The following is a 57671-nucleotide window of genomic DNA, read 5'->3' as shown; positions in this document are numbered from 1 at the left end:
CAAGTAGGAGAGCTCCTCTCGCAATTTGATTTGCATAACCAACAATAAAAATAGTAGCTGTTTCCATATCTATTCCTATTGCCCCAATCCTGCGTAAATAATTTTTAAAATTTTTGTCCCACTCCCAAACTCTTCTATTTGTAGTATAAATTACCCCGGTTCTATATTCCAACTTCTTGTGAATAATTTTATTTGAAATAAATTTATGAAGTTTGAATGAAGGCAGTGCCGGAACCTCTGCCGGGAGATAATCATTACTGGTTCCTTCACCTCTGATAGCGGCAATCGGAAGTATGAAATGGCCTAATTCTGTTGATCTTTTTAATCCGCCGCATTTACCAAGAAACAATACTGCTTTAGGTTTCCTTGCAACTAATAAATCCATTACTGTAGCAGCGTTTGCGGAGCCCATTCCATAATTTATTATTGAAAGACCTTTACTATTTGTTGCCGTTTTCATTGGTCTTCCTTCGCCATTCACGTCACAATTAAAAATGTCGGCAAATTTTTCAACATAATTTTGAAAGTTGGTAATTAACATATAATCACCGAAATCATCAATTTCGGTCCCAGTATATCGGGGAAGCCAATTTTTAGCAATTTCAAGTTTTGTTTTCATTTTATTTGAACTCTATCCTTTCATATTTGTCTGTTAATTTAGTTCTTTTACCGAAAAGAGAATCAACCCATTTTGTTAAAAGTGCAAATATATATCCAATTACCCCGCCGATAATAGCTCCTCCTACCACGTCGGAAGGATAATGAACGCCTACGTATGGTCTCGAAAACGCCATCAATATTGCAATCGTGAGAAAGTACCATTTTTGTTTTGGGAATAGATATGTAAAAAAAACGGCTACCGCAAAATTATTGACCGCGTGGGAAGAGGGAAATGAAAATGAACCGGTGCAGTTTGTTAAAACATTTACTCCGGATAGCACATTGCAGGGTCTTACCCTCTCAAATAAATTTTTTAGAAAGAAACTGCTGAATTGATCTGCCGCTGTAATAACAATAATTACTACTATTGCGGATATTCGCACTAATCTATTACCTTTTATTATTGCAAGTAACCAGGCAATAAGATAAACAAGGTACCAATGTTTAACCTCTGTGAGAAAGGGAAATAACTTGTCGAAGAACTTATTCGATAATGTATTATTTATAAAATAAAAAATTGAAATATCAATACTTTCTAAAAACTCAATCATATTTCCTTCATCCAAATTTCATTTAATTGATTATTTACACAAATTTCTTTATCTAAGCTCTGAAATTTTTCGAAAAATAGCGATATTTTAGAATATTATCATAAGAATTAATTTTACGGTGGAATTAACATTGTGAGTAAAACGGAATCACACTCAAGAAATAGCACCACTTCCGAGCAAAAAAAACATGATTTTTTTAAAGAGGAAGCTAATAAACTCTTGATTGAGCCATTTACCGCTCTAGCCTGGTTCACTACTTTTGCAGGTATTTTAGCACTGGTTTTTGAGGTTCGTTATTTTAGTCAACTCACTACTAAAGTACATCTAATATATATATCCCGCCTATCAGCTGTTTCTATAGCGTTTATACTTTTAGTTGTAGCAAATACAAAACTGGGCAAAAAACATCCGGTTTTTTTAGTCCACCTGCTTTTACTTTCAATAATTTGCTCTTTCGGTGTGATGATTTATCTCATTCCAAATACACTGGTATTTAATTCACAATTGATAAGTCTTATACTATTTACTGCTTCTTTATTCCTGAGCTGGGAAGTGAGTAATCAAATTTTTGTAGCTATTTATTACAATCTCGTCTTCGGGGTTTCAATTGTAATGAATACTAAGAGTGTATATCTACTTCCCAATATTGTCGAATCTGTAATCCTCGTTATAATTATAAGTCTGATGGCAATTGTGGCAAGTTATATAAATTATAAATTAAGGCAGGATGCAGCATTTAAAAACTTTGAGGTATCGCTCTCCGAAAAAAAATTCAGAAATTTGTTTGAAAACTCGGCTGAAGGAATTTTTCAATTTGCTAAGGATGGGAAATTTGTTACAGCAAACCCCGCTTTTTTAAAAATGCTTGGTTTTTCAACCGAAGAAGAGATTAAAAAAATAAACTTTGCCAGCGATATTTTTAAGAGAAAAAGCGATTGGGAACTGCTTGAAAAACTTCTTGAAAAGCAGGGCAAGGTTAGAAACTATAGGGTTCCAATTACTAAAAAGGATGGTTCCGAAATAACTGTGCGAATGAATGTGAGATTGAGCGATGAAGATGATTTTGCAAATTCTTTTTTGGAAGGAAGTCTGCAGGATATAACTCAACAAGTACTGGCAGAACAGGATAAACAAAAAGCTCTTGATGCTCTTCGTCTCGAAAAACTAAAGGCGGACACTGTTGCTAAAAAAGCTCAGCAGGAAAGCAGCTTCAAATCCAAATTTTTAGCAAGCATGAGCCATGAAGTCCGTACGCCAATGAATTCCGTGATGGGATTTTTAACATTAATAGAAAATGATCTATTTGAAAGTAAAGAGGAATTAAAAGGTTTCGCTAAGGATGCTCGAACCTCGGCAGAATCATTATTAGATATAATAAATGGAATTTTGGATATATCTAAGATTGAAGCTGGAAAAATGGACCTGGATATTTATGAGTTCAATCTTGAAAATGAATTAAAAAAGGTCAATTCTATAATTACCCAGCCGGCAAAAAATAAAGGTCTTGCCTATGAGGTTTTCATTGATCCAACCATTCCTGTAAAACTTTTTGGCGATTCTACCAGAATCCGTCAGATTGTAATTAATCTATTAAGTAACGCCGTTAAATTCACAGAGGTTGGAAAAGTATCCTTGTCTGTCAATGTTCAATCACGGTCAGATGAACATGTTGATTTACTATTTGTGGTTCAAGATACAGGTCACGGTATCCCAAGTGAAAAAGTTAATTTGCTATTTGAACCTTATGTGCAAGTTAAAACCAAAAAAGGTTCCAAAGAGGGAACCGGTTTAGGATTAGTTATCGCGAAGGAATTTGTTAAACTAATGCATGGTCAAATTTCGGTTGAAAGTAAAGTTGGATTTGGCACAAAGTTTACGTTTAATATAAAGCTTAGATTAAACATGGACGCAAAGATTGCGGAGACAGAAATTGAACACTCACAAGTAAGCAACAAAAACGAGCCAGTTCAATCGCTAATTGATTTGACTGAAAAACCAGTGGAACAGAAAAAGAAAAAGAAACTGCTTCTTGTTGAGGACAATCCAATTTCTCAAAATCTCGAATTAAAAATTTTAAGAGAAGTTGGATATGACGTTGATGCTGTATCTACTGGCCAAGATGCAATTGATCATGTGGTCACCGAAAACTATAACCTGGTTTTGATGGATGTAGAAATGACCGATATGGATGGAATTGCCGCAACTAAAAAAATACGTGATTTGAGAAGTAGCGCATCCAGAATACCGATAATTGCGGTTACAGCTCATTCCAGTATGAAGGATCGGGAAAGATGTTTAGCTGCAGGAATGGATGATTATATTGCTAAACCAATAAATATACATTTCCTGAAAATTACTATTGATCAGTGGCTAAACTCCGGCAGATAGCCCTTTTAAATTTGACCTCAAATTTATTTGCTTTAAAAGTATTTCAAACCCAGAATATTTTATGGATATAAAAACATTTACATTTCCTTTAACTACAAAAGGAAAGACTGATCTCACCGATATAACAAATCATGTAACAACAATTATTAAGGATAGTGGATTTACAGAGGGGAGCGCACTGATATTTGTTGCCGGTTCAACGGCAGGAATCACAACCATAGAATATGAACCGGGATTGATAAAAGATTATCCTCAATTTTTTGAAAAAATAATTCCATCAAACATAAGCTATGAGCATGATAAAACTTGGGGGGATGAAAATGGCTATTCTCACATAAGAGCATCCTTACAAGGTGCGTCGCTCACAATTCCATTTACTTCCTCAAGACCGATATTGGGTACCTGGCAGCAAATTATTTTCATTGAATTTGATCATCGACCTAGAAATAGAAATGTAATAGTGCAATTAACTGGAAAATAAGATGACAATTGAGAAATATATTACTGTTTTTGGCAGCTCTATCCCTAAAGAGGGAGATGCTGAGTATGAAGTTGCCTATAAATTGGGTAAAGTTTTGGGTGCTAATGGATTTGGTATTTGTTCAGGAGGATTTCAAGGAATTATGGATGCGGTTTCGAAGGGTGCAATTGAAAGTGGAAGCAGAGCAATTGGGGTTACTCTAAATATCTATAATTCGATACCCAGCAAGTATTTATCTGAAAATATTGTATGCAGCAGTTTATTCGAACGACTAAATAAGCTTATTGAGATTGGCGACGGATATATCGTTTTGCAGGGAGGTACAGGCACTCTTTTAGAACTCGCCTTAGTTTGGGAGTACATAAATAAAAATATGCTTGAAGAAAAACCTTTTGCATGTCACGGTAAAATATGGAATGAAATTGTTCCGATTATGGAAAAGCAGATTGAAAGTGAAAAAAGAAAAACCGGATTATGTAAATGTTTTGAAAATGTTGAAGATTGCGCAGATCATATAATGAAATCTTTAAAAAATAAAAAGCCGCATTAAATCTGAATGCGGCTTTTTGATAAAATTATTATCTCAGCAAGGACTTTTCATCCTGCTCTTAAAGTCGTCCCATTTTTTAATCTGATCTTCATTCAAAATGTTTTTAATGGAATCCATTAAAGCGTTATTGTTTGTGCATAGCTCGGCTTTTACTTCTATTGAAACCGGATTAGCGGCAATTGTCTCACGGGTTTTTTTATTGATTTCTTCTAGTAATGGTCTTGCGGTATCTCTGGTTAATGTACCATCTTTCACTTGTTCGAGGATTGCTTTTCTTTCTATATTAGCTTGTTCCACAATAGCTTTATTAGCCTCATGAAATTTTCTAACAAGTAATTTATTCTTATCATGATAAGATTTCATTAAATCACGAACTTGGAGTTTTTGATCATTGGTAAGATTAAGAACTCGGAATATCCTTCCAAGATGTTTCCCAAGATCAAAGTTTTGCATCCATGGATTGCCATTATGATTTGGATTCCCAGCTCTAAGTCCACCATCTAGTGTAAGAAATGAATAGTTAAAAAATTGGGGATTCATTCCCATCTCTTTTTCTAGCGACAGATTTTCAACAGCTTGATCGAGATCATTAAAATCTATAATAGCAAATTGGGGTGAGTCAAAGTCGAGTTGTGTCGGTGCTGTCACTTCCTCATCACTACATGCGGTAAATATCACAAACGAAAACAATAAGAGAGTGAGCAATAATTTAATTTTTTTCATAACTACCTCTTTTTATTAGTTGCCCGCTTTTGACAGGATGCTCCGGTAAATGGTTTAATTGCGCATCTAATCCTGGAAGCGATTTATATTTATCTTATAATAATTTGAGTATTCTGGTATAAACATAGTCGATTATTCCCAAAGCCACAATGATATAGAACAAGTTTGAGTAATTAAATTCCCATTCAAAAAATACAAAAAGACTAAATCCAATTAAATAAACTAGAAAAACTAAACCCATCCAGATTAGAGTTCGACATTTAGATCCCCCGAATAAAATAAAAATGATAATTATTAAATTAAAAAACAAATTGACAAAATCGGAACCTTGAGAGTAGATGATACGATGATTCTTCAAGTTATCATATGTGATTGCATGAAGCATTAATCCGGTCATGTCTTCTTTATTATATAATAGTTGAGATGAAGAATTAATTTTGTTTTCCCTGCCAATAAAAACTGTTTTTCCCTTTAAACTAAGACCATCGTGATGCTCGTTTAAATAATCTATTAAGGAGATTGTTTGGGCATCGCAGTAACGTCGATATAAATTAGGTTTAATCAAAAGAGCGGAGTTGAATTTATCTTTTCCCCAGACACTCACAGCGAAAGCTTTCTCTTCAATACTTCCGCTAATAATTTTATATGGGATAATGATCTCATCCTCATCAAAAAAATTGAGATGACCAGAATTAATCTTTGGGTAAATTGTTTTAGGGTATGAATATATTAAGGAATTACTATCTAATTGATTGCCAAATTTGTCTTTATTTGTTAGAAGTGAAGATAAAGTAATTTTGCTTGAATGATTAATAACAGAATCGAACACTCTATTCGATTCGCCGGTATCACTAAAAATTATCTCGATCGCAATTTTGTCGACATCTTGTTTTAATAATTTTATGATTAGTTGAGCATACAAACTTCTTTTTAGAGGCCAACCACCAAGTTCATTCAAATCGGATTCACCTATTAATAATAAAACTATTGAAGAGTCGAGAGGTACTTTTGGAGAAATTAATCCGTAACTATTCTTGATTTGCTTATCAAATGAAGGAGGGTTTACCTTATAAATAAAATTAAGGCTCAAAGATACTATCAAAAAAGATATTAGAGTAGTCTTTTTCAAAAATTTTAATTTTTGTAACTGAATCATAAAAAGATAAATTTGTATTAAAATTGTTCCATAAATTTACAATTAGTCATAGCGAGGTAGTTTATGAGTTTACATATTAATGGCCTTACCGTCAAAACATACGGAGATGAATCGAAGAAGGCAATAGTATTTATTCATGGTTTTCCCTTCGATCAATGTATGTGGCGTCAACAAGTTAATTATTTGAAGGATGAGTACTATTGTGTAACATTTGATGTTCGCGGTTTGGGTGATAGCTTTGTAGGTGATGGACAGTATACAATGGAATTCTTTGTATCTGACTTATACACAATAATGTGCCAACTACATTTATATAAACCGGTATTATGCGGATTATCGATGGGCGGTTACATAGCTCTTCGCTCCTACGAGAAAAGACCTGAATATTTCGGTGGCTTAATATTATGCAATACTAAATCGGAAGCAGATGACAATGCCGCTAAGTTAAAGAGATCCTCTTTAATAAATCAGATTAATACAAAAGGGTTGCCAAATTTTTGTGATCAGTTCGTGACGAATTGCTTTGCTGATGAAACTCCTAAAGAAAACGAGCAGTTGTTTCAAACAACTCTTTTAAAAACTTATAGCCAAAATCCTATTGGAGTTAAAGGCGCTTTAATTGCGATAATGAGCCGCACCGACACAACAGAAGTGCTTTCACAGATCAATATTCCTACCCTAGTTATCGCGGGAGCTTTCGATAAAATCGTACCGCCTCAAGTTATGAGAGCAATGGCTGAAAAAATCCCCGGAGCAGAATTTGCTGTTGTACCGCGAGCAGGACATTTAACCGCTCTAGAAAATCCTGATAATGTTAATGATCTGATTTACGGATTTATGAGGAATAACTTTATTCATTAATTAATCGGAAACACTGTCGACAGCCTGGAAGTACTTCGATGGATTATCTTTTTTCTGTTTTGATAGGGGCTTTTCAATCTGTTTTTTAATTTCTTTTTCTAAAGATTGCATAGACTTAGATACCGGCTTTAGGTCGTATACGCCAGTTAAGCCGGCAAGAAAGATGAGCGTAAAAATTGAGGAGCAGACTATTGGAAGCAAAAATCCTTGAATAAATCTAATTAATTTTCCTTTAGCTTTTTTATCAATATTAATTATGGGATTGCTTTCGTTTTTTGATAATTCCTTAACAATTATATTTACCTTTCTCACTGCGTTGATTATTCCCGCTGTAAGCACCCAGAGGATAATGACTGCGATTGATAGAATAAAAAGGGTCATTTCTTTAGTAGTGACTAAAATTGAACCGGCAACAATGATAGCTAAAAAAAGTATATAAAAACTTATCCGGTAATCTAACCTGCTTTCCCAAAAAGCACGTTCGCTATTCAGCGTCCAGTTTTGAATATTATCAACTTCTGAGGTAGATTTTTTTAACATTATCTTATTTAATAAAAATTAACTGTATAGTTTTTAAAGACGCCATCATCATAATTAAATTTTGCCGAGAAAAATTTATCCTGAAAAAGCCATGGAATAAAAATTTTATCTCCTTCCCATAAATTTAGATCGGTTAATTTCTCGTTGTCAATCCATTCTAGATTTCCTTCATTCGAATGAATTAATTCTCCGGAAAATTTGTTTACAGTAAATAAAAAAACATACCAATCTTTAACTTTATCGAACAATGGGAAAGTAATAATCCCCTTAAGTATTGGGTTCTCAATCACTAAGCCGCTCTCTTCCAGTATTTCTCTTTTTGCACACTCTTCAGGGGATTCGCCCGCTTCAAATTTACCTCCGAGTCCGTTCCATTTTCCTTTATGATAATCATTATCTCTTTTTACACGATGAAGCATAAGAGTTTTATTTTCGTGCATTACATAACAAAGAGTTGCGAGCTGGGTCATCATTTTTCTGAATTAATGGAAGAAGTCAAGATTTTAGAAATATCATCAAGTTCATCAAGAAACCATTTTACTTTTTCAGTTTTAGCTCGCTTGCTGTCGCGCAGTAGTGCCAGCCACAACTTTGATTCATTCGCTGATTTCAGTGCAATTACTGTATATGAATTCAGATCTTTTTTGGTTGATGCTGCAGTCGCCTCGATATAATTGCTAATAACGTTTGTTCCGCTGCTGAACAATTGATTGCCGATCCGTAACGATAGATTATCTTTCGGCAGTAAATCAATAAACTCAATAAGTTTTAGTGTAAAGAAGTAAATCCTTTTTCTAAACTCACTTCTCGATTTTGTTGTTTCAAGCTGCAAAATTATAACCTTAGCTTAATCCGAAATACTGTTTTTTCAATAAATAGTTTTTAACATAATCATTTACACCGATTTCAACAGAATTTATATCAGCACTAAAACCGGCACTTCTAATTTTATCAATATTAGCTTGAGTGAAATATTGATACTTACCTCTAAGTTCCTCTGGCATATCAATATAATCTATATTTACAGGTTTTCCTAAGGCGTTAAAAAGTGCCGTAACTAATTCAATCCAAGTTTGAGCTTTACCCGTCCCAACATTATAAATCCCATTCTTTTCCTGATTCTCTAGAAAAAATAAAGTCATGTCAACCGCATCTTTAACGTATATAAAATCTCTCATTTGTTCACCATCTTTATATTCGGAATTATAAGACTTGAATAAGCTGACCTTTCCGGTATCTCTAATTTGTTCAAAAGCTTTGTGAACCACACTTCGCATATCACCTTTGTGATATTCATTTGGTCCATAAACATTAAAATATTTCACCCCCACAACTTTATCTAATAATCCGTTTCTCTTAATCCATGTATCAAAAAGATGTTTTGAATACCCATACATATTTAGTGGGCGGAGAATATTTAATTCGTCTTCATTATCATTATAACCGAATGAGCCATCACCATATGTTGCCGCTGATGAAGCATAAATAAATCGAATCCCTTTTTCGAGTGCGAACTTCGCGAGTTCTTGGGAGTAATGAACATTATTGTCCATTAAGAAATCAGCATCTTTTTCAGTTGTAGCGGAACAAGCACCTAGATGAATGATCGATGATATTTTAAATGGAATACTATTTTGCAATACTAGAGAGATAAAATCATCCTTATGATAAAAGTCGGAGTACCTAAGTCCATTTAAATTTTTCCATTTTTCATCTTTACCTAATTCATCTACAATAACAATTCTATCTGCTCCCAACTCATTTAATTTCCAAACAAGCGCGCTTCCAATAAAACCAGCTCCTCCGGTAACTACTATCATAATCTTCTCTATTATTTATTATATTTGCGTCAAAATTAAGGATATAAAAGTTCCTAATCAAAAGATCCTAGGGCAATCAGGATTAACGCACAAATTCTTAATTCCATAAAATTCAATTATAATAAAAGTTGATTGGAAAAATAATGGATTCAAAATTAACTGTTTTGAGGGACCTCCTCAAATCACGAATACTATTGCTGGATGGTTCGATGGGAGTTTTTATTCAGCAGTATAAACTTTCTGAAGAAAAATTTAGAGGTGATAGATTTAAAGATCATCCGGTAGAATTAAAAGGTAATAATGACCTGCTAGTATTGACACAGCCACAAATCATTTCTGCTATTCACCGTGCTTATCTCGAAGCTGGTGCTGATATAATTGAAACTAATACATTTAATGCAACTTCAATTTCGCAAGCCGATTATCAAACTGAAAAATATGTTTATGAAATAAATTATGAAGCCGCCAAAATCGCAAAAATTGAGGCAGATAAATTCACCGCTGAAAACCCATTGAAACCGAGATTTGTTGCCGGTGCACTAGGCCCAACCAATAAAACTCTTTCAATGTCTCCGCAAGTTGAAGATCCAGGTTTCAGGGCAGTTAATTTTGACCAAGTTAAAGAAGCATATATTGAGCAGGCCAATGGCTTGATTGATGGGGGAGTAGATATTCTTTTAGTTGAGACAATCATTGATACTTTAAATGCAAAAGCAGCATTATTTGGATTAATGGAATGCTGTGAGTCCAGAGGAATTGATTTACCAATCATGATTAGCGGAACCGTGATCGACCAAAGCGGCAGAACACTTTCAGGACAAAATACCGAGGCATTTTGGATTTCTGTTTCGCATGTCAAAAATTTATTAAGCGTTGGTTTAAATTGTTCTTTGGGACCTGAACAGATGCGTCCATTCGTAGCTGAGCTTTCAAAAATTGCAGATGTGCCTATCAGTATTTATCCAAATGCCGGTTTACCAAATGAGTTTGGCGGATATGATGAATCTCCTGAATCGATGGCATCTGTTCTAAGAGACTTTGCCAAATTAGGATATGTGAATATTGTTGGCGGATGTTGCGGTACTAAACCGGAACATATTAAGGCTTTCTTAAAAATAGCAGAGGAAATTCCACCGAGAGTTTTGCCCGAATTAAAACCATATCTAAGATTGAGCGGATTGGAACCGCTGATTCTGCGACCCGAAACTAATTTTGTAAATATTGGTGAACGTACTAATGTAACCGGTTCAAGAAAATTTGCTCGGTTAATCAAAGAAAAAAAATATGATGAAGCGCTATCTGTTGCCCGGGAACAAGTTGAAAATGGCGCGCAGATTCTAGATATAAATATGGATGAGGGAATGATCGACTCTGAAGAAGTAATGACCAAATTCCTCAATCTCCTTGCTACTGAACCGGATATTGCGAGAGTTCCGATTATGTTAGATTCATCAAAATGGAGTGTAATTGAAGCAGGATTAAAATGCATTCAAGGAAAGGGAATTGTAAACTCTATTTCTTTAAAGGAAGGTGAAGCTGTATTCAAGGAACAGGCAAAGAAGATACTTAAATATGGCGCCGCTGTAATTGTTATGGCGTTTGATGAGGATGGGCAAGCCGAAACTTTTCAAAGAAAGATTGATATTTGCAAAAGAGCATATAAAATATTGACTGAAGAAATTGGATTTTTTCCGCAAGATATAATTTTTGACCCGAATATTTTTGCCGTTGCAACAGGCATTGAAGAGCACAATCAATACTCATTAAACTATTTTGAAGCTGTCAAATGGATTAAAAACAACTTACCGCTGGCAAAAGTTAGTGGCGGTGTTAGTAATGTTTCTTTTTCATTTCGTGGTAATGAACCAATTCGTGAAGCAATGCACGCCGCGTTTTTATTCCATGCTATCGAAGCCGGGATGGACATGGGCATTGTTAATGCGGGTCAACTCGCTGTATACGAAGAAATTTCAAAGGACTTATTAGAAAGAGTAGAAGATGTTTTGCTGAACAGAAGATCAGATGCAACAGAAAGATTGGTTGAATTTGCTGATTCATTTGTGAACAATTCTAAAAAAGTTGAAGAATCAGTTCAGTGGCGAAAACTTAATGTTGAAGAGAGATTAAAACATTCATTAATTAATGGTGTAACCGAATTTATTGATGAGGACATTGAGGAAGCAAAAAAAATATACCCTTCACCGCTTCAAATAATTGAAGGTCCTTTAATGGATGGAATGAATGTAGTTGGCGATTTGTTCGGTTCCGGAAAAATGTTTTTGCCTCAGGTAGTAAAGAGCGCGCGGGTAATGAAAAAGGCAGTAGCGATTTTAGAACCGCATATAAAATTAATGCAGAGTGAAAGCAAAACAACACAGAGTAGTAAAGCTCCAAAAATTTTACTCGCCACAGTTAAGGGAGATGTTCATGATATCGGGAAAAATATTGTAGGGGTTGTTTTATCATGCAACGGTTACGAAATAATTGATCTGGGGGTAATGGTCCCAACTGCCACTATACTAAACGCCGCTATAGAAAATAATGTAGATGTTATTGGGTTGAGCGGATTGATTACACCATCACTTGATGAAATGGTGAGTGTAGCTGAGGAAATGAAACGGCGAGAGTTTAAAATTCCATTATTAATTGGAGGCGCAACTACTTCAAGAATTCATACTGCGGTAAAAATTGCACCCAAATATGATTATCCGGTGATACATGTTCTTGACGCCTCAAAAAGTGTTGCAACCGTATCAAATATTTTGAATAGTGAAATTAAAGTAGATTATTCCGAAAAAATAAAACTTGAGTATAATGCAATCCGTGAAAATCATTTGGCAAAGCAGTCCAATAAGGAATTTCTATCAATTGAACAGGCAAGAAAAAATTCACTGCAAATTAGCTGGAATGATTATTACCCAATTAAGCCAAACATAATTGGGAAAGAGGAATTAATAAATTATTCGATTGAGGAGATTGCGAAATATATTGATTGGACTCCTTTCTTTCTTACCTGGGAACTTAAGGGTAAATATCCTTCGATATTTGAGAATAAGGAATATGGCAATGAAGCAAAAAAAATATTTGATGATGCCAATACTCTACTAGAAAAAATTATCAAAGAGAAACTAATTAGTGCAAATGGTATCATTGGATTATTCCCCGCAAATTCAGTTGGTGATGATATTGAGATTTATTCCGACGATTCTAGAAGCGGAATTCTTGCCACAATGCATACAATTCGGCAGCAATCATTAAAGTCGGCGGGTGAACCAAATTTAGCGTTATCAGATTTTATAATTCCTAAAGCTGAAGGAAAGCTAGATTACATCGGATTATTCGCAGTAACTACAGGCATTGGAGTTGATCAGTTGGTCGAACATTTTGAAGCAAATCATGATGATTATAACTCAATATTAACTAAAGCAGTAGCGGATAGATTAGCCGAAGCATTCGCAGAACTTCTGCATCAAAAAGTTAGAGGAGAAATTTGGGGTTATTCTCCAAATGAAAAATTATCACTTGAAGAATTAATTCATGAAAAATATGAGGGTATTCGTCCGGCGCCGGGCTATCCCTCTCAACCCGATCATACTGAAAAACTGGAAATGTGGAGATTATTGGATATAGATAAAATTGGAATTAATCTCACCGAGAATTTAGCAATGTCACCCGCAGCATCAGTTTGTGGAATTTACTTTGCGAATCCAAACGCAAAATATTTTAATACCGGTAAGATTAACAAAGATCAAGTGGAAGATTACAGAAGAAGAAAAGGAATTAGTTTAAAGGAAGCCGAGAAATGGTTGAGACCGATACTCGGATATGATGAAGTAGAGGAATAAAGAAATTACTAGAAACAAATTTTTCGGAGTAAAAATGAAAAAAGTTTTATTGATTCTCTTTTTATTCAATATAATAAATATTGCTCAAACTGTTGAATGGATAAAAGAGAATTATTCCAAAAGTGAATATCGAATAGAAATGAGAGATGGAATAAAACTTTTTACCGCGGTTTATACACCAAAAGATACATCCAGAACATATCCGATAATAATGGTTAGAACTCCATATACATGTTCACCATATGGAATTGAAAATTATTCCCGTAATATTTCTCCAAATGAACAACTCGCCAAAGAGGGAAATATTTTTGTATTTCAGGATGTGAGAGGTAAATTCATGAGTGAAGGGGAGTTCGTAAATATGCGTCCGTATATCCCTAATAAGAAAAATAATGAGATTGATGAAACAACCGATACTTACGATACAATTGACTGGCTTATAAATAATATAAAATATAATAATGGGAATGTGGGGATATGGGGAATCTCTTATCCTGGATTTTATGCGGCGATGAGTTTAATTGATGCACACCCGGCGCTCAAAGCTGTATCTCCACAAGCTCCAATATCAGATTGGTTTATTGGTGATGATATGCACCATAACGGCGCATTCTCTTTGGCAATGTCATTTAATTTTTTCAAGTCATTTGATCAGCCACGCGATTCTTTAACAACTAAATGGAAATCTATTGATCCATATGCGTCACCTGATATGTATAATTTTTTTCTGAAACTAGGATCGGTTTCTAATATTAATAAAAAGTATTTTCATGAAAAACTGCCATTCTGGAATTCGATAGTTAAACATGGTAACTACGATGAGTTTTGGCAATCGAGAAACAATCTTCCTCATTTTAGTAATGTAAAACCGGCATCCCTAATAGTTGGAGGATGGTACGATTCGGAAGACTTATATGGTCCCTTAAATATTTATAAATCAATTGAAGAGAAGAATTCGGTAAATAACAATTATCTCGTAATGGGTCCATGGAGCCACGGTGGCTGGTCGCGTAGTGATGGTTCTACCTTTGGCGATTTTAAATTCCTCCAAAATACTAGTGAATATTATAACAAAAATATTCTTACTCCATTCTTCAATTATTATTTGAAGGGGGAGGGATCTTTGAATATTCCTGAAGTTGTAACTTATAGAACGGGGAGCAACGAATGGGTTTCGTACGATAATTATCCATCCTCCACAAAAATTAGTTCAACACTTTATTTGAGTGAGTCGCAAAAATTAAAATGGGAAGCTTCGACAAATAAAGAGATTAGATGCGATGAATATGTTAGTGATCCAAAGAAACCAGTTCCTTATACTGCACGATTTCATGATTCACAGCAAATGTATAATAGAACATACATGAGTGAGGATCAGAGATTTGCTTCATCACGCCCAGATGTACTTGTTTATGAAACATCTGAGCTGGAGGGTGATCTTACTATTTCGGGACCAATAACAGCAGACCTGTATGTATCCACTTCCGGCACTGATTCCGATTGGATTGTAAAAATTATAGATGTCTTACCTGACGATACAAAAAATGAATCCGGACAAAACACAGCTGAAATGGGTGGATATCAGAGATTAATACGTTTTGAAATAATGAGAGGTAAATTCAGAAACAGCATGGAAAATCCGGAACCGTTTGAACCCAATAAAATTACTCAGGTAAAATTTAATTTGAACGACATTGATCATACTTTCAAAAAGGGGCATAAAATTATGGTACAAATTCAGAGCAGCTTTTTCCCTTTCTTTGATAGAAATCCTCAGAAGTTTGTTGATATATATAACGCCGGCGATGACGATTTTCAGAAAGCCGTAAACCGAGTTTATTTCTCCGAACAATATCCGTCATCCATTAACTTTTCAATAATTAAATAGAATTATGATTTTGGATTTTAGTAATTTTTGGAAAACTTAACAGGAAATTAGTTATGAAAAAAATAGCTATAGCATTATTCCTAATTTTGGTAACAGTCTCTGTTTCTGCGCAAAATACTTCAGTTTCATTAGGTCCAATAATTGGATTTGCCAAAGGGGCAGATACCGAAGGTTCTGTAACATACTCTGGTGCTTTGAGAATTAATTTGGGTGGATTTGGAGTTGAAGGATCAATTGGTTATCAATCGGATAGCTACACGGAAAGTGAACTTACCACTAAATCCTACCCAATAATGTTGACCGCACAGATGAACTTAATCTCAGTTTTATATGGTCAAGCAGGAATTGCATGGTACAATACAAAAATTGATTTTAAGGATCCATTGACAAATGTTACACGTAATGAATCTCAAAACAAAGTTGGATATCATGCTGGCGTTGGGGCACAGTTGGATATGGGTAGCTATATTCTCACGGGAGATATTAAATATATATTTCTTGATCTAGAACTTGATTCTTTATTGGATATAAAAGATGCTAAAAGCAATTATTCATTAATGAGCGTTGGAATTTTACTTAAATTATAGTGAGGTCTTGCATGATTTACGATAATATCAAAAATATTTCTCTATACGAGAATTTAGGGGAACGGATAAAAAAAGGATTGAAATATCTTTCCGAAACAAATTTTAATGATCTCGAGAGTGGAACTTACGATATTGAAGGAACTGATATTTACTCCATTGTAAGTGAGTATAATACCAAACCATTTAGCGCCGCAAAATGGGAAGCGCATAAAAATTATATCGATATTCAGTATATGGTTAGTGGTAAGGAAAAGATGGGTTTTGCTCATCAAACAAATATGGCTGTGATTCAAGAATATAATAAGGTAAAAGATGTAATGTTATTAAAGGGAGAGGGTAACTATTTGATTGTTGATGAAAAACAATTTGTGATATTTTTCCCTACAGATGTACACATGCCTTCTGTTGCGGTTAATATCCCCAAACCGGTTAAGAAAGTTGTGGTTAAGGTTAGAGTTGATGAAGTGATTGAAGAAACAGCGGAAAACTTGGACAATAAAACGGAAGTTATAGAAAATACACCGGAAGAAAATAACCCAGAGTAAACCTCAATATTAATTTATCTCCGACATCCCAATTATTACTTGAGATGTCGGAGTAAATCATTTCATTAAAACCTTATTCAAAGCTCAGTAATTCAACTTCAAATATTAATACTGCTCCCGGCTCTATTACCTGTCCGGCGCCTGTATCGCCATAAGCCAATTCAGAAGGAATATAAAATTCAAATTTACTGCCAACCTTCATTAATTGAACACCTTCGGTCCAACCTTTAATAACGCCATTTAATGGGAATGTGATTGGCTCGCCTCTATCATAAGAGCTATCGAAGACAGTTCCATCAATCAATGTACCTTTATAATGAACGGTTACTTTGCTTGTATCTGTAGGTTGAGCTCCTGTACCTTCTTTTATTACTTTATATTGCAATCCGCTGGCAGTAGTAGCAACTCCTTCTTTAGTTTTGTTGTTAGCTAAAAACGCCTCACCAATTTTTTTGTTCTTATCTTTAACAGCATTTGTCTGAGCTGCTCTTGCGCTCATAAGTTTTTGATTAAATTTGTTCATAACAACTTGTTGTTCTTCGGGGGTTAATTCGGATTTACCATCAATTGCATCTTGCAATCCTTTAAAAACCATATCAAATTTTATATTCATTGCTGGATCTTTTAATGATGCACCAATATTTTGACCAATTGAGTAGCTTATCGAGTCTTCGAGGGTTTTAAACATTATTTTCTCTGATTTTTTGTTTTTAGAATTATTTTGTGCTGTTGTTATGCTTATTACTGTTAGTAAGAGAACTATGATTTTCATCAATCTCATTTTAATATTACTCCATTTTTAATTTTTTGGCGTGCCAAGATAAGCCCATAGCTATTTATATGCAAACCATTATTATTTCATATGATTTCAATATCTATGCAAAACTGAATGATTTTATTTATTTTTTTATCAACAATCGAGAAATTAAAATGAAATCGTTAATAGTCATCTCATTATTCTTATTATCATTCAGTAACATTAATTGTCAAATATATAAATCGGATACCCCCTTCGCTCATACTTATTCAATAGTTGCTTACGATCCCACAAATGGAGATATGGGTGTTGCTGTTCAATCTCATTGGTTCGCAGTTGGAACAATTGTAAGCTGGGGAGAGGCAGGAGTTGGGGCAATTGCAACTCAATCATTTGTTAATCCATCATTTGGACCGAGAGGATTGGAATTATTGAAGCTTGGAAAATCCGCTCAGCAAGTTCTGGATGAATTAATAAATAGTGATGAGGGGCGTGAGTTTAGACAATTAGCGATAATTGATTCTAAAGGAACTGCCGCATCATTCACCGGCTCAAAATGTATTCAGCCAGCTGGTAATATTGTAGGAAAGTATTTCTCTGTTCAGGCTAATTTAATGAGTAACGATAAAGTTTGGCCCGCAATGAAAAATACATTCGAAAATTCTAAAGGTGATTTAGCAGAAAGAATGCTTGCTGCTCTTGAAGCGGCAGAAAAAGAAGGGGGAGATATTAGAGGGAAACAATCGGCAGCTCTTTTAGTTGTTCGGGGAAAATCGACCGGTAATTTATGGGAAGATCGCAAAATTGATTTAAGAATTGATGACTCTGAAAATCCGTTACCTGAAATGAGAAGATTATTAAATGTTCATCGCGCGTATCAATTTATGAATGAAGGGGACCTGGCAGTGGAAAAAGATGACATGGATGAGGCGATGAAACAATATTCATCTGCTATGAAGATGTTTCCGGATAATCTTGAAATGAAATATTGGACCGCCGTCGCACTCGCCAATAAAGGTGATTTAGAAAAAGCATTACCCTTATTTAAGGAGATTTTTGTGAAAGGAAATAACTGGAGAGAATTAACCCCACGATTGTTGCCAAATGGACTATTGAAAGTCAGCCCAGATGTATTAAAAAAAATATTGGAATAATAATTTTTCAGCACTCTCAATTGTGGTAAAATTGAAAACTTGAACAGATTATATATGGGAAAAATCACATTCAAAATTGATTAAAATGGGAAGTCCTCATCCATATTAACTTTCTCAAGCTTTTTCTCCTCCACATTTTTCTTTGCTGTTTTATGAATGCTGTTACCCTCTATATAAATTGATTTATATGGGATGGTTGGGCATGCAAACTCACAAGCTCCGCATCCTATGCAATATTCTTCTCTAACTTCAGGAATTACTAATCCTTTAACTTCGTACGGAATCATGTGCACAGCTTTTGTTGGGCAATGTTCCGAACATGCCCCGCAATCTGTTTTTTGTGTATGAACTACGCAGTTCTCTTTTATAAATTTTGCAATTCCAATTTGAGCAAGATGTTTATCATTTCTTGTAATTGGAATTATTGCTCCTGTAGGACAAACATCGCTACATATCGTGCAGTCGAAATTGCAGTAACCTGCACTATTATCTAAATGTGGCTGAAGCATTCCTGTAAATCCATACTCCAAAAAGGAGGGTTGCAGAACCTGAGTTGGGCAGGCAGTTACGCATAAATGGCATGCAGTGCATTTACCGTTGAACTTATCCAAACTAAATGATCCTGGGGGTGAAACGGCGTTTTCCTTGAATACCGGAATAGTGCTTGGTTTTGTGATTTTAATTTTTTTCTGAACACTTGCTCCAATTGCAGAAAGAGATAATAAATAGATAGAAGTCTTGGTTAGAAAATTTCGCTTTGAGTTATTTATTGAATCATCACTTGAACTAGCGCTACTTTTTAATGAAAAAGTAATCCCCTCTGTGGGGCATGACGGAATACAATCGAAACAAGCAATACATCTGGAAGTATCAATAATTTTTGTTCTGCTGTCAATACATTCCGCCTTACAGTCTCTTGCGCAAGCACCGCAGCTTAAACATTCTTCTTCTTTTATTCTGATCTTAAATAGTGAATACTTTGAAATTATCCCCAATAAAGTGCCTACTGGACAAATAGTGTTACAATACAATCTCCCATGTTTAAACGACAAATATGCTATAAGTCCGAAAAATGAAAATACTATAGCAAAGGGGACAATATTAAATTTTTGAATATCATGAGGATAAACAGAATAATTATTAAACTGTTCAAGAATATATGCTACACCGTTATTTGAAAATGCTAAGATGGGGAGTGCAAAGTTTCCGGCAATTCTACCATATAAACTATAGGGATCGAGTAGTACGAGAAAAGTATTAATCCCAAAAAAAATGGGAATAATTGTGAGGGCTAAAAGGGAATATCTTAATAGCTTATTTTCTTTAACAAAAATGAATTTTTTTTTTCGCTTCTTAATTTTTTTTGAGAAATAATTAATGATATCCTGAAGTACTCCCAAGGGGCATACACTTGAGCAATAAACTCTGCCGAATAAAAAAGTAAGAGCAAGTATAATTATAAATCCAGTTATACTTAACGTACCAATTGTTATGAAATTTAGAACAGATGGAGTAAACTGAAGGAATAATATCCATTTTTTAACATCGCCCGGGACCAATCCATAAAAATCGATTAGGATATATGTTGTGGGAATAAAAAATAATATTGAGATAATTATTCGTAATAGTCTAAAATTTGATTGTCTCATTCTTTCTCAAAAGTGGCTATAAAAAATCATCACGGAGTTAGCGACTATTAACCACCGTGATGATTAAATAAAATATTTACTATTTATAAAATTAACTATAGTGTAATTCTTTTAATATTTAGAGAATTCAAATCCATTTTGCCAAGACCCATACTGTTAGCGATTTTTATATGGCTAATATCTGATGGCTCAACGCCAAAAATTTTAGCTGAAGCTGAATCTGCGGATACAATATCTGTTGAAAGAATTTGAGATTTCATCAACACAACATCATCAACAGAAACGCCCCGGGGTCCATTACGTTTCATTACATAGTAACCATCAACAATATTGAGAGAAGGTTTTTTATTAAACGCGGCATAATCGGCAATACATTGGCTTAAATCATTGCTATGCCAAAATCTTCTATCCCATACAGCGCCCATTAAATTTTTCATTGATAATGAGACCTTTGTTGAGCCATGATTTTTTAGTATTGGAATATTAATAAACACATCAGATTGTAAAATTAATTCATGAACTTTAGCTTTCTTTAATGATTTGCCCGCTTTTATCTCAACATCTTGGTAATAACTTTCACTATTCCCTGGAACCATTTTACCTTTGGCATCACTTACTGCTTTTTCTATACCACTGTTTGTATAACACTTTCGCCAATCGTCACATGTATGATCAAAAACGTACACTTCCTTTGCTCCGGCATTATAACATTGTTCTATTACTCTCTTAACTAATTTAGGATGAGTATTAGCTCCTCTCTCGGGGGAAGCATCCCATCCAATATTTGGTTTTATAACTACCGTCTGATTCTTCTTAACAAATGAACTCATCCCGCCAAGTTGTTTTATTGATTCATCAAACATGGCATCTGGTTCACCCCCCTTGATTGCCACAAGGTCAAAACTGTTATTTATATAACTGGTTTTTGCATACACACTTCCATACACGCCAGGAATAACTACTCCTGCCCCAGCAATAATACCGGTACTTTTCAAGAAATCTCTTCTCTTCATAACTCTCCGTTATTGTGAAACTCGGATTGAAACATATTAATATATTTTAAAGGTTTCAAGAGAATTAGGCCGGAGGCAAGATTAATCACAAAATTTAATCTCATAGTTAGTTCAGTTAGTAATACAATAAATTAATATGATTGAATACTACCCTAAACCTTTCTATCTTTCCTACGTCTTAAACACAAATTGTCTGGTTTAGCCCAATGCAAAATTCACTCAAAGAACATGTCTATTGGCTCGTTGCCGCTATCGTAATTCTCTTCCTAATAATTGGTATTTATCCTTTTAGCATTTTTAATAAGCTGAAGTATGAGGTAACGAGAGAAGAGGCTATTGAAATCGCCCAAAAATACTTGGGTGAACATGGTTTTAAAGCAGATACAATGATGAAGGAAGCATTCATAGATAATTCTCCGGTTGAAAATAAATATCTATTGAAACAATTAGGGGATGAAGGATTTGATAAGTATCTCCAAATAAATAAATGGTCCGTTTTAAGCTGGGTTGTAATGTTCCACCAAAATTTACCGAGACAAATAGCACAAACAACTTATTATGTAGATGTATCTTACAATGGAAAAGTCTTTGGATTTACTAGAGAAATCCCCGATTCACACAAATCAAAATCATTAATGAAAGATGAAGCTCAGTCTTTAATCCAATCAAAAATTGTTGAGATGTATGGAAATGACTTTCAACAGTTTTCAATGGTTGAGTATCGGCAGATTGATTTTTTAAAGAGAACGGATCATTCCTTTAGATGGGAAAAAAATGAACCTGATTTAAATGGCAAAACAGTAATTACCGGTAATGTTCAAGGTGATGTGGTAGGCAGTTTTCATTATTATTTTGAAGTGCCTCAAAAAGATCGTGAATACTTCTCCTCTCTTGATGCTATTTATGGGACAGTATCGGTAATATTTATTATTGGATTGATTATCACTGCTATATCTATGTTTTTAAAAAAGTACCATCAGGGCGAAGTATGGATGAATGTTGGTAAAAGCTTATTTATCCTTTATTATGTTTCCTCAATAATTAGTTTAATAAATTACTGGCCAGGTCTGGGGCAGGGAATGATGATTGGTAATTTATCATTTGTTTACACAAAGCTAATTGCCGTGGTAATTAATGGGTTCATTCTTTATTTATTTTTGGGATTGTTATTATTTACTGCATGGAGCGTTTCAGAATCGTACGCAAGAAGTTTATGGCCAGAAAAACTGATTGGGGCTGATGCATTTATTAAAGGTCATTTAACTTCCAGAGTCAGTGGATTTTCAATACTTCGTGGCTTAGTACTCGGAACAGGAATTACGCTAACTGGTATTCTTGGAAGCATAATCCTTAACAAGCCCGATTCAAATATATTTATTACAGCTACCTCGGCAATGGATATTTTCGTGGGTTGGATTCCTGTATTATCCCTTGGTCTCAATTCAATTGTTGAAGCATTAATTACGAGCATTGCTGTTGCGTTTTTTACAATTACAACTACTTACCAAAGATGGAAACGAAAATGGATATCAATTGTAGCTACTGGCGCAACTGTGATGTTATCTGTAGCAATAATTATTACTCCTCCATCATTAAATAATTTCGGAATTAATTTATTATCCCACTTTATATTTGGATGCTTTTTAGCATTTCTATTTTTTAAATATGATTTATTGACACTTGGCAGCACACTATTTCACTTAGCCCTAACATCTAAGATTATTGTATTAGCCGGATCAAGTAATTCATTCTTTACTATTAATTTTATTATCTCGGTTATGCTACTGCTCATATCAGTTTTAATTTACGTGATCAGTGTAATTAGAAAAAAAGACTTTGTACTTGAATCATATGGCTTGCCTTCACACGTTCTTAGGATTTCAGAAAGAGAGAGATTAAAAAAAGAACTTGAAATTGCGGCCAGAGTACAACTAAGCTTATTGCCCAAAGAAGATCCAAAAATCCCGGGATATGAAATCGCGAGCATCAGCATTCCCGCCATAGAAGCCGGCGGTGATTATTTTGATTTCGTAAAATTGGCTGAGAACAAAATGGGTATTGCTATTGGTGACGTTTCTGGTAAAGGAGTTGGCGCCGCAATTTATATGACTTTAACCAAAGGAATTTTACAAGCACATGCCGAAGAAGATGTTTCGCCTAAAAACGTACTTCAAAAAGTAAATAGGTTACTCTATAAAACTATTGAGAAAAATTCATTCGTCAGCATGTTCTATGCTATCTTGGATATTGATAAAAATACAATTAATTACTCACGAGCAGGGCATAATCCGGGTATCCTCACAACTAATGAGGGGAACACTAAACTACTTTTAAGCCGAGGAATGGCTCTAGGCCTCGAAGAGGGGAGCATTTTTGCGTCAACATTGTCCGAAGAAGAAGTTGATTTAAATAAAGGTGATGTTTTTCTTCTTTACACCGATGGATTTTCCGAAGCTATGAATGAAAAACATGAAGAATATTCAGAAACAAGATTAGTTTCTTTAATCGAAAAACATAAAAATGAATCCGCTAGAGAACTTATTAATATTATACTTAAGGATGTAAATAAGTTTGTTGATAATTATCCGCAGCACGACGACATGACTATGCTGGTGGTAAAAAGATTAAAATAATTATCAATTATTTGTATTGAATTACGCAATTAAGAAAATCAATCAAGCCTGGTAACCTAAAAATATATTCATTTTTTTGATTATCCTGAGAACATCTACGTAACCTTTCGTACAAACTAGCGTCTAAAAAAGCAAAAATAATTAAGAGCAAATAATGAAATATCTGATCGCACTTTTTTTGATTTCAGGCGTAATATGGGGTACTAGCAATAACGAAAAAGTTGTACTACTAAAAAAGACAGATCAAAAAATAATAATTGATGGGTTTATTGATGACGTTTGGCAGAATGCCGATTCCGCCACAAATTTCTTCCAGCTTCAGCCATTTGTTGGTAAAGAGCCATCACGCCATACTGTGGCAAAAATTTTGACCGATGAATCTGCAATTTATTGTTTAATAATTGCCTACGATGATAAATCAAACATTCAAAAAAATACCGGTACACAAGATAATTTTGGCGGAGATGTTGTTTCAGTAATGTTCGATACTTTTGGAGATAAAAAAAGTGCGTATAAATTTGCTGTTAGCGCTGCGGGTGTTCGTGCAGATTGCCGACTACTTGATGATGCAAGAAACCGGGATTACAGCTGGGACGGAATTTGGTTCTCCGATTCTAAAATTTATGACTGGGGTTATGTTGTTGAGATGGAAATCCCCTATAAAACTATTCAATATAATAAGGAACTAAATTTCTGGGGACTCGATTTTGACCGATGGAGACCGATCGATAGTGAAGATTTATACTGGTGCACTTATGAAAAAAATGAAGGACAAAGAATTTCTAAATTTGGCAAGTTGGTTTTTGATGATTTCAAACCAAGTGTTGAAGGATTAAATCTTGAAATTTATCCAACAGCTTTTGGCAAACTAACTAATCTTAAAGAGGGAGATTATAAATTTTCTCCAAATGCCGGTCTAGATATTTTCTTTAATCCCTCACCACAATTAACATTACAAGTAACTGCAAACCCAGATTTTGCGCAAATAGAAACCGACCCTTATTCATTCAATATTTCACGATACGAATCATATTTCTCCGAACGAAGACCCTTTTTTACTCAAGGGAATGAAATTTTTATGCCTTCGGGAAGACAAAGAAGTTCAGGCTTCTATACGCCCCTCGAGTTATTTTATTCAAGAAGAATCGGGAAAAAATTACCTGGTGGTGCTGAAGTTCCAATAATTTTTGGAAGTAAAGCTTTTGGGAGGTATGAGGATTGGGAATATGGCGGGTTTGTTGCTCAAACTCTTGAACATGAATATACCATTGACGATACAAAAAAGATTGAGCCAGCTGCAACATTCGTGTCTGGAAGAGTTAAAGCTACTCTAATGGAAAATTCTACAATAGGAGTTTTATTTGTTGGAAAGCAAACACAAAATAATACTGATGGAGTGATTGATATCGATGGCGCATTCAGAGATGCCGATTGGCAATTGGCTTATCAACTTGCAAGATCAATAAATAATTCAGACGGTGATTTTGCAGGCTCGGCCGGATTTACAAAAATGGGAGAAAGCTGGATTACATTTGCACGTGCACGTTATATCGGCAGCGAGTTTAATATTGATCAGGTTGGGTTTGTTCCTTGGAGAGGTACCGCAGAGTTCGTTGGATTAACCGGACCAATATGGTTTCCGAAAGAGGGGGCAGTATCGCAGATTCTAATTTATACCGGTCCCGTTTTAGGATATGAAAAGGCTGATTCATATACCGACCATGGATTATTATTTGGGTATAATATGCAATTCAGAAGTAACTGGGGATTTGAAATAAACTTGGATGCTTCCAAAGCCCGTGACCTCGATGTAAGTTATGACTCATATAATATTAATTTTAGTTCATGGTTTAATACTAATCCAAATTGGAGAGCAAATGTTTGGGGAGGATATTCTAAGACTTATAATTTTTCTAGAGAATATCTCGCATTTTATTCATGGGTGGGTTCCTCTTTTTCATGGAAGGCCGCAGATATTTGCTGGGTAGGGACTTCATTTAATTCTTACATAGAAGGCAATCCAGCCGGGGATATTGAAGACATAACATACAATGCGCGTCCCTATATTTCATTAACTCCAATAAATGATCTAAATCTTTACGTATATGTTGATAATTTATATTTGCGTTCTTCAAAAAGAATGGAGAGGTTATTTTTAGGCGCACTTTTCTCCTATCAATTTTTACCTAAAAGCTGGATTTATCTTGCATTTAACGAAGGGCATGATAGAAACAATTTGAACAACGATTTGCGAATGGCCGATCAATCATCAGTAATAAAGATTAAGTACTTGTATTATTTCTAAGTAATGACAGGAATAAAGTTTATTTGTAGTTACCCAAGTATTTTAGCGCTTCATCATATACTAGCTGGAAAGGAAGTTCTACTATACACTTAAATTGAACATCCTTTCTTGCACAACTTAGAGGTTTGGGTGAGTAATAAAAGCAAGGGGCACATTCCAAATTTAACGATATTATAGAATGTTTTGTTTGCCAAGGTGAAATGTACTTTGGATTAGTTGGACCAATCAAAGCTATAACATTTAACTGCAATGCAGAAGCAACATGCATTAGAGAAGAATCATTTGTTATAAATAAATTACACCTTTTCATAACTGAAGCTGTTTCTTCCAATGAACTAGTTTCAACACCTATAATATTTTTATTAGATGCATAACTTATTATTTCCTGCTTAAGATATAATTCTTCCTTCCCTCCAAAAATTAAAATCTTTGCATTCTTATTTTTAATTAGAAGTTTGGCTAACTCAGCAAAGTTTTTTGTTGACCATCTTCTTTTATCATGATTCTTGAGGGCTGAACATCCCGGGTGAAACCCGATCACTAAATCATCATTACTTATTCCATTAGCCGATAGAAATTTTTCTTGGTATAATTTGCTCGTTTCACTAAAATTAAATTGTAGAGGCTGAATGCCAAATGATTTTTTCCCGCTCAACTTTTCACACATTAAAATATTTTCATCAACATTATGAAAATTATCATTTTCTAGAACTCTATAATTATTTAAAAAACCAAGATTGATGAAATCTTTGCGCAAATATTGAACAGCGCTTCTTTTTGACGCTCCAATTAAAAAGCTGATTAAATTATATTCTTTTCGGTTGGAGGGATATACATTAATTGAAATGTCATATTTACCACGCAGTGAAAGCACAAATTTAAGGGCTTCTGCTTTACTTTTCTTTAAAAAGTCGAAATGATGAATATTATTTATTTGGGGAAGTGTTTGATAAATGTCCTTAACTCCACCAAACATTACCAATGCGTCAATCTCACTATGTGGAAAATCTTCTTTTAATTTTATCAGCGAGGGAGTGAACATTAGTGCGTCCCCTATACCTGATAATGCAATTACTAAAATTCTTGTTTTATCTGTTGAATTAATCATAAAAAAATTTTTTTGCCAAAAAAATGATGCCGGGCTAAACCCGGCATCAATAATATGATTTCAAAATTGATAGCTATTTCTCAATTTCCGGTTTTCCTGCCCCAGACATTTTCCTGAAACTAGAAATTAGTGAATCGATACCCGGATCATTCGGAATATAGGTTTTTAACTGCTGTAGCAATTCGATAGCATCATTATATCTCCCCATATTTTCATAGTGGGTCAATAATAATCTATAAGGATTATACCAGCTTGAGACATCCATAGGATTTAATTTAATTGCATCTTTGGCGGCTTCAATAACTTCTTCGGCAAATTCATTATATTTTTCCTTATCCCCGGTCATATTATAAAGGTTAGCCACATCATGCTTTATTCTATAATCCATAGAAATGATATTTCTTGGAATTTTTTGTTCCATCATTCCCAAAGTTTCGATCACCTTTTGAGTGTTTTTTTCACCATTCAAATAATGAATAGCAAGTCTTATGAACGCGTTACGATAATTTTGTGTGAGGCGTTCATGATTTTCATCGAAGAATATATTAGGATCATTAAGGCCTCGAAACTTAAATCCGGGCTGATAATCTTTATTATACCCTACAGGTTCATCAAATAATTGTTTTCTCATTATTGGTTCATTAATATATTCCAATGATGGATCCGGATTTTTCTGAGGAACTACTCGCTGAGCCATTCCTTCCATTTGTAAGTAATCATCCATACTCAATTTGCTATCATCGGAACAGGTAACTGCAAAGTAAATAGGGCGTTTCCATTTATTGGTTTGAATCATGTTAAGAACAACTATATCTTGAACCCGAAGTGCCGAAACATCCCCAAACTGAGCCCCTGCCTGCATAACCCAGGTAATCTTTTTATTCTTAATTACAGAAGTATCAGTTACACCAAACTTTTGAATGATCTCATCGGGCACTGGCAATTGAATTGTCTGCGGTTCCCATCTCATTGGTCCTATCTGATCAATCTCCAGATCAGAAAAAGTAAATTCGATTTTTTTAGCCCCGTGAGGTTCATTATTTTTTAACTGTTTAATGTACCAAGGAGTATTTAACAGACTGAGATTTGCGATTCTAACATCACGCCTTACTCCCTCAACATCTTGAAGATACCATAGAGGGAAGGTGTCATTATCTCCATTAGTAAAGAGTATTGCGTCCTTTTCAACACTTTGCAAAAGATTGTATGCATAATCCCAGGGAACAAAATTATTAGCTCTCGAATTCTGGAACCAATTTGCATTAATCATATTTACTGGAACAGCAAGTACCCCCACAAAAAGAATGGCGATAGATGCCGGTTTTACTATTGAATTCCCCTTAAAATAATCTTTTAATATTTCAATAATTCCATTAATGCCGAGAGCAATCCATAAACTAAAAACAAAGAAAGCACCTACATAAAAATAATCACGCTCCCTTGGCTGGGGCTGCTGTTGATTTTGATAAAATGCGGTTAAATAACCTAAGAATATAAACATCACAATAAAGACCGATGCCATTTTCCAATCTTTTCTGAAATGGTAATAGAGCCCGAATAAAGCCAGGAAGAATGGTATCCCGAAAAGGTCTGTCCAATCAACGCCTGTATCCTGATATGTGCTTTCTCTACCGATATAATTCCAGAATAAATATCTATTGAACATATGATTCATTTGGTAGCGCCAGAAAAAATCGAAATCGCTTGTATACTCGCTATAAATTTTTAACTGATGCGGCTCATTTGAGTATCTTCTTTTAAATGTTGGGAAATCGCCATATTGCTCACGATTTAAATATGATTCCAATTCTGTAAAAGTTTTTGGACTGTTCATATTAATTGGCGGTTCTTGATTCGCCCGAATTATTATCATCGAATATGATGTAACACCGATTACAGCGAGCAGGACACATTTTGCAATTAAATTGGAAATGTGCATCTCTTTTTTCTTTGTATAAAAGATTGCTGCGAAGAGCACACCAATAATTACAAAAAATGTCGCAGTATCAAGAGTTAGATCGTTTTTGCCGATAGTTGTAATTAATTTTGGAAGATATTTAACCATACCAGGATAAACTGTAACCAACGCCACACCTCCCATAATGATAGGGAGATAGAAAGAATTTTTTACCAATATTTTTTTGTAGAAAATGCCCATAAAAACAATTGTGATAGCGGCAAATATTCCAACAAAACGGGAATCTACTGCACTGTAGGCATCGGGAGAGGGGGGTGTTGTTTCTGTTAAAGACATCCACATAACCACTGCAAAAACTAAAATTATCACTGAATGGACAACAAAAAGAATTCCACTCTTTTTTAGTATTTCTTCGTCATCAACAAATTTGCGGAAGTAAATAGTCATTACCACCGGTACAATTGCCAGAACACTCATTAAGTGAACGCCGGTAGATAAACCAATCAGATAAGCAATTAGAAGTAAATATTTCTCATTATCTGGTTCGTCTGCTCTCTCGTTCCATTTTACCATCAACCATACAACAATTGCGATAAAGAAAGTGGAGAATGCATAAACTTCCGCTTCAATGGCATTGAACCAAAAAGTATCGCTGAATGCTAATGATAATGCTCCAATAGCGGCTGAAGTATATACTACCATTGCGTCGAAAATATTTTCAAATTCTTTTTTTCTATAATATTGGATCACTTTTACAGCAATTAAATAGAGGAACAAAATTGTAAACGCGCTGGAGATAATAGAGATAGCATTCACCCGCAGACCTATATTTTCGACAAATGGAATCATGGAAAAAACTCTTCCAACAAGAATAAAGAAGGGTGTTCCGGGAGGATGTGGAACTTGCAGTAAATAAGAAGATGCGATAAACTCCCCGCAATCCCAAAATGAAACTGAAGGCTGTACTGTTATAAAATAAACAGCAGCAGTTACAATAAAAACTACCGCGGCAAATATTTTGTTAAGATTGTTATAATTCATTATTCCACCTAAAAATTTCAAAGGATTAATTTGTGTCTTCTGCCGGTTTGGAAAAGAATTGATCATAATTCTTTTTTTCACGGTTTAAATGATATTTCTCGAGCAATTTTTGAAGCCGTTGTTTAGAAAGTTTGTCTAAATCTTCATCATCTTTATGCCTTTTTAAGAGCATTTTATAATCATTAAGCTCATTTTTATCAAATTTTCGTTCATACTTTTTAAGTATTTCAAAATAATTTTTTTGTTCTCTTGAGCTCATTTTTTGAATGTTGTTTATCAAATTGGGTGGTCAAATTAATCAAAAATTCAAAGAATAAAAAACTATATTTGCCCTTAATAATAGGTGAAACTGATGCAAGTTTACAAATCATATAAACCGATTGTTTCAATTATACTCCCAACTTTTAACCGTGCCCAATTAATTGAGAGAGCAATAAATTCTGTTATTTGCCAAACATTTAAAAACTGGGAGCTGATTATTGTGGATGACGGAAGCAGCGATTCCACATTTGAGTTGGTCAATAAATTAATGAGTGAGAATGAAAATATCCGCTATTTGAAACATAGCAACAGAAAACCGCCCCTTTCGTTAAATGCCGGAATGACCGCCTCAGTTGGTTATTATATAACCTTTTTGGGAAGCGACGATGAGTATCAACCCGATCATTTAAAGTTACGGGTAGATTTTCTAAATGATAATCATGATATAGATTTAATTCATGGCAGTGTTGAAATTATTGGGCACCCTTATGTAAAAGACAAAAATGATTTGACTCAAGAAATCCATATTGATAATTGTGCCGTAGGTGGTACATTTTTTGGGAAAAGAACTGTCTTCACAGAATTAAATGGATTCTACAATTTAGATTATAGCGATGATTCTGAATTTTTAGAACGTGCCGAAAGAGCATTCACCGTAAAAAAAGTTGATTGGAAAACCTACATATATTATAGAGATACTCCGGACAGCATTTGCACAAATATAGAATAGTCTATCCTTGACAATACTCTTTAGACATAATTAATAGACGTTAATGAGTTATCGAATAATAAATAATCATGTGAGATATGAAAGCTCGAAAAGTTGGTTGAGCTTTTTCTCAATTCTCAATTGATTTCTTTATATTTACGCTCCCAAAAGATGAGATATCAAAAATGAATGAACCTGAAGTAAATTTGGCTCTTGCTCTCGAACATGGATTAACAGAAGAAGAGTTTGTTTGGATTTGTGAGAAATTAGGTAGAATTCCTTCTTTTACTGAACTTGGAATTTATTCGGTAATGTGGAGTGAACACTGTAGTTATAAAAATTCTATCGCTCTCCTAAAGACTTTACCCAGAAGCGGCGGAAAACTACTCGTTAACGCGGGGGAAGAAAATGCCGGGTTAGTGGATATTGGTGATGGACTAGCAATCGCATTCAAAATAGAAAGTCACAACCATCCATCGGCTGTGGAACCTTACCAAGGAGCTGCCACAGGAGTTGGAGGAATATTACGAGATATTTTCACGATGGGTGCCAGACCAATAGCATCTTTAAACTCTCTTCGATTTGGAACATTGGATGACGCGCGTACCCGTTATTTATTTGAAGGTGTTGTAAAAGGAATTGGTGATTATGGTAATTGTTTTGGAGTTCCTACGGTAGCGGGTGAAGTTTATTTTGAAGAATGCTATAAGGGAAATCCATTAGTAAACGCGATGGCGATTGGATTGGTTGATACAAAACGTGTTGCATCCGCAACCGCAAAGGGGGATGGTAATCCTGTGATGATCGTAGGTTCCTCAACGGGACGGGATGGAATTCATGGGGCGACTTTTGCATCAGAAGAAATTTCGGAAAAATCGGAATCAAAACGCCCATCAGTTCAGGTTGGTGATCCATTCACAGAAAAATTACTGCTTGAAGCTACTCTCGAAATTATAAAGGAAGATTTAATTGTGGGTATTCAGGATATGGGTGCTGCCGGTATATCCTGCTCTACTTCTGAAATGAGCGGTAAAGGGGAGAGCGGAATGATAGTTGACCTTAATAAAGTTCCTCTGCGAGAAGATGGAATGAGCGCCTACGAAATTATGCTTTCAGAAAGTCAAGAGAGAATGCTCGTAGTTGTTAAAAAAGGTAATGAAGAAAGAGTAAAAGAAATTTTTGATAAGTGGGATTTGAATTGTGAAATAGTAGGACACGTAACAGATAATCAAAAATTAATTATTAATTATAACGGGGAAAAGAAAGCTGAGATAAATCCTCAAGATTTAGTTCTTGGCGGAAACGCGCCGGTTTATTACAGAGAAACCGCTGAACCGAAATATTTAGAGGAGACAAGAAAGTTTGATCTCAAATCTCTTCCTCAACCCGATTCGATAATTGAAGTATTCAAAAAAATATTTTCTTCACCCAATATTGCTTCGAAAAATTGGGTTTACGAACAATATGATTCGATGGTGCGAACAAATACTATTGTGGGACCGGGAAGTGATGCGGCAGTAATTTATATTAAAGGTACCGATAAAGCTATTGCGGCAAAAACAGATTGCAACGGAAGATATGTTTACTTAAATCCGAAAGAGGGCACAAAGATTGCAGTAGCTGAATCTGCTCGAAATGTTGTTTGTAGCGGCGCCATTCCGTTGGGTGTTACAAACTGCCTTAATTTTGGAAATCCCTATAAGCCAGAAATGTATTGGACTTTTTCCAAAGCAATAGAAGGTATGGGAGAAGCATGCCGCTATTTTGATACACCGGTTACCGGAGGAAATGTAAGTTTTTATAACGAGAGTCCGGATACCGCTGTTTACCCAACTCCTGTAATTGGAATGGTTGGCTTGATAGAAAAATTAGAAAATGTAACAAGTGCCAATTTTAAAATTGAAGGGGATTTGATTTATTTATTAGGAGAAGATTATGAGGAAGTAGGGGGATCGGAATATCTTAAAGTACATCATAATTTGGTGACAGGTGAAATACCTAAAATTGATCTTCGTGCGGAAAAAGATTTGTACACAACAATTCTTGAATTAATTAATAATGGAATAGTTAATTCGGCTCACGATATTTCTGATGGCGGAATTTTGGTAAGTATAGCAGAATCCGCAATTATTGATAAGGAAAATCCTATTGGCGCAAAAGTCAATATTCCAATTAAAAGTAGGGAAGATTTCTCACTTTTCTCCGAAAGTCAATCCCGTGTTATAATTTCAGTATCTCCAGAGAATAAAGAATTTTTTGAAAGTATTGCCTCAAAAAGTTTTACTCCATATAAATTAATAGGCGAAACCGGAGGCAAAAGTTTGATTGTAAATGACAATTATGAATTCCACCTCGATGAATTAATTGATTTATATTACAATTCAATTAGTAAGAGAATGAATGTCTCTCATTAAATTTTACAAGCATATTAGAAATTTTATTGAGCTTAAAACAGTTAAGTATATCATAGGTTTTATTAGGCATTATCTGTTTGGTCTAGTAAAAAGAATTGATGAACATAATTTATTCTTTGCGGCATCCGGAATTTCGTTTTCTCTTTTAATAGGAATGATTCCGTTTATTTTACTTGTATTCTTTTTATTCGGAACGCTAGTTGATCAATCTACTATTCAGGTCCAGGTTATTAACTTAATTGAACAGGTCATACCTTATCCAGCTTATGCCGATTATGTGAAAAAAATAATATTATCGCGTTTACCCGAGGTTAAAAATTACAGCAACATAGCGGGAATTATAGGTGTGTTTGGTTTGATGATTACCGCAAGCTGGATATTTACCAGTTTGAGAACAATCTTAAATCAAATTTTTCATACAAAAATTCAGAAGGGATTTATCTACGTGTTTTTTCGTGATATAGTGATGACAGCCCTTCTCCTATTGATTATTTTGTTCTTCACATTTTTAATCCCAACTTTAAATGTGTTAAGTGATGTTACAGATACTGTACGATTATTAAAAATTTATGAGCTCGATTCACTCATTAACATACTTGTTTACTTTTCATCTCTTTTAGTGATGTTCTTTTTATTCTATTTACTCTACTACTTTATCCCGTATGAACCGCTCGGGAGAACAGTCCCCGCCGTGAGTGCATTATGGACTATGATTTTATGGGAAGTAGCTCGGAGTATATTCGGTTATTATGTATATAACTTTTTGGGAACCAATCCATTCTATGGAGCGTTCGTTTTAATGATTGCAGTTCTGCTCTGGATATTTTATTCATCGGTACTTCTAATTTTAGGTGCCGAAATTGGTCAATTATTCAGAGAACGCAGAAATGAAAAAAGAGAGAGAAAAAGAAAACTTGATGATCTACAGATAGTATTTCCTGAATAAATATTATTTATCCCCAGGTCGATAGTTACATCTATAATTTATAAACAATTGGAAATTGGAGAAGTATGAAATCAATTCTTAAATCAATTAATAAGTTAAGTAATATTGTATTACCCGCTCTTCTATTATTTGTTTTTACTAGTTGTGGGAAATCTCAAGATAATTCCGAAGTGGCATTTAAAAGCGGACCATCCTTTAAGAGAAATAAAATTGTTGAACAGGACAAAAAAGAACTAATAAAACAAAAAGAGAAAAAAATTAAGGCAAGATATAAGTATGTAACATTCTATAAATATGATGGCACACTGCCGGAGGATAGAACTCTCGTAGAAAAAATCTCATTTGATAAAAATGGTTTAAGAACTGAGCATATCAGATACAAAAGCACCGGTGAAATCGATCTTGTTTATTCTTTTAAGTATGATGAGGAGGGAAGAGTTATAGAAATGATTACCCGTAATGGACAAGATGTGATGATGGGTAAAAGACAAACGGTTTTTGATAAAAATGGAAATGAGATTGAACAGGTGATTATTAATCAACGGGGTGCAGTAGAAGTTAGAAGTGTCTCTGAATATGATAAAAACAATAACTTTAAGGAAATAAAAAATTATTCTCCAAAAGGGGATATTGTGAATACTCAGACTTTTCTTCATAATGGTAATGTTAGTAAAAGTATCCACAAGGGATTTGATGGAAAAATATCTCAAGAAGTTGATCTTACATATAATGAAATGGGACTTATTGTTAAAGAAGAAACTAAAACACCAGCGGGAAATATTTTGGTTACATATAAATATGATGACAAAGGCAACTTAATTGAGCATGTTAATCCGCAATATAGAAGAACTTATATTTACAATGATAATGGGGACTTACTACTTGATGAACTAATCACAACTGAGGGAGTTCGTCAGTTTAAAGTAAAATTTACATATGATAAGAATGGAATGCAGAAAGAAGAGGTGCGCTATACTGCAGAAGATAAACCCGCTTTTTACGGAGTGTATGAGTACGAATTTTATAAATAAAATTGAGTTATTAAATTATTTTTAAGTTTGTCTGCTTATTCTTATTTTGCTTATAAATGATATGAGCTTAAATTGGAATTAGAAGTTATTACTTCGTTCATAAGTCTGTTAGCTCTCTTACCGATATTAATTGATTTTAATCAGTTTAAATCCTCAGACATATCCCAACCTGTGGCGGGTAATTTTATTGAAGCTAGGTTACCTTACGGAAATTCACAATTTTTAAAAAATTATAATTATAACATTGAGGTGTAGTATGAAAAATTTCATGTATACCTTAACAATTTGCATAATTTTATTAGGTTGCTCAGACCGCTTTATTAATGAACCGGAAGAAGAAAATATAACTGGAACTGAGCAGAGTTTAGAAATAAAAATAATTAGCCCAAAATTTGGGGAAGTTTTAACACAAGGGACTTCGAAAACTATTGAGTGGAATTTCCCATCAGAAAGTAAAAGATTACAGATCAGATTGTACAGAAAAACCGAATTGAAAAATATTATTTCTTTAGCCGCAGAAAACAATGGGAAATATATCTGGCAGATCCCCTCAGATTTAAGAGGGTCAGTCCATTATAGAATCGAAATATTTGATATTGATTCTCCTATTAAATCAGCACTCAGTGAGTATTTTTATATAAACCCAAAATCATACGATTAACATGGAGTTCAAAATGAAAATCACAAAGTCGGTTGCCTTTCTATTATTATTTTCTTTTTTGAGTTTAGAATTGTTTGCAGGAGAACCAAAATTTAATACTGCTTCAGATGGAGTATTTATCCATATTTCTAGCGGCCCACAAAATCCGGCAAGTGTTTTAATGGCACTTACTTTAGCATTAAAAATGGTAGAAGACCATGATGTTTATATATTTTTTGATTTGGAAGGTGTGAATGTCCCTCTAGGTTCCTCTCGTACAATGGAGCACAAAAAGTTTGAACACTCTAAACTCTTGATGGACAAAATTATTGCCAAAGGAGGGCAAATAGGTGTTTGTGAAATTTGTTTAGTGGAGAGAGGTAAAACTCAGTTCGACTTAATAAAGGGAGCAAAATTAGCATCAAAAGAGGACTTCTTTAATTTTACGAGCGGCAGAATTATTTCATTATCTTACTAAAGAAAATAGAGTCCGGGCAACTATTAACTTGTCCGGACTCCTAGAAAATCTCATTCGGCATAAGCAATTGAGTCATTAATCTCATCCTTAATTTCCTGGTTTTTATGATAAAGGTATGATTTGTAAAATTTCTCACAGAACTTTTTGGTAATAGGATCATCGCACAATTCCGCAACTCTACTAACAAAATAAGCGCCTTGAGGATCACCAATTTTTATAAGTGATAGTGCGGCAATAATTCTGGACGAGGTAGGAGCGTTCTCCTCTCTCAACATAGCCATAAGAGGGAAAACAGCTTTCTTTGATTTCATTTCACCCAAAAAATAAGCGCAACTTTCGCGCAACCCTTGATTATCTGATTGAAGCCCGAGCAATCTATTTGCTTCGATGAGCTCATATTTTGCACTTCTTTCAGAATCAAGATTTCTCTTCGCTTCAATTGAAAGGGAAGTAACGGTAACCAATAGTAGGATCATAAATAGCGCCTTCATAACATCCTCCTTTAATTTATCTTAAGGTTTTTTTTCCTCAACATTTAAGACGAAAATATTTTTATTAGGTTAAGGAGGGGGCGTTTTTTGACATACATGAATATGTGGTAGAAGGGGAGGACTTCATTTAAAATGAAGTCCTTGTAAAAATTAAAATTTCCAATCAACTCCAAATTCGAGAGAGCTATAACTCAATGTTCCGAGTCCTAATCGTCCAACAAGAGCAAAATCTGATGACATCCAATATCTGCAGCCACCTTGTAGTGCGAGCCATAGACCGCCATAACTTGGTTTCACATAAATATTTGCATTATTGCCTTTATACTCAACTGAACCGGTTTGGAGTGCTAATACTAAACCTCCCCATAAATCAATTTTAGGGTTATTAATTTTAAAGTGATAATTGCCCTGCGCCCCTAATAAAAAATTTGTATAGCTCCACTCGCCACCAAAAAAACCTTCGTTATGTGCCCAATATCTGAGAATTCCACCAACACCAATATCTCCAAAATTTTGGACTTTCATACCATACTCATAATTAAAACCAATTTGTGGAACTGAGCCCAGAAACGATAGCCCTAAAGAAGGTCCAAAATAATGTTTTTCAATCTGATACTGTGCTAAATTCTTAACTGATATGGATGCAATTAAGATAAATGATAATAGAATTATTTTTTTCATTTGTTTCCCAAAATTAAATTTAGACTGGTGGTAAAATTAATCATTTTCTGAATTGATGTCTTTAAAAATTGATATGGCTTTCTTGAGAAAGATAATGATAAGTATGAATAAGCCAATTATAAATATCCATTTAAGCAAGACAATCACCTTAAAATTTATTCTTAAATTATAAATTTGATTTCAAACAGACAGGGGAAAAAACTATCAAAGCATTATGCTGTGAGATAAATCAAATTATAGATGAAGCAGAGGATTATTTGACATTACCGGTCAACTTGGATATATTTCCCCTCCAATTATTAAAAAGTTCTTTAAAAATAGAAAAATTACACTATAGCTTGATCAATAAAACTGATTTTTTATTGACGAGATAAAGTGAAGCAATTGGTAGCGAGTCGGGTTTATCTCGCCGAAATGAAATGAAGGCGGACTCATAACCCGAAGGTTCTTATAAAAATTACATCGCGGGGTGGAGCAATTGGTAGCTCGTCGGGCTCATAACCCGAAGGTTCTAGGTTCAAGTCCTAGCCCCGCTACTAAGAAAAGGCTATATTTGAAAAGAATATAGCCTTTTTTCGTTTCTAGATAAGGGTTTTTGAAATCAAAAGCTTGTATTGTAAAACAGCTTAAAAACGAACTATTTTCTTCAGTTTAATTGACAATGTATGCAATTATGTATACAGTGAATTGATGATTCTAAAGCTGGTCTCAATTTATTTTTGCCTCAGGTTCAACGAAACAGGTTTTTTATCGCCAGTAGATTATGTTTGCAATGGGGACTTTTTTGGTATGGGTTAAGAAATTCTATAGCAAGTATTTATATTAAATCATTAGTTAGAATAATAATATTAAAGAGGACTATAGTTGAGATTAATGTTTTACCATTTCACCAATAATTGCAATGATTTATGTAGGTAGCTAATTATTACAAGGGGGTAATTTTGTTTAAGAATTCAAAAATTGAAATGACACCAGGTTAATAATTATGAATAATCAAAAAAAATTGAAACACGATTTTTATAAGTCCAGCGATTTCTATAAAATTATTGTAGACAATACTTACGACTGGGAATTTTTTCAGGATAAATATGGTAAAAGTATTTACCATTCTCCATCTTGCAAAAGGATTACTGGATACAGTTCGGAAGAATTCGTAAGAAACAAAAAAAAAATGTTAGAAATAGTTCACCCTGATGATAAGAAAAAATACCTTACTCATAAAAAGAAAAAATCATGCAATGGTGATACCATTGAGTATCGAATCATAGATGCTAACGGTAAAGAAAAATGGATTGAACAGATATGCCAGCATGTTTACAATGATTATGGTAAAATGATAGGTATCAGGGGAAGTAATAGAGAGATAACAGAAAGAAAAAATATTGAGAGAAAAAAATATTATAAAGATCAACAGTATAAAAACCTCATAGAGCATTCTCCTTTTGGAATTGGAATTACAAAAGGTTATGAAATTATTTATGCGAATGATCCACTTCTTAGAATGCATGGAGTAAGTACCCTCCAGGAAATGAAGAGTAAATCGTTAATTGAGAGAGTCTTTCATAAAGATAGAAGAAAAGTAACAAAACGTCTGGAGATGATTGAAAAAGGTACAATTGAATTTCCATTCTCAATAGAACATAGAATAGTACGTAATGATGGTGAAATCCGATTATTAAAACTAATTGTTTCAGACTATTACGAAGATAATGAGCATTATTTACAAGCTTTCTTTTCAGATATCACGGATCAAATAAATTTGGTAAAGGAAAAAAAACAGTTGCTTTCGGAATTCCTCAGGATAACAAAGAAGAATGAATTGGTTATTAGACTAAGATTGCAACTTGAAAAATATTTTAAGAAGTATGCGTTTAATGTAATTGATAAGAAAGAAATGAAGAAAATATTTGATCAATTTGATGATATTGAAAATGACTGGAGGAAAATAAAAATCCATTTTGAGGAAATTCATGGAGACTTTTTGATCAAATTAAAAAAACAATACCCCGGTTTAACTCAATCAGATTTAAGACATTGTGCGTATATCAAATTAAAATTTTCCACAAAAGAAATTGCAAACCTTACCAACGTTAAGGATACTAGTATCCAACGCTCTCGAGTTCGTTTAAAGAAAAAACTCGGATTAGGAATAACAGATAATCTCATTGATTTTCTTGAATATCAGTAAGATACCTGTCATAGTTTTGTCATAGGTCTTTTCGTTGTTTTAACATATTATGTATCGATTGCTGCTTGACAAATAGAACCAGATATTCCAATTTAATTAATACTAACAAAGACTTGTGTCTAAACTTGAATTGTTCCCTGAGGTTTTTATGGATGTGGTGTCGAATGATGAAACACCCCATATAGAAAATAAAGTTAAGTATTATGTAGGAGTCGGGGCTTCGGCAGGTGGATTAGAAGCATTAGAGTTGTTGTTTTCTAATATGCCACGTACTTCCGGAATTGCATTTATTGTAATTCAACATCTTTCTCCGGATTATAAAAGTCTGATGGTTGAATTGCTTAGCAAAAGAACGGAAATGATTGTAAAAAGAGCAGAAGATGGAATTGTTGTAGAACCAGATTGCATCTATTTAATCCCACCCAAAAAGAATCTATCAATATTTCATGGAAAACTTATACTAAGAGATTCAGATCATTCCAAGGGAATAAATCTACCGATAGATATATTTTTACGTTCTTTAGCAGAAGATCAGGGTGAGAAATCCATTGGTATAATACTAAGTGGTACTGGTAGTGATGGTGTTAGAGGAATAAGATCAATAAAAGAAGCCGGTGGATTAGTTATTGCACAAAGCGAAGAGACGGCAAAATTCGATGGAATGCCACGCGCGACAATCTCAACGGGTTTAACAGATTTTATTTTAGCCCCAGAAGAAATTCCACAGAAATTAATGAATCTTGTAAAACATCCCTATTCAACAAAAACTGAAAGACCGCAAGCTTTTCTTTCTGACGAAGATGGTTTAACCAGAGTTTTTTCTTTATTAAGAGAGAGAACTAAAGTTGATTTTACTTTTTATAAACCTAGTACAGTGCTTCGCAGAATTGAAAGAAGAATGACTGTAAATCAAATTGAACAACTAAATGAGTATGTGAGATTATTGGAATCTCATTCCGGCGAAATTGTAATACTATTTAGAGAGCTTCTTATAGGGGTTACCTGTTTTTTTAGAGATAAGGAAGTCTTTGATGAGATTTATGAAACCTATCTGCCGATTATCATTTCTAATCCGCAAAACCGGGAATTGAGGTTTTGGATTGCCGGATGTTCCACTGGTGAAGAAGCATATACTATCGCGATGATAAGCAGAGAGATAATGGAGCAGAGCGGTCAAGTATGCGATCTTAAAATATTCGCAACGGATATTGATAGAGATGCAATTATGAATGCAAGCGCCGGACTTTATTCAGAAAGTATTACTGCGGATCTGCCCCCGAAGTATTTATCTAAATACTTTGTTAAAAGAGATGATAAATATCAGATTGCCAGATCGATAAGAGAAATGGTAGTATTCGCTCAGCATAATCTGGCGAAAGATCCTCCTTTCACAAATATCGATCTTATCAGTTGTAGAAATTTGCTGATTTATCTTCAACCAATTCTTCAGAGGAAAGTTATGGAGCTGTTTAACTTTTCTCTGAAACCTCAGGGTATTCTTCTGCTTGGCACTAGTGAAACAACCGGTGAAATGGGAGATTTATTTGAAGCAGTTCACAATAAATTCAAGATTTACAAATCTAGGGGGAAAAAACACCACACAATTAATAATGCGGATTTCCCGGTTTTGCCTGATGTTCGCCCTATTTCAAGGCGTTTATATGGCTCATCCTCGGTTCTTAAAGGTCAGGAAGAAGAGAGGTTGTTAGATCGGATCATACAATCAGTTGCAGAAGATTACATAACCGCCGCCATTGTTGTGAATGAACAGATGGAAATACTTCATATTCTTGGTGATACAAGCGGCTATTTTAAACTCCCAATTGGAAAGTTAACCAATGATATTACTAAAATGGCTTCTAAGGAACTGGCAATTCCAATATCTACCGGACTGCAAAAAGTTTTTCATGCAGGGAATGAATTAAAATATTCAAACATCAGAGCCACATTAAATGCAGAAATAAAAAATGTTGATTTAAGAATGAAAATGTTGCCTTCAAAAAAAGGGCATTTGAAAATTGCTATAGTTTATATTGAAGAGTCAACCGCTCCAATAGTTCCGCAGCAGAAGGAAGCCGCAACCGTTTACGATGTTAGTTTGGAAGCTGAACAAAGAATTCATGATCTCGAACAAGAACTGCAGTTTACGCGTGAAAATCTGCAGGCCACTATTGAAGAATTAGAAACCGCAAATGAAGAGTTACAGGCAACTAATGAGGAATTACTGGCGAGCAATGAGGAATTGCAAAGTACCAATGAGGAGTTGCAGTCTGTTAATGAAGAATTACATACAGTTAATTCAGAGTATCAAAGTAAGATTATTGAACTGACTGAACTTAATAACGATCTCGATAATCTTTTATCGAGTACCCAGATTGGCACTTTGTTTTTAGATGAAAATTTGGAAATAAGAAAGTTTACTCCCGAGATACAAAAAATATTCAAGATATTATTAAACGATATTGGACGCCCGGTAAATCACCTTACTCATATGATGAAGAATGTGGATATATGGCGGGTAATAAAAGAAGTTGAACTTAACCACAAACCAATTGAACTGGAAGTAGAAGCAGATGATGGCAATTGGTACTTTCTTAGAGTACTTCCGTACCAAATTGGAAATAATACTTACAGCGGTGTAGTCTTAACATTTATAAACATTACAAAGCTAAAAAATATTCAGAACGATTTATTGGGTAGTGAGAACAAATTACAAAGTATATATAAAACTGCTCCGGTTGGTGTTGGACTTGTTAAGGAGAGAGTTGTAGAAGAAGTAAATGATAAAATGTGCGAGTTTCTTGGCTATTCCAGATCTGAAATTATAAACCGGAGTACAAAACACTTTTATAAAAATGAAGAAGAGTTTGAATCTGTTGGCAAATTTATTGATGGTCAAATCAGTAAACATGGAATAGCTACTTTGGAAACTGAATGGATTAAAAAGGATGGTACTTCAATTCAAATTCTATTAAGTGTTGCTCCTCTTGAATTTGCTGACAGCAGCAAGGGCAACATTTTTACAATGTTAGATTTATCGCTACGAAACGAGGCTATTGATAAAGCATTAAAAATTGAACGAGAATATAAACTGCTGTTTGATACTATGGCCGAAGGAGTTGTTTATCAAAACAGAGATGGGGAAATAATTTCGGCTAATAATGCTGCGTTTGAATTGTTAGGTCTCACATTGGATCAAATGTTAGGAAGAACGTCAATTGATCCTAGATGGAAAGCAATAAAAATTGATGGGTCAGAATTTAACGGGGAAGTGCATCCTGCAATGATTGCATTAAAGTCTGGGAGACCGGTGCTTGGTCAAACAATGGGAGTCTTTAATCCTAAAACTGAGAGTATTCGATGGATTAATATAAATTCAATTCCTCTTTTTAAAGAGGGAGAATCAACTCCGCATCAGGTATATAGTACGTTTGATGATATTACTCAAACTATAAGTGATGCTAAATACATTATAGATATTAATAAGCGCTTGGATAGTGCGCTTAAAATATCAGATTTGATATGGTGGGATTGGAATATTGAGACTAATAAGGTTATAGCCGGCAATCTTAAAAGTGAACTAATTGGTTATTCTGAAATTAAAGGTGAGCAAGAATTGGAGTTTTGGACAAGCAAAGTGCATCCGGATGATTACGAAAAAACCATGAACGCAATGCGTGATCATTTGAGTGGGCAAAAGGATTTGTACGAATGTAAATACAGAATTAAATGCAAAGATGGCTCATGGAAAACCTTTCATGATAAAGGTAAAATTGTTGAGAGGGATAAAAATGATAAACCTACTAGAGTTATTGGTACTGTCAACTTAATAAATAGATAATATTATGAGATTTAGTTCGTGAGAAAAAATGAGGATTATCTTCTTGAATTAAAAGAAAAAGCTGAGTTACTTGTTCAACAAGTAGAAATAAATCGTAAAGATTTATCTTTTGATGAGGTTCAAAAAATTATTCACGATTTTCATGTCTACCAAATAGAATTAGAACTTCAAAATGAAGAATTACGAAACATTAGCAATCAATTAGATAAAACAGTACAACAATTTTATCATTTATACCATAATACACCAGTAAGCCACCTGGTATTGGATGAGAATGAAATAATTACACACGCTAATGATACCTTTTGTAATTTAACCGGGAAATCATTAGGTGAGATTATTCGCAAACCTTTCAGTTATTTCATCGCAGAAAGTAATAGAAATGAGTTTAACGCAAGATATAAAGCTTTCTTTAAAAACCCACTAAATAAAATAGTAGAAACTAAACTTATTCTCTCCAATTCAAAAGTAATTGATGTCAGAATCGAAGCCGCACAAATATCTTCTGATAGTATCAATCTAGGAAAATATAATACCCCATTACTCCTCATAACTATTCTTGATATTACAGATATAAAAATTGCCCAACAGAAAAGAGAAGAAAGTGAAAAACAATTAAAAGAACTTAACGAAGATAGAGATAAATTCTTTTCAATTATTGCTCACGATTTGCGAAGTCCATTTAGTGGATTCTTGGGAATGCTAAGTCTGTTTAAGGATGAATCTGAATCTTTTAATGATCAAAACAAACTATTAGTTAACGCAGTTTATGATTCTGCAAAAGGCGTTTACGAACTTTTAGATAATCTGTTAAACTGGGCGAGTGCACAAACGGGAAGATTAGTTCTAAATCCGAGCCTTGTAGAATTAAATTCGCTTATTCATGAAACTGTTAAAGTACACTTAAATTCAGCTGATTTTAAAGGTGTAAAATTTAAGCTCGAATTGAACGACGTGTTCAATATTAAAATTGATGTAAATCTTTTTAATACAATTCTAAGAAACTTAATCGGAAATGCCATTAAGTATTCAAATAGCGGGGGCGAAATATTTATTCAAACAAAGAAATTACAAAGCAACTCAATTGAATTAATTATCAAAGATAAGGGGGTTGGAATCCCAGAGACAATATTGAACAGATTATTTAAACCGGGAGAAATAGTTTCAGTTCGGGGGACCAAAGATGAAAAGGGGACTGGATTGGGACTGATTATCTGCAAAGAGTTTGTTCAATTACTCAATGGTGAATTAAAAGTTGAAAGTGTTCTTGGTGAGGGGACAACAATTTATGTTACAATTCCTCAATAAAATCAGAAGTAATTATGGACTATATGGATAAAGCAAGTCTCCGTGCAAAGGCAGAAGAAAGAATTAAGTTTATAGAATCTATTCCTGAAAACATGAACCAGGAGCAGCTGCTAAAACTGGCTCAAGAACTGCAAGTTTATAAAATTGAACTAGAGATCCAAAATGAAGAATTATTAAAAGCTCAAGGCCGAATTAATAATTCTTTTGAAAGATTTTATTCTTTATTTCACAATGCTCCCGTTGGTTATTTAATATGCAATAAGGTTGGGATAATTACCAAAGCTAATGCAACTTTTTATCATATGACGAATTTTGAGGATGATGTTGTTGGTAAAGCTGTTGTGGATTTTTTAGTAGAGGAAGATCGTGAATTGTTCTTAAGTAGGTATAAAGCTTTTTTTAAAAGTCCTTCAAATAAGCAAATTGAAGTGAGAATAAAAACAAGATTAAACACCCATTTGTTCTGCCGTTTGGAGGGGAAACTCTTTAACATAAAAATTGACGATGAAGAAGGAAATTTAGAACTGCTTATTTCATTCTCAGACATCACAGAAACAAAAAGAACTCACAAAACCCTCTCTGAAAGTGAAAATAAATTTCGTCGTTATGTCGAAAATGTCTCAGTTGGTGTTCTAGTATCTGATCAGAATGGAAAACATATCGATTCGAATCCATTTATTGAGAACATGCTTGGTTACTCAAAATCTGAACTCTACACTACAAGTATTTCAGATATCGTAGATGAAGTCATGATCAGAGAAGCCGAAAATCATTTCCACGAATTAGTGGCAAAGGGTTTTGCAAAAGGTGAGTTCTTAATCAAAAAAAAGAATGGGGAGAAATTTTGGGCTATTGTAACAGCATCGAAAATTTCAGAAGAGAAATTCTTAGCCATATTCCAGGATATTACAGAACTAAAGAACTATAAAGAGCATCTTCATGAATTAGTTAATTCAAGAACCCAACAACTTGATTTGGCGAATAAATCCTTACTAAACGAAGTTAAACTCAAACAATTGGCAGAACAAAAGCTTATAGAGTCACTCGCAAAGGAAAAAGAGCTCAACCAATTAAAAAGTCGTTTTATTTCGACAGCTTCACATGAATTTAGAACCCCTTTGACCGCAATTTTATCTTCAACAGAATTAATTCAGAGACATATTAAAAACCACTCTGATGAAAAAATTAATCTTCATTTAAGCCGTATTCAAGACTCAGTTGATAGATTAATTCTGCTAATGGATGAAGTGATTACACTAAATAGAGCTGACTCTGGCAAGCAACAATTAAATTTTGCAGAAATCGATTTTAAATATTATTGCAAAGATTTAGTTGAGCAAGTAATGGAGAACAATTTAAGTCATATAATAAGGCACGTTTATATTTGCGAAAAGGATAAATATAATCTTGACAAGAAACAATTAGATTTAATTTTACAGAATTTATTCTCTAATGCTGTTAAGTATTCGCCTAAAGGTGGAGTTATTGAATTTATAGTTAAGTCAAATGACCGAGAAATTGAGATTAGAATTAAGGATAGTGGAATAGGAATACCCGAGAATGACTTATTAAAAGTTTTCGAAACGTTTTACAGAGCCTCAAATGTTGAGGCTATTAGTGGTTCGGGATTAGGTTTGTCAATTGTGAAAAATGCGGTTGATCTACATAAGGGTAGAATTGAAATTGAATCAAAAGTTGGCGTTGGAACAACTTTTATTGTTTTTATACCTGTAATCTCTTGCTGAGGTTGTATAAATAATTTTACGGTAACTTGTTAAATAACAACTGGAGCTGTAAGATTAAATAGTGACTAGTAAAATTTATCTAAGTCCAGCAGCTATTGGAATCTTAACTGTAAAAGTAGTCCCTTTACCCAATTCACTTTCTACTTTTATTTCACCGCCATGCAAATCAACGGCTCGTTTTACGATTGCTAATCCTAAACCAGTTCCGGCAATATTATTAGTATGTTTTGTTCGGTAGAATGATTCAAAGATTTTATCTGTTTCATCTGAAGGGATTCCAATTCCTTGATCACTTACTTCAATTAAGATGCGTTTTTTATCCGTAGATATATTTAACTCAACTAAACCTCCTTTAGGAGAATACTTGGCGGCATTAGAAAGTAAGTTGTTAAAAATAAATTTCATCAGTTTCGGATCCAATTGGAATTCATTCTGTTTGGACTTATAATTAAACTTAAGTTCATGCATATCAGTCATTAAAAGCTCAGCATCAAGCAAACAGTCATTTGCAAACTGGTGCAAATTTAACTTCTCCGGATTAAAGCTGATCTTTCCTGAATCTGCCCGGTTGAGAGTTAATATATCATCAAGAAGTCTTGTTAGGTATTCCACTGATATGATAATCCTATTTAAATGTTCGCTCCTCTTCTCATCGCTCCATTTTGAGCCAAAACGCTGAATAAGTTCTGAAGATGAAAGTATTGATGTTAAAGGAGTTCGAAATTCATGAGATGTAGTAGATAAAAATCTGGACTTCATTTCATTAAGCTCTTTTTCTTTATCAACTATTTGTTGTAATGAATAATTTGCTTTTTCCAATTCTTCAGTTCTAACTTTTACTAACTCTTCGAGGTGGTTTTTATGCATTTCAAGATCCATCTCGGCTTGCTTGCGTTCGGTTATGTCTTTGTAATTTCCCAAAATTCCATTTATATAATTATCATCTAAAAGATTTATAACATTAATTTCTATCCATACATAATTTCCATCTTTGCGTTTGTACCTGAGTTCAGTTGTTCCGGTTGCATTGGGCTCAGATAAGATTGTCCCTAAAAATTTCTGTCCGGCTTCCAAATCGTCTGGATGAATATTATCCCACGTATTTTTACCAACCAGTTCTTCAGGATTCCATCCGAACAATTTGGTGACATTTGGACTTTTATATTTATTTATACCATTTGAGTCGATTATGACTATCACATCACTAATATTAGAAACCATTGCGTTTTTTATTGCTTCGCTCTTTCGCACGGCTTCTTCAGCAATTTTGCGATCATTGATGTTTGAACTAATCATGGCAAGTTGACCTTTTTGGGGTACGTAAAGCTCAATATCGGTATAGGTGTTCATAACCTTGCTATAATTTTCAATATAGAGGGGCTTTTCTGTGATAACAGCTTCTACCATTTTATCTATCCAATACTGCTCAGTTTCAGGATAAACTTCCAATAATGTTTTCCCTATTAAATCAGCAGCTCTTTTCCCAACATAGGTTTCATATGCTTGGTTTACCATTACAAACCTAAAATCACACGGGTTGCCCTCTATGTCTGTAACAACTTCATAAATAGAATTATAGGAACTCATATTCTGAAACTGTAAACGATATTTAGCTTCGCTTTCGTATAGTTTTTTTTCAACTAATTTTCGCTCTGTAATATCCGCAATTACACCGCTAAAAATTACTGGTTGATTGTTAGAGTTGTAGCTAGCTTTACCTCTTGCGTTACAGTATTTAATTTCACCCGAAGGTGTTATTAATCTTACATCGAAATTAAGCTCCTCACCAGACTCTAAGCATTTTGCGAATGATGAAGCATATTCTTTTTGATCATCAGGGTGTAGGAACTTTCCATTGGTTTCGAAGTCGGGTTTATAGTCAGAAGGAGTTACTCCAAATATTTTGTACGTCTCTTCAGACCACCATATGTTATTGGTTTGTAAATCCCACTCCCAACTTCCAATCTTCGCTTGATTTTGGGAAATGTTAAATTTCTCTACAAGAGAATTAACTTTTTTATCATTTTCAATTAGTAAATTTTCTATCTGCTTGCGTTCGGTAATATCCGTATGAGTTCCAATTATCCTCACTGCTTTTCCATTCTCGTTAAAAATAGCTTCAGCACGGGCAAGAATATCCACCCAATGCCCATCCTTATGTTTCATTTTAAATTCTATACTAAATCGATCAATTTGTTTGGAAATAAGCCTTCGTATAATTTCCCAAGTTTTTTTTACATCATCCGGATCTGTATAATTCTCCCATATTGAGAAATCATTAGGAAGTTCATTATCTTTATATCCAAGCATGCTTTTCCATCTAGGAGAGTAGTAGGTTTCATTAGTTATTAGGTTCCAGTCAAATAAACCGTCATTTGAAGCTTTCATTGCCAGCTTGAATCTTTCTTCACTTTTTTCGACTTTTTCTATGGCTTCGATTAAAGCTAATTCAGCCTTCTTACGGTTAGTTGTTTCCAGTGATACAACCAATAAATAGTCGAGGATGCCGTGATCGTTCTTAACCGGAACGATGGTTGAATGATACCATAATTTGTTCCCTTCAATATCATTCACTGAGGCTTCTTGAGTGATGATCTCGCCTGTTTCCTTTGCCTTTCTTAGGTTATCCCGCATCGGGATTTTGAAAGAATCAGGATAGAAATAAAAAGGATAAGGTTTGCCATAAAACTCATTGATATTATCAATTCGCAATTCTCTGATTCCAGATTCACTCATAAATTGAAGATTAAAATCCAGATCAACTATTTTAGTGCAAACCGGTGAATTCTCAATCCATGCCTTGTTTTTTCTTTCACTTTCCCGCAACGCATCTTCCGCCCGCTTGCGTTCGGTGATATCACGTACTGTAGCTATAGCTCCAATTATTTCGCCTTCGGAATTACATAAAGGTGCGGTTTTATCCGAGGTCCAACCTTTTTTGCCAGTTGACGCTACATGGAATGGGAAATCAATACTTTCAATAATTTCACCTTTTAGCGCTCTCTCAAGTATTTCTATCATACCAACATCTTTTAAAAACGGAAACACTTCCATTGGATGTTTACCCAGTACTTCAGAAGCAGGTATTCCACTTATATTCTCCATAAATGGATTCCAAACCTGATATTTCAGATTAAGGTCATAAACGATAATGCCTACTTGTGCATTATTAATTACTTGCTTGTTAAATTGACTTGATTCGTTGTATGCTGTCTCGGCCTGCTTACGTTCTTCATTCTCCTGTTGTAACTTTTCATAGGCAAGTTCTAATTGCTTATTTGATTCGATCTCCTTTAAATTCTTTAATCCAATTCCGGCAATAATTTCTATAAACCCTTTAATGAAATCTAAATATTGGTGTAATTTTTCTTCTGACCATATTGGTACTTTTTGAACTGCTTCTAAGTAACTGACTTCATCAAATCCAAACTTTATAGCCTGTTGTCTGAAAAATTCAATGTCGGGTTTCGTTTCAAGAAAAAACTGACCGGTGAAGAAATTACCATAATGTTTCCCGTTAATTATTATAGGAGTAGCATTATCAACCAGGCCGTGAGGGCATTTGTAACTTACTGCGGGATTAGCTTCATTAAGATGTTCTAAAATATATTGATCGCTCTTAATACATTCTTTTTCTGATTCGGTGTTTACTCGGTGAAATTTAGTGCAGATATCTTGCCATGCTACAGCGGTAAGAACTTTGCCATCATTATCAATAATTGCAGAGGGGAATGAATAGATTACATTTAACTTTTCTTGTAATTCTTGGAGTAACTTTACATCTACAATATCTTCTAATTTGTGGTCCATAATAAATTACTCACACTATATGTTGAATGATCAGTAATGATTGTTCCGAATTACATCACCTATTTTTAGTTAATCTATCCTTAGTAACGAGATGTTCTAACAATCGCGATAGAAATCCCATATTTATCATTTTATTTTATATCTTATTATCGTATTAAGATATGAATAATTCAAGATTATTTATAACTCATTATGTAAATACTGATAAAAAAAGTAGACAATTGGAGCACCCATCTTTTTTTATTCATCCATGTGAACCCAATCTATGATTTAATCATATCAGCCGCTTCTCAACAAAGCTCGTTTATGTACCCTCGGCAAAGATGATATGGTCAAATACATTTATCTCAATTATCTTTCCGGCTTCAACAAGCTTCTCGGTTAAGTTAATGTTTTCGTTACTTGGTTCGGGGTTTCCTGAGGGGTGATTATGAGCTACGATTATATTTTTGCATGAGGGAACAATTGCGCGGCGGAAAGCCAATTGGATATACAACGGTATGCTATTCTTCTTAGTGATTCGCATTGGTTAAAATCTCATGGAGAAAGATGGTGATTTAGGTTTGCATAGTGTCTACTTGTATAGTTGCATCGAAAAATAAAAGCCCCGCTGCGTGCGAGGCTAATCTTGAAATTTATATATTTATTATTACTTCGATTCAAGAATAGGTATTTGCACTAAGAATCTAGTCCCTTCACCTAATTTACTTTCAACTTTTATCTCGCCGCCATGAAAATCCACAGCTCGCTTTACAATTGATAAACCTAATCCGGTGCCGGCAATTTCATTTGTGGTTTTTGTGCGGTAGAATGCTTCAAAGATTTTATCTAAATCTTCCGGTGGGACCCCTATTCCTTCATCACTAACTTGTATTAAAATATGCATTTTATTCAAAGAAATTTTTAACTCAACTAAACCTCCTTGAGGGGAATACTTAGCGGCATTAGAAAGCAAATTGTTAAAAACAAATTTCATTAATTTCGGATCTAATTGAAATTCTTTCTGTTTGGACTTGTAATTAAACTTCGGTTCGTGCTTTTCATTCATAAATAGTTTTGCATCTTTAAGGCACTCTTCAGCAAGCTTGTGCAGGTCCACTGGTTCGGGTTGATAACTTATCTTTCCCGATTCGGCTCGATTAAGCGTTAATATGTCATCAAGAAGTTTTGTGAGGTATTCAACTGATGTTATTATCCGATTGTAATGTTCATCTTTCTTTTCATCACTCCATTTAGTACCAAAACGTTGGAGTAGTTCTGTTGATGAAAGTACTGCCGTTAAAGGAGTTCTAAACTCATGAGAAGTAGTAGACAAAAACCTTGACTTCAATTCGTTAAGTTCTCTTTCTTTATCTACCACTTTTCTTAATGAGTCATTTGCTTTTTCCAACTCGTCGGTTCTAACTTTTACTAAATCTTCCAGGTGGTTTCTATGCGATTCGAGATCTATCTCGGCTTGTTTACGTTCGGTGATATCGTGTAAACATAATAACAGGTTGCGATGACTATCGCTTTCGATAAGTGCGGTAGATCCGAGTAAAGACACCTTTCTAGTTTCTCCATTATGTAAAAGAGTAGTATGATATTCCACGTTAGTGTGTCCTGTCCCATTTTTAAGAGTGTCGTCCATGGCTATTCTTAATTGGCAATTCTGGCAATTCGATCCGAATCCACAACCCCGGACATCGTCCATTGCATTAATGCATCCAAATACTCCACAAGCATAACCGCCCTTTAAAAATTCTTCGGTTGTCCCTGTTAAAGTCGTAAATGCAGGGTTTGCAAATATTATCTGTCGGTTTTCATCAACGAGGCACATCATAACAGGTGAGTATTCGTAAATAGCCTTTAGTTCCGACCTACTCTGTGCAAGAGCCACTTCTGCTTGCTTGCGTTCGGTTATGTCTTTGTAATTTCCCAAAATCCCATCAATATACTTATCATGTAAAAGATTTATGACACTTATCTCTATCCATACATAATTTCCGTCTTTCCGTTTGTATCGGAGTTCAGTAGTTCCTGTAGCATTGGGTTCAGTTAAGATTGTGCCTAAAAATTTCTGTCCAGCTTCCAAATCGTCTGGATGAATATTATCCCACGTATTTTTGCCAACCAGTTCTTCCGGATTCCACCCGAACAACTTTGTAACATTTGGGCTTTTATACTTATTTATTCCATTTTTGTCTATAATGACTATCACATCACTAAGATTAGAAACCATTGCGTTTTTTATAGCTTCACTCTTAATTAATGCTTGTTCTGCTAGCTTGCGTTCTGATATATCTCTGAAAAAACCTACTGTCCCTAACAATTCACCACTTTCACTTACCACGGGGGCTTTATAAGTCTCAGCCCAATTCAGTTCTCCAAGTCCAGCTACAATCTCTTCATTTACCTGTTTCTGACGGGAGAGCATAACGGCACGGTCATTGGCTCGGTACAATTCTGCTACGCTTTGGATTGCAATATCAAAATCAGTCTTTCCAATCAGCATATCAGCAGAAGGTACTTTAAATGTATTGGCAAAAGTCTGATTAACCGCAAGAAATCTGCTTTCAGTGTCTTTCAACCATACTGCAAATGGAAAGTTATCCAGCAACGCTCGTTGATATCTTTCTTTATTCGAGAGTGCTATTTCGGCTTGCTTTTGTTCAGTGATATCAAAAAAACTGATCAAGATTTCTGTTATCTCGCCAGATTCATTGAGTACCGGAAATCCACTTACTGTTGCCCAAACAAAACAACTTTGACCAGGTTGATGTATCCCAACTAACTGATCTTTTATTGGCTGTTTATTTGCTAAAACCCGGTTAACAGGATACTCGTCATGGGTTAAAGGAATTCTCTGTTCATTCACAAATCTCCAGCTTGGATCTGTTGCGGCTTTTCCTCTAAGTTGAGCATCGCTTAATCCCAAAATTTCAGATGCTCTTTGATTGTTCATTATGATTGAAGTATCCGGGGCATGAATAACAATTCCAGCATCTAGATTCTGAATAAGAAGGGCATATCGTGATTCACTAATTCGTAAGGTTTCTTCGACCAGCTTACGCTCGGTTATATCAACATGGGTTCCGATCATTCTAATGGCTTTTCCATTGTCGTTAAAAATGGCTTCTGCACGAGAGAGGATATCAACCCAATGTCCATCTTTATGCTTCATTCTAAATTCTGTCTCAAATCTGTCGATTTGTCTCGAGATAAGCTTCTGCTGGAGTTCCAACGATTTCTTGACGTCTCCAGGGTCTGTGCTATTTTCCCAAACTGAAAAATCATTAGGTAACTCATGATCTTCATACCCCAGCATTTTTTTCCATGCAGGAGAGTAATAGATTTCGTTGGTTTCAAGATTCCAGTCAAACAAACCATCATTTGATGCTCTCATGGCCAGCTTAAATCTTTCTTCACTTTCTTCTGCTTTGAGTTTTGCTGTTTTTAATTCTAATTCTCTTTGTTTATAGTTGGATATATCCTTAGTTATTTCAAGAGTCCCAATAATTTTTTTGTCATATCTTATTGGTATATGAGAAGTAACATAATAATTTACTTTATTATCAATAGTTGGAAATTCATATTCATAACTATTAATTTTTCCATTTTTGACTTGTAATAAAATATCTTCCCAAAATTCTTTTGCTTCTTTAGGTAGTAATTTTAGTGTATTCATTCCCACAAAAGCAGGTTCATTGAATATATTTCTTGTAGTATTGTCGAATGCTTTATTAAAATAAACAACCTCATTATTTAAATCTCTACTTACAATTGTTTCTTCTATGACTGATAATAATGTTTGCAAATAGACTTCTTTTCTTTCGGATCCTTCTTTGGCTGCAATAAGTTCCAGATTTGTTTGAAGCAGCTTTTCGTTTTGTTCAGCTATTTCTTCGCTTTTCTTTTGAAGCAATAATTCGTTTTGTTTCCGTTCTGTTATATCTTTATCTGCTCCTTTATAACCTATTACATTTCCTTTTTCATCAAATATTGGAAAACCATTAGTTAGAAGACAAATCTTTCGGCCATCTTTGTGCAAATTCCAATTTTCAAAATCTTCTATTGCATCTTTTGCGGCTAAAATGTCGAAAAATGCTTTTTTATTCTTTTCAACATCTTCTGGGAGCATCAAATCGAAAGGTGTTTTGCCTAATATTTCCTCAGCCTTATACCCCAAAAGATTTTCAACATTTTCAGAGCAGAAACAATATTTGCCTTTCTCATCAATTTCCCAAACCCAGTCCGATGTACACTCAACTATTGCCTTAAATCTTTTTTCACTTTCATTAAGATTTCTGTTTACCTCAATCTCTTTTAAGTTTTTAATCCCAATACCGGCAATTATATCAATGAACCCTTTAATGAAATCTAAATATTGGTGTAATTTTTCTTCTGACCATACTGGTACTTTTTGAACTGCTTCTAAGTAACTGGCTTCATCAAATCCAAACTTTTTTGCCTGTTGTCTGAAAAATTCCATATCAGGTTTTGTTTCAAGAAAAAACTGACCGGTAAAGAAATTACCATAATGTTTCCCATCAATTATTATAGGAGTAGCGTTATCAACCAGGCCGTGAGGACATTTGTAACTTACTGCGGGGTTGGCTTCTTTGAGGTGTTCAAAGATATAATGATCACTTTTAATACATTCTTTTTCAGATTCGGGATTTATACGGTGAAATTTAGTGCAGATATCTTGCCAGGCTACTGCCGTGAGAACCTTACCATCATTATCAATTATTGCGGAAGGGAAAGAGTAAATTACATTTAACTTTTCTTGTAATTCTTGGAGTAACTTTACATCTACAATATCTTCTAATTTGTGGTCCATAATAAATTACTCACATTATATGTTGAATGTTCGGTAATCATTGTCCCGAATTACCTCACCAATTTCAAGCAATAAAGGTCTTGATAGCACAATATTCATAATAATTTAGTAGAGTGCCCTTAATTATCAAGTTAATTTGTATCTTATTATCGTACCAAGATATGAATAATTTAAAGATTATTTATATCTCATTATGCAAAGAATGATTTAAATAAAAAATTTAAGAGGATTTCTTATTTTTTTCTCGTCCAGTTGAAAAAATTGCTCTATCATTTAACCACAACCACGGCTTTTCAACAATACTCTTGTAAGTACGCTCAACAAATATGATGTGATTAAATTAATGTGAATATTATTTCATCAAGGTAAAAATATAGTGTAATTTAAGTTATATCATTTGGGAGGTGTTATGAGATGCAAACTTGTAAGTTTATTCCTGATTATATATATGACTCTTAATCTGTTTGGGCAGGAGAAAGAATCACAAAAACTACTTCTCATAAGATGTGACGATATAGGAATGTCACATGCTGTTAATCTTGCCGCTAAAGAATTAATTGAAACCGGATTAATATTTTCAGCTTCAGTGATGTTCCCATGTGCATGGTACCAGGAGGGGGTTGATCTTCTTAAATCTCATCCCGAAATAACAGCCGGAATTCATTTGACCCTAAATTCAGAATGGAAAAATTATCGCTGGGGACCTGTAGCCGGAAAGGATAAGGTTCCTTCTTTAGTTGATGAGCATGGATATTTTTTCCCATCAAGGGCCGCTTTTTTTAACAACAATCCAAAGTTGGAGGAAGTTGAAATTGAATTGCGTGCTCAAATAGATAGGGCTGTAAAAAGTGGGCTTAAAGTATCGTATGTTGATTATCATATGGGAACCGCGGTTGATAGACCTGAATTAAGAAACATAGTGGAAAAATTAGCTACTGAATATGGATTGGGAATATCTCGTTATTTTGGAGAGGAGGATGTAAAGAATATGTACTCTGATCCGATCGATTCAAAAAGAGATTCATTGATATTTACACTAAAAAATTTACCATCGGAAAAAATTAGTTTGCTCGTATGCCATATAGGTGTAGATAATGATGAATTACAGGCTATGATAGATATGAATTCATTTGGACTGAATGAAATGAGTAAACATAGAGAATCTGAACTGCGGGCGCTCGTTTCTGTGATGAATGAAAATTTATTTGAGTTGAATAACATTCGGCTTATAACATATGATGATCTTATTAAAGAGATTGGATTGAGCAAAATGAAATCGCCTGTCGAAACCGGCTACTAATTTGATTTAGCTTTAGAAACAGAAATTATTTAATACAGTAAATCTTTACTCTGCTGTTGAAAGCAGTGGTAAAGTAACAATAAAAGTAGTTCCTTTGTTTAACTCACTCTTCACAACTATCTCCCCGTTGTGAAGGTCTACAGATCGCTTTACAATTGCAAGCCCCAATCCAGAACCCGAAATAGCAGCTACTTTCTTCGACCTATAAAAAGAATCGAAGATATTTTCTAACTCCTCTTTTGGAATTCCCAATCCATGATCACTTACTTTAATTAGTAGTTTATTTTTCATAACTGAAATATTGAGATCGATAGTCCCTCCATCAGGAGAGAATTTTATGGCGTTGGATAATAAGTTGTTAAAAACAAATCTCATAAGTTTTGGATCTAAAAAAAACTCCTTGTGCTTTGAACGATAATTATATTTTAATTCATGAGCACTTGTCATCAATAATCGGGCATCTGTTAAACAACTTTCCACTAAGGCATAAAAATTTATTTTTTCCGGGTTAAAGATAATTTTACCGGAATCTGCTCTGTTAAGAGTTAATATATCATCGAGAAGGTTTGTTAGATAATCCACCGAACCAATAATTCTATTGTAGTGTTCATTCTTTTTTTCGTCACTCCACTTTACCCCAAGTCGTTTTAGCAATTCTACTGAAGATAGAATTGAGGTTAATGGTGTTCTAAATTCGTGGGAAGTGGTTGAGATAAACCTTGATTTAATTTCACTCAACTCTTTTTCTTTCTCAACAAGAGATCTCAATGATTCGTTGGCTCTTTCCAATTCTTCAGTTCTAGTTCGTACCAAATCTTCTAAATGATGTCGGT

At 34.3% G+C, this 57671-nt stretch carries 42 protein-coding genes and 1 tRNA gene (2 of these 43 only partly in view); 23 read left to right on the top strand and 20 right to left on the bottom strand.

The annotated features are described in order from the left end of the window. A protein-coding gene (locus KF816_12410; GenBank protein MBX3008816.1) for an AMP nucleosidase crosses the window boundary here: on the bottom strand, positions 1–619 show its 5' portion. It extends 155 nt beyond the left edge of the window; 619 of the gene's 774 nt are visible here — the first part of the coding sequence; the start codon lies at positions 617–619; the stop codon falls past the left edge of the window. A 1-nt stretch (position 620) separates the two neighbouring features. Beyond that, positions 621–1208, bottom strand: coding sequence for a phosphatase PAP2 family protein (locus KF816_12405; protein ID MBX3008815.1), 588 nt, complete (start codon positions 1206–1208; stop codon positions 621–623). A 135-nt stretch (positions 1209–1343) separates the two neighbouring features. Here KF816_12405 and KF816_12400 point away from each other — a divergent pair, with 135 nt between their 5' ends. The 3 genes from KF816_12400 (at position 1344) to KF816_12390 (ending at position 4630) form a co-directional block, all read left to right on the top strand. Further along, positions 1344–3599 carry a response regulator gene (locus KF816_12400; protein ID MBX3008814.1) on the top strand — a complete coding sequence of 752 codons (2256 nt, stop codon included), beginning with the start codon at positions 1344–1346 and terminating at the stop codon, positions 3597–3599. 61 nt (positions 3600–3660) lie between these two features. Beyond that, the gene (locus KF816_12395; GenBank protein ID MBX3008813.1) at positions 3661–4080 is read left to right on the top strand and encodes a secondary thiamine-phosphate synthase enzyme YjbQ; all 420 of its coding nucleotides are present in this window, start codon (positions 3661–3663) and stop codon (positions 4078–4080) included. A gap of 1 nt (position 4081) precedes the next feature. Next, positions 4082–4630 (top strand): LOG family protein, encoded by a 549-nt coding sequence (locus tag KF816_12390; GenBank protein ID MBX3008812.1) that lies wholly within the window; start codon positions 4082–4084, stop codon positions 4628–4630. Positions 4631–4663: 33 nt separating this feature from the next. Here the strand turns inward: KF816_12390 and KF816_12385 are convergent, their stop codons facing one another. Both KF816_12385 and KF816_12380 read right to left on the bottom strand, forming a co-directional pair. Continuing rightward, positions 4664–5353 carry a hypothetical protein gene (locus KF816_12385; GenBank protein MBX3008811.1) on the bottom strand — a complete coding sequence of 230 codons (690 nt, stop codon included), beginning with the start codon at positions 5351–5353 and terminating at the stop codon, positions 4664–4666. Between the two features lie 94 nt (positions 5354–5447). After that, entirely contained in the window at positions 5448–6443 is a 996-nt protein-coding gene (locus KF816_12380; protein ID MBX3008810.1) for a CHASE2 domain-containing protein, read from the bottom strand. Between the two features lie 129 nt (positions 6444–6572). Between KF816_12380 and KF816_12375 the strand changes: the two genes are divergently transcribed. Continuing rightward, on the top strand, positions 6573–7370 hold the full coding sequence (locus KF816_12375) for an alpha/beta fold hydrolase (GenBank protein ID MBX3008809.1): 798 nt from the start codon (positions 6573–6575) through the stop codon (positions 7368–7370). Here the strand turns inward: KF816_12375 and KF816_12370 are convergent, their stop codons facing one another. Genes KF816_12370 through rfaD form a run of 4 tightly spaced genes read right to left on the bottom strand, consistent with a single transcriptional unit; the run spans position 7371 to position 9730 of the window. Beyond that, a complete protein-coding gene (locus KF816_12370; protein ID MBX3008808.1) occupies positions 7371–7910 on the bottom strand; it encodes a hypothetical protein in 540 nt (179 codons plus the stop codon). It abuts the gene before it with no gap. Between the two features lie 8 nt (positions 7911–7918). Continuing rightward, complete coding sequence (locus KF816_12365) at positions 7919–8380, bottom strand: 8-oxo-dGTP diphosphatase (GenBank protein MBX3008807.1); 462 nt, start codon at positions 8378–8380, stop codon at positions 7919–7921. Beyond that, a complete protein-coding gene (locus tag KF816_12360; GenBank protein MBX3008806.1) occupies positions 8380–8742 on the bottom strand; it encodes a four helix bundle protein in 363 nt (120 codons plus the stop codon). The genes KF816_12365 and KF816_12360 overlap by 1 nt, the downstream gene beginning before the upstream one ends. Positions 8743–8752: 10 nt before the next feature. Then, positions 8753–9730, bottom strand: a complete 978-nt coding sequence (rfaD, locus tag KF816_12355; GenBank protein MBX3008805.1) for an ADP-glyceromanno-heptose 6-epimerase — start codon at positions 9728–9730, stop codon at positions 8753–8755. Positions 9731–9873: 143 nt separating this feature from the next. Here rfaD and metH point away from each other — a divergent pair, with 143 nt between their 5' ends. The 4 genes from metH to KF816_12335 are packed head-to-tail and all read left to right on the top strand — an operon-like array spanning position 9874 to position 16595. Further along, positions 9874–13575: a methionine synthase gene (metH, locus tag KF816_12350; GenBank protein MBX3008804.1), complete on the top strand. Its 3702-nt coding sequence runs from the start codon at positions 9874–9876 to the stop codon at positions 13573–13575. A 34-nt stretch (positions 13576–13609) separates the two neighbouring features. Further along, positions 13610–15463 (top strand): CocE/NonD family hydrolase, encoded by a 1854-nt coding sequence (locus KF816_12345; protein ID MBX3008803.1) that lies wholly within the window; start codon positions 13610–13612, stop codon positions 15461–15463. Between the two features lie 53 nt (positions 15464–15516). Further along, positions 15517–16050 (top strand): outer membrane beta-barrel protein, encoded by a 534-nt coding sequence (locus KF816_12340; GenBank protein ID MBX3008802.1) that lies wholly within the window; start codon positions 15517–15519, stop codon positions 16048–16050. Between the two features lie 11 nt (positions 16051–16061). After that, on the top strand, positions 16062–16595 hold the full coding sequence (locus KF816_12335) for a YhcH/YjgK/YiaL family protein (protein MBX3008801.1): 534 nt from the start codon (positions 16062–16064) through the stop codon (positions 16593–16595). A 73-nt stretch (positions 16596–16668) separates the two neighbouring features. Here the strand turns inward: KF816_12335 and KF816_12330 are convergent, their stop codons facing one another. Continuing rightward, positions 16669–17376 carry an FKBP-type peptidyl-prolyl cis-trans isomerase gene (locus KF816_12330; protein MBX3008800.1) on the bottom strand — a complete coding sequence of 236 codons (708 nt, stop codon included), beginning with the start codon at positions 17374–17376 and terminating at the stop codon, positions 16669–16671. A gap of 149 nt (positions 17377–17525) precedes the next feature. Here KF816_12330 and KF816_12325 point away from each other — a divergent pair, with 149 nt between their 5' ends. Further along, complete coding sequence (locus tag KF816_12325; GenBank protein ID MBX3008799.1) at positions 17526–18506, top strand: DUF1028 domain-containing protein; 981 nt, start codon at positions 17526–17528, stop codon at positions 18504–18506. A gap of 80 nt (positions 18507–18586) precedes the next feature. Here KF816_12325 and KF816_12320 read toward each other — a convergent pair whose 3' ends face one another. Continuing rightward, the gene (locus KF816_12320; GenBank protein ID MBX3008798.1) at positions 18587–20155 is read right to left on the bottom strand and encodes a 4Fe-4S dicluster domain-containing protein; all 1569 of its coding nucleotides are present in this window, start codon (positions 20153–20155) and stop codon (positions 18587–18589) included. Between the two features lie 95 nt (positions 20156–20250). Further along, positions 20251–21168, bottom strand: a complete 918-nt coding sequence (locus KF816_12315) for a DUF362 domain-containing protein (protein ID MBX3008797.1) — start codon at positions 21166–21168, stop codon at positions 20251–20253. A gap of 206 nt (positions 21169–21374) precedes the next feature. Between KF816_12315 and KF816_12310 the strand changes: the two genes are divergently transcribed. Together KF816_12310 and KF816_12305 are read left to right on the top strand one after the other, a co-directional pair. Next, positions 21375–23801 (top strand): SpoIIE family protein phosphatase, encoded by a 2427-nt coding sequence (locus tag KF816_12310; protein ID MBX3008796.1) that lies wholly within the window; start codon positions 21375–21377, stop codon positions 23799–23801. A 154-nt stretch (positions 23802–23955) separates the two neighbouring features. Continuing rightward, on the top strand, positions 23956–26106 hold the full coding sequence (locus tag KF816_12305) for a hydrolase (GenBank protein MBX3008795.1): 2151 nt from the start codon (positions 23956–23958) through the stop codon (positions 26104–26106). A gap of 19 nt (positions 26107–26125) precedes the next feature. On the opposite strand, the gene KF816_12300 is transcribed toward KF816_12305, so the two are convergent. From KF816_12300 to KF816_12290, 3 genes are all read right to left on the bottom strand, one after another. Then, entirely contained in the window at positions 26126–27214 is a 1089-nt protein-coding gene (locus KF816_12300) for a glycosyltransferase family 9 protein (protein ID MBX3008794.1), read from the bottom strand. 73 nt (positions 27215–27287) lie between these two features. Continuing rightward, positions 27288–30173, bottom strand: coding sequence for a DUF2723 domain-containing protein (locus KF816_12295; GenBank protein ID MBX3008793.1), 2886 nt, complete (start codon positions 30171–30173; stop codon positions 27288–27290). A gap of 25 nt (positions 30174–30198) precedes the next feature. Continuing rightward, positions 30199–30432: a hypothetical protein gene (locus KF816_12290; GenBank protein ID MBX3008792.1), complete on the bottom strand. Its 234-nt coding sequence runs from the start codon at positions 30430–30432 to the stop codon at positions 30199–30201. 93 nt (positions 30433–30525) lie between these two features. On the opposite strand from KF816_12290, the gene KF816_12285 reads away from it, so the two are divergent. The 6 genes from KF816_12285 to KF816_12260 all read left to right on the top strand — a co-directional run bounded on the left by KF816_12285 (position 30526) and on the right by KF816_12260 (position 36652). Beyond that, positions 30526–31164 (top strand): glycosyltransferase family 2 protein, encoded by a 639-nt coding sequence (locus KF816_12285; protein ID MBX3008791.1) that lies wholly within the window; start codon positions 30526–30528, stop codon positions 31162–31164. A 164-nt stretch (positions 31165–31328) separates the two neighbouring features. After that, positions 31329–33557, top strand: coding sequence for a phosphoribosylformylglycinamidine synthase subunit PurL (gene purL / locus KF816_12280; GenBank protein ID MBX3008790.1), 2229 nt, complete (start codon positions 31329–31331; stop codon positions 33555–33557). After that, positions 33544–34503, top strand: coding sequence for a YihY family inner membrane protein (locus KF816_12275; protein MBX3008789.1), 960 nt, complete (start codon positions 33544–33546; stop codon positions 34501–34503). The genes purL and KF816_12275 overlap by 14 nt, the downstream gene beginning before the upstream one ends. A gap of 65 nt (positions 34504–34568) precedes the next feature. Beyond that, positions 34569–35534 (top strand): hypothetical protein, encoded by a 966-nt coding sequence (locus KF816_12270; protein ID MBX3008788.1) that lies wholly within the window; start codon positions 34569–34571, stop codon positions 35532–35534. Positions 35535–35790: 256 nt separating this feature from the next. Further along, complete coding sequence (locus tag KF816_12265; GenBank protein MBX3008787.1) at positions 35791–36195, top strand: GPI anchored serine-threonine rich family protein; 405 nt, start codon at positions 35791–35793, stop codon at positions 36193–36195. Between the two features lie 13 nt (positions 36196–36208). Next, a complete protein-coding gene (locus tag KF816_12260) occupies positions 36209–36652 on the top strand; it encodes a DsrE family protein (protein ID MBX3008786.1) in 444 nt (147 codons plus the stop codon). A gap of 50 nt (positions 36653–36702) precedes the next feature. Here KF816_12260 and KF816_12255 read toward each other — a convergent pair whose 3' ends face one another. Both KF816_12255 and KF816_12250 read right to left on the bottom strand, forming a co-directional pair. After that, complete coding sequence (locus KF816_12255; GenBank protein ID MBX3008785.1) at positions 36703–37143, bottom strand: HEAT repeat domain-containing protein; 441 nt, start codon at positions 37141–37143, stop codon at positions 36703–36705. Between the two features lie 150 nt (positions 37144–37293). Further along, positions 37294–37824: a hypothetical protein gene (locus KF816_12250; protein ID MBX3008784.1), complete on the bottom strand. Its 531-nt coding sequence runs from the start codon at positions 37822–37824 to the stop codon at positions 37294–37296. Between the two features lie 463 nt (positions 37825–38287). Here KF816_12250 and KF816_12245 point away from each other — a divergent pair. The 5 genes from KF816_12245 to KF816_12225 all read left to right on the top strand — a co-directional run bounded on the left by KF816_12245 (position 38288) and on the right by KF816_12225 (position 46906). Next, positions 38288–38360 (top strand) — tRNA-Met (locus KF816_12245). A 449-nt stretch (positions 38361–38809) separates the two neighbouring features. After that, positions 38810–40012 carry a PAS domain S-box protein gene (locus KF816_12240; GenBank protein ID MBX3008783.1) on the top strand — a complete coding sequence of 401 codons (1203 nt, stop codon included), beginning with the start codon at positions 38810–38812 and terminating at the stop codon, positions 40010–40012. 148 nt (positions 40013–40160) lie between these two features. Continuing rightward, positions 40161–43853 (top strand): PAS domain S-box protein, encoded by a 3693-nt coding sequence (locus KF816_12235; GenBank protein MBX3008782.1) that lies wholly within the window; start codon positions 40161–40163, stop codon positions 43851–43853. 18 nt (positions 43854–43871) lie between these two features. Then, on the top strand, positions 43872–45161 hold the full coding sequence (locus KF816_12230) for a PAS domain-containing protein (protein ID MBX3008781.1): 1290 nt from the start codon (positions 43872–43874) through the stop codon (positions 45159–45161). 14 nt (positions 45162–45175) lie between these two features. Beyond that, positions 45176–46906: a PAS domain-containing sensor histidine kinase gene (locus tag KF816_12225; GenBank protein MBX3008780.1), complete on the top strand. Its 1731-nt coding sequence runs from the start codon at positions 45176–45178 to the stop codon at positions 46904–46906. Positions 46907–46981: 75 nt separating this feature from the next. On the opposite strand, the gene KF816_12220 is transcribed toward KF816_12225, so the two are convergent. The 3 genes from KF816_12220 to KF816_12210 form a co-directional block, all read right to left on the bottom strand. Then, positions 46982–50716, bottom strand: a complete 3735-nt coding sequence (locus KF816_12220) for a PAS domain S-box protein (protein MBX3008779.1) — start codon at positions 50714–50716, stop codon at positions 46982–46984. A gap of 304 nt (positions 50717–51020) precedes the next feature. Beyond that, positions 51021–51242 carry a JAB domain-containing protein gene (locus KF816_12215; protein MBX3008778.1) on the bottom strand — a complete coding sequence of 74 codons (222 nt, stop codon included), beginning with the start codon at positions 51240–51242 and terminating at the stop codon, positions 51021–51023. Between the two features lie 123 nt (positions 51243–51365). After that, on the bottom strand, positions 51366–55538 hold the full coding sequence (locus tag KF816_12210; protein MBX3008777.1) for a PAS domain S-box protein: 4173 nt from the start codon (positions 55536–55538) through the stop codon (positions 51366–51368). 409 nt (positions 55539–55947) lie between these two features. Here KF816_12210 and KF816_12205 point away from each other — a divergent pair, with 409 nt between their 5' ends. Next, positions 55948–56838: a polysaccharide deacetylase family protein gene (locus KF816_12205; protein ID MBX3008776.1), complete on the top strand. Its 891-nt coding sequence runs from the start codon at positions 55948–55950 to the stop codon at positions 56836–56838. 45 nt (positions 56839–56883) lie between these two features. Here KF816_12205 and KF816_12200 read toward each other — a convergent pair whose 3' ends face one another. Continuing rightward, positions 56884–57671 carry the 3' end of a PAS domain S-box protein gene (locus KF816_12200; protein ID MBX3008775.1) on the bottom strand. The gene runs 2293 nt beyond the window's last position, so the window shows 788 of its 3081 coding nt (coding positions 2294–3081); the start codon falls outside the window, past its right edge — the gene reads right to left on this strand; its stop codon occupies positions 56884–56886.

Source organism: Melioribacteraceae bacterium, from assembly GCA_019638015.1.
In the GTDB taxonomy this organism is placed as follows: Bacteria; Bacteroidota; Ignavibacteria; order Ignavibacteriales; family Melioribacteraceae; genus JAHBUP01.
The sequence above is the reverse complement of the archived record's forward strand: the minus strand, read 5'-3'. Positions and strand labels throughout refer to the sequence as shown.

Coding starts and splice junctions, on each gene's coding strand:
- KF816_12395 (MBX3008813.1), top strand. CDS start 3,661: ATGGATATAAAAACATTTACATTTCCTTTAACTACAAAAGGAAAGACT.
- KF816_12390 (MBX3008812.1), top strand. CDS start 4,082: ATGACAATTGAGAAATATATTACTGTTTTTGGCAGCTCTATCCCTAAA.
- KF816_12385 (MBX3008811.1), bottom strand. CDS start 5,353: ATGAAAAAAATTAAATTATTGCTCACTCTCTTATTGTTTTCGTTTGTG.
- KF816_12375 (MBX3008809.1), top strand. CDS start 6,573: ATGAGTTTACATATTAATGGCCTTACCGTCAAAACATACGGAGATGAA.
- KF816_12370 (MBX3008808.1), bottom strand. CDS start 7,910: ATGTTAAAAAAATCTACCTCAGAAGTTGATAATATTCAAAACTGGACG.
- KF816_12365 (MBX3008807.1), bottom strand. CDS start 8,380: ATGACCCAGCTCGCAACTCTTTGTTATGTAATGCACGAAAATAAAACT.
- rfaD (MBX3008805.1), bottom strand. CDS start 9,730: ATGATAGTAGTTACCGGAGGAGCTGGTTTTATTGGAAGCGCGCTTGTT.
- metH (MBX3008804.1), top strand. CDS start 9,874: ATGGATTCAAAATTAACTGTTTTGAGGGACCTCCTCAAATCACGAATA.
- KF816_12345 (MBX3008803.1), top strand. CDS start 13,610: ATGAAAAAAGTTTTATTGATTCTCTTTTTATTCAATATAATAAATATT.
- KF816_12340 (MBX3008802.1), top strand. CDS start 15,517: ATGAAAAAAATAGCTATAGCATTATTCCTAATTTTGGTAACAGTCTCT.
- KF816_12335 (MBX3008801.1), top strand. CDS start 16,062: ATGATTTACGATAATATCAAAAATATTTCTCTATACGAGAATTTAGGG.
- KF816_12330 (MBX3008800.1), bottom strand. CDS start 17,376: ATGAGATTGATGAAAATCATAGTTCTCTTACTAACAGTAATAAGCATA.
- KF816_12325 (MBX3008799.1), top strand. CDS start 17,526: ATGAAATCGTTAATAGTCATCTCATTATTCTTATTATCATTCAGTAAC.
- KF816_12320 (MBX3008798.1), bottom strand. CDS start 20,155: ATGAGACAATCAAATTTTAGACTATTACGAATAATTATCTCAATATTA.
- KF816_12315 (MBX3008797.1), bottom strand. CDS start 21,168: ATGAAGAGAAGAGATTTCTTGAAAAGTACCGGTATTATTGCTGGGGCA.
- KF816_12310 (MBX3008796.1), top strand. CDS start 21,375: ATGCAAAATTCACTCAAAGAACATGTCTATTGGCTCGTTGCCGCTATC.
- KF816_12305 (MBX3008795.1), top strand. CDS start 23,956: ATGAAATATCTGATCGCACTTTTTTTGATTTCAGGCGTAATATGGGGT.
- KF816_12300 (MBX3008794.1), bottom strand. CDS start 27,214: ATGATTAATTCAACAGATAAAACAAGAATTTTAGTAATTGCATTATCA.
- KF816_12295 (MBX3008793.1), bottom strand. CDS start 30,173: ATGAATTATAACAATCTTAACAAAATATTTGCCGCGGTAGTTTTTATT.
- KF816_12290 (MBX3008792.1), bottom strand. CDS start 30,432: ATGAGCTCAAGAGAACAAAAAAATTATTTTGAAATACTTAAAAAGTAT.
- KF816_12285 (MBX3008791.1), top strand. CDS start 30,526: ATGCAAGTTTACAAATCATATAAACCGATTGTTTCAATTATACTCCCA.
- purL (MBX3008790.1), top strand. CDS start 31,329: ATGAATGAACCTGAAGTAAATTTGGCTCTTGCTCTCGAACATGGATTA.
- KF816_12275 (MBX3008789.1), top strand. CDS start 33,544: ATGTCTCTCATTAAATTTTACAAGCATATTAGAAATTTTATTGAGCTT.
- KF816_12270 (MBX3008788.1), top strand. CDS start 34,569: ATGAAATCAATTCTTAAATCAATTAATAAGTTAAGTAATATTGTATTA.
- KF816_12265 (MBX3008787.1), top strand. CDS start 35,791: ATGAAAAATTTCATGTATACCTTAACAATTTGCATAATTTTATTAGGT.
- KF816_12260 (MBX3008786.1), top strand. CDS start 36,209: ATGAAAATCACAAAGTCGGTTGCCTTTCTATTATTATTTTCTTTTTTG.
- KF816_12255 (MBX3008785.1), bottom strand. CDS start 37,143: ATGAAGGCGCTATTTATGATCCTACTATTGGTTACCGTTACTTCCCTT.
- KF816_12250 (MBX3008784.1), bottom strand. CDS start 37,824: ATGAAAAAAATAATTCTATTATCATTTATCTTAATTGCATCCATATCA.
- KF816_12240 (MBX3008783.1), top strand. CDS start 38,810: ATGAATAATCAAAAAAAATTGAAACACGATTTTTATAAGTCCAGCGAT.
- KF816_12235 (MBX3008782.1), top strand. CDS start 40,161: ATGGATGTGGTGTCGAATGATGAAACACCCCATATAGAAAATAAAGTT.
- KF816_12225 (MBX3008780.1), top strand. CDS start 45,176: ATGGACTATATGGATAAAGCAAGTCTCCGTGCAAAGGCAGAAGAAAGA.
- KF816_12220 (MBX3008779.1), bottom strand. CDS start 50,716: ATGGACCACAAATTAGAAGATATTGTAGATGTAAAGTTACTCCAAGAA.
- KF816_12215 (MBX3008778.1), bottom strand. CDS start 51,242: ATGCGAATCACTAAGAAGAATAGCATACCGTTGTATATCCAATTGGCT.
- KF816_12210 (MBX3008777.1), bottom strand. CDS start 55,538: ATGGACCACAAATTAGAAGATATTGTAGATGTAAAGTTACTCCAAGAA.
- KF816_12205 (MBX3008776.1), top strand. CDS start 55,948: ATGAGATGCAAACTTGTAAGTTTATTCCTGATTATATATATGACTCTT.